The 43,164-nt window shown below is 44.5% G+C and carries 47 protein-coding genes and 1 other RNA gene; 17 read left to right on the top strand and 31 right to left on the bottom strand.

All coding sequences use genetic code 11. The features are described 5' to 3' along the window. Positions 1-77 precede the first annotated feature (77 nt). From AB4482_RS05960 to AB4482_RS05940, 5 genes are all read right to left on the bottom strand, one after another. The gene (locus AB4482_RS05960; protein WP_017062680.1) at positions 78-1,091 is read right to left on the bottom strand and encodes a manganese-dependent inorganic pyrophosphatase; all 1,014 of its coding nucleotides are present in this window, start codon (positions 1,089-1,091) and stop codon (positions 78-80) included. Between the two features lie 442 nt (positions 1,092-1,533). Further along, complete coding sequence (locus AB4482_RS05955; protein ID WP_017068116.1) at positions 1,534-1,959, bottom strand: septal ring lytic transglycosylase RlpA family protein; 426 nt, start codon at positions 1,957-1,959, stop codon at positions 1,534-1,536. 335 nt (positions 1,960-2,294) lie between these two features. Then, on the bottom strand, positions 2,295-2,786 hold the full coding sequence (locus AB4482_RS05950) for a VOC family protein (protein WP_372180674.1): 492 nt from the start codon (positions 2,784-2,786) through the stop codon (positions 2,295-2,297). 246 nt (positions 2,787-3,032) lie between these two features. Beyond that, entirely contained in the window at positions 3,033-4,409 is a 1,377-nt protein-coding gene (locus tag AB4482_RS05945; RefSeq protein WP_372180672.1) for a uracil-xanthine permease family protein, read from the bottom strand. 305 nt (positions 4,410-4,714) lie between these two features. After that, complete coding sequence (locus tag AB4482_RS05940) at positions 4,715-5,206, bottom strand: VOC family protein (RefSeq protein ID WP_017065261.1); 492 nt, start codon at positions 5,204-5,206, stop codon at positions 4,715-4,717. Positions 5,207-5,678: 472 nt separating this feature from the next. Here AB4482_RS05940 and ahpC point away from each other — a divergent pair, with 472 nt between their 5' ends. Together ahpC and ahpF are read left to right on the top strand one after the other, a co-directional pair. Then, positions 5,679-6,236 (top strand): alkyl hydroperoxide reductase subunit C, encoded by a 558-nt coding sequence (gene ahpC, locus AB4482_RS05935; protein ID WP_016798107.1) that lies wholly within the window; start codon positions 5,679-5,681, stop codon positions 6,234-6,236. A gap of 197 nt (positions 6,237-6,433) precedes the next feature. Beyond that, positions 6,434-8,026, top strand: a complete 1,593-nt coding sequence (ahpF, locus tag AB4482_RS05930) for an alkyl hydroperoxide reductase subunit F (RefSeq protein WP_372180670.1) — start codon at positions 6,434-6,436, stop codon at positions 8,024-8,026. Between the two features lie 136 nt (positions 8,027-8,162). On the opposite strand, the gene AB4482_RS05925 is transcribed toward ahpF, so the two are convergent. Next, positions 8,163-8,762 carry a LysE family translocator gene (locus AB4482_RS05925; RefSeq protein WP_372158960.1) on the bottom strand — a complete coding sequence of 200 codons (600 nt, stop codon included), beginning with the start codon at positions 8,760-8,762 and terminating at the stop codon, positions 8,163-8,165. Between the two features lie 122 nt (positions 8,763-8,884). Here AB4482_RS05925 and AB4482_RS05920 point away from each other — a divergent pair, with 122 nt between their 5' ends. Further along, positions 8,885-9,370: an Lrp/AsnC family transcriptional regulator gene (locus AB4482_RS05920; RefSeq protein ID WP_102320540.1), complete on the top strand. Its 486-nt coding sequence runs from the start codon at positions 8,885-8,887 to the stop codon at positions 9,368-9,370. A 112-nt stretch (positions 9,371-9,482) separates the two neighbouring features. On the opposite strand, the gene AB4482_RS05915 is transcribed toward AB4482_RS05920, so the two are convergent. Together AB4482_RS05915 and AB4482_RS05910 are read right to left on the bottom strand one after the other, a co-directional pair. Continuing rightward, entirely contained in the window at positions 9,483-10,985 is a 1,503-nt protein-coding gene (locus AB4482_RS05915) for an arylsulfatase (RefSeq protein ID WP_372180668.1), read from the bottom strand. A 9-nt stretch (positions 10,986-10,994) separates the two neighbouring features. Continuing rightward, positions 10,995-11,384, bottom strand: a complete 390-nt coding sequence (locus AB4482_RS05910) for a DUF4345 domain-containing protein (RefSeq protein WP_017071827.1) — start codon at positions 11,382-11,384, stop codon at positions 10,995-10,997. Between the two features lie 138 nt (positions 11,385-11,522). Between AB4482_RS05910 and AB4482_RS05905 the strand changes: the two genes are divergently transcribed. Continuing rightward, positions 11,523-12,293 carry a DUF481 domain-containing protein gene (locus AB4482_RS05905; protein ID WP_102320542.1) on the top strand — a complete coding sequence of 257 codons (771 nt, stop codon included), beginning with the start codon at positions 11,523-11,525 and terminating at the stop codon, positions 12,291-12,293. Positions 12,294-12,404: 111 nt separating this feature from the next. Here AB4482_RS05905 and AB4482_RS05900 read toward each other — a convergent pair whose 3' ends face one another. The 5 genes from AB4482_RS05900 to AB4482_RS05880 all read right to left on the bottom strand — a co-directional run bounded on the left by AB4482_RS05900 (position 12,405) and on the right by AB4482_RS05880 (position 16,511). Beyond that, entirely contained in the window at positions 12,405-12,824 is a 420-nt protein-coding gene (locus AB4482_RS05900) for a globin (RefSeq protein WP_017071826.1), read from the bottom strand. Between the two features lie 136 nt (positions 12,825-12,960). Beyond that, positions 12,961-13,341, bottom strand: coding sequence for a VOC family protein (locus AB4482_RS05895; protein ID WP_102393686.1), 381 nt, complete (start codon positions 13,339-13,341; stop codon positions 12,961-12,963). Positions 13,342-13,487: 146 nt separating this feature from the next. Beyond that, a complete protein-coding gene (soxR, locus tag AB4482_RS05890) occupies positions 13,488-13,937 on the bottom strand; it encodes a redox-sensitive transcriptional activator SoxR (protein WP_372180667.1) in 450 nt (149 codons plus the stop codon). A gap of 164 nt (positions 13,938-14,101) precedes the next feature. Beyond that, positions 14,102-14,623, bottom strand: a complete 522-nt coding sequence (locus AB4482_RS05885; protein ID WP_017062187.1) for an NADPH-dependent FMN reductase — start codon at positions 14,621-14,623, stop codon at positions 14,102-14,104. Between the two features lie 325 nt (positions 14,624-14,948). Then, positions 14,949-16,511 carry a glutamate synthase-related protein gene (locus tag AB4482_RS05880; RefSeq protein ID WP_372136616.1) on the bottom strand — a complete coding sequence of 521 codons (1,563 nt, stop codon included), beginning with the start codon at positions 16,509-16,511 and terminating at the stop codon, positions 14,949-14,951. Between the two features lie 435 nt (positions 16,512-16,946). On the opposite strand from AB4482_RS05880, the gene AB4482_RS05875 reads away from it, so the two are divergent. Both AB4482_RS05875 and AB4482_RS05870 read left to right on the top strand, forming a co-directional pair. Continuing rightward, positions 16,947-18,608, top strand: a complete 1,662-nt coding sequence (locus AB4482_RS05875; protein WP_372137622.1) for an aminoacylase — start codon at positions 16,947-16,949, stop codon at positions 18,606-18,608. A gap of 17 nt (positions 18,609-18,625) precedes the next feature. After that, complete coding sequence (locus AB4482_RS05870) at positions 18,626-19,012, top strand: hypothetical protein (RefSeq protein ID WP_017071821.1); 387 nt, start codon at positions 18,626-18,628, stop codon at positions 19,010-19,012. 59 nt (positions 19,013-19,071) lie between these two features. On the opposite strand, the gene AB4482_RS05865 is transcribed toward AB4482_RS05870, so the two are convergent. Beyond that, complete coding sequence (locus AB4482_RS05865; protein WP_017039121.1) at positions 19,072-19,980, bottom strand: LysR family transcriptional regulator; 909 nt, start codon at positions 19,978-19,980, stop codon at positions 19,072-19,074. A 583-nt stretch (positions 19,981-20,563) separates the two neighbouring features. On the opposite strand from AB4482_RS05865, the gene AB4482_RS05860 reads away from it, so the two are divergent. Both AB4482_RS05860 and AB4482_RS05855 read left to right on the top strand, forming a co-directional pair. Continuing rightward, positions 20,564-21,775 carry a carbohydrate porin gene (locus AB4482_RS05860; RefSeq protein WP_017039122.1) on the top strand — a complete coding sequence of 404 codons (1,212 nt, stop codon included), beginning with the start codon at positions 20,564-20,566 and terminating at the stop codon, positions 21,773-21,775. A gap of 286 nt (positions 21,776-22,061) precedes the next feature. Next, positions 22,062-22,220 (top strand): hypothetical protein, encoded by a 159-nt coding sequence (locus AB4482_RS05855; RefSeq protein ID WP_198926809.1) that lies wholly within the window; start codon positions 22,062-22,064, stop codon positions 22,218-22,220. Between the two features lie 216 nt (positions 22,221-22,436). Here AB4482_RS05855 and AB4482_RS05850 read toward each other — a convergent pair whose 3' ends face one another. Next, positions 22,437-22,994 carry a DUF1439 domain-containing protein gene (locus tag AB4482_RS05850; RefSeq protein ID WP_017065247.1) on the bottom strand — a complete coding sequence of 186 codons (558 nt, stop codon included), beginning with the start codon at positions 22,992-22,994 and terminating at the stop codon, positions 22,437-22,439. Positions 22,995-23,156: 162 nt separating this feature from the next. On the opposite strand from AB4482_RS05850, the gene AB4482_RS05845 reads away from it, so the two are divergent. The 4 genes from AB4482_RS05845 (at position 23,157) to AB4482_RS05830 (ending at position 26,365) form a co-directional block, all read left to right on the top strand. Continuing rightward, positions 23,157-23,543 carry a thiol-disulfide oxidoreductase DCC family protein gene (locus AB4482_RS05845; RefSeq protein WP_017062190.1) on the top strand — a complete coding sequence of 129 codons (387 nt, stop codon included), beginning with the start codon at positions 23,157-23,159 and terminating at the stop codon, positions 23,541-23,543. Between the two features lie 384 nt (positions 23,544-23,927). Then, a complete protein-coding gene (locus AB4482_RS05840) occupies positions 23,928-25,271 on the top strand; it encodes an AarF/ABC1/UbiB kinase family protein (protein WP_017070278.1) in 1,344 nt (447 codons plus the stop codon). 84 nt (positions 25,272-25,355) lie between these two features. Continuing rightward, entirely contained in the window at positions 25,356-25,901 is a 546-nt protein-coding gene (locus AB4482_RS05835) for a glutathione peroxidase (RefSeq protein ID WP_017062212.1), read from the top strand. Next, a complete protein-coding gene (locus AB4482_RS05830; protein ID WP_017062213.1) occupies positions 25,898-26,365 on the top strand; it encodes a DUF3429 domain-containing protein in 468 nt (155 codons plus the stop codon). The genes AB4482_RS05835 and AB4482_RS05830 overlap by 4 nt, the downstream gene beginning before the upstream one ends. 74 nt (positions 26,366-26,439) lie before the next feature. Here AB4482_RS05830 and AB4482_RS05825 read toward each other — a convergent pair whose 3' ends face one another. From AB4482_RS05825 to AB4482_RS05805, 5 genes are all read right to left on the bottom strand, one after another. After that, positions 26,440-26,874 carry an N-acetyltransferase gene (locus tag AB4482_RS05825; protein ID WP_017070475.1) on the bottom strand — a complete coding sequence of 145 codons (435 nt, stop codon included), beginning with the start codon at positions 26,872-26,874 and terminating at the stop codon, positions 26,440-26,442. Between the two features lie 151 nt (positions 26,875-27,025). Beyond that, the gene (locus AB4482_RS05820) at positions 27,026-27,640 is read right to left on the bottom strand and encodes a LysE family translocator (RefSeq protein ID WP_372180664.1); all 615 of its coding nucleotides are present in this window, start codon (positions 27,638-27,640) and stop codon (positions 27,026-27,028) included. Between the two features lie 130 nt (positions 27,641-27,770). Then, on the bottom strand, positions 27,771-28,088 hold the full coding sequence (locus tag AB4482_RS05815; protein ID WP_017070274.1) for a hypothetical protein: 318 nt from the start codon (positions 28,086-28,088) through the stop codon (positions 27,771-27,773). A 75-nt stretch (positions 28,089-28,163) separates the two neighbouring features. Then, positions 28,164-29,600, bottom strand: a complete 1,437-nt coding sequence (locus AB4482_RS05810; RefSeq protein ID WP_017067059.1) for a lipopolysaccharide biosynthesis protein — start codon at positions 29,598-29,600, stop codon at positions 28,164-28,166. Between the two features lie 16 nt (positions 29,601-29,616). After that, positions 29,617-30,543: a glycosyltransferase gene (locus tag AB4482_RS05805; RefSeq protein WP_017062218.1), complete on the bottom strand. Its 927-nt coding sequence runs from the start codon at positions 30,541-30,543 to the stop codon at positions 29,617-29,619. Positions 30,544-30,859: 316 nt separating this feature from the next. On the opposite strand from AB4482_RS05805, the gene AB4482_RS05800 reads away from it, so the two are divergent. Further along, positions 30,860-32,008 (top strand): glycosyltransferase family 4 protein, encoded by a 1,149-nt coding sequence (locus tag AB4482_RS05800; RefSeq protein WP_372128110.1) that lies wholly within the window; start codon positions 30,860-30,862, stop codon positions 32,006-32,008. Positions 32,009-32,201: 193 nt separating this feature from the next. Here the strand turns inward: AB4482_RS05800 and AB4482_RS05795 are convergent, their stop codons facing one another. The 4 genes from AB4482_RS05795 to AB4482_RS05780 all read right to left on the bottom strand — a co-directional run bounded on the left by AB4482_RS05795 (position 32,202) and on the right by AB4482_RS05780 (position 35,055). Continuing rightward, positions 32,202-32,975, bottom strand: a complete 774-nt coding sequence (locus AB4482_RS05795; RefSeq protein WP_372180662.1) for a viroplasmin family protein — start codon at positions 32,973-32,975, stop codon at positions 32,202-32,204. Positions 32,976-33,056: 81 nt separating this feature from the next. After that, positions 33,057-33,386, bottom strand: coding sequence for an AzlD domain-containing protein (locus AB4482_RS05790; protein ID WP_061018870.1), 330 nt, complete (start codon positions 33,384-33,386; stop codon positions 33,057-33,059). A gap of 2 nt (positions 33,387-33,388) precedes the next feature. Beyond that, on the bottom strand, positions 33,389-34,117 hold the full coding sequence (locus AB4482_RS05785) for an AzlC family ABC transporter permease (protein WP_372180660.1): 729 nt from the start codon (positions 34,115-34,117) through the stop codon (positions 33,389-33,391). Positions 34,118-34,221: 104 nt separating this feature from the next. Beyond that, entirely contained in the window at positions 34,222-35,055 is an 834-nt protein-coding gene (locus tag AB4482_RS05780) for an AraC family transcriptional regulator (RefSeq protein ID WP_050646374.1), read from the bottom strand. Positions 35,056-35,302: 247 nt separating this feature from the next. Between AB4482_RS05780 and AB4482_RS05775 the strand changes: the two genes are divergently transcribed. Then, on the top strand, positions 35,303-35,641 hold the full coding sequence (locus tag AB4482_RS05775) for a hypothetical protein (protein WP_372180658.1): 339 nt from the start codon (positions 35,303-35,305) through the stop codon (positions 35,639-35,641). A gap of 64 nt (positions 35,642-35,705) precedes the next feature. Here AB4482_RS05775 and AB4482_RS05770 read toward each other — a convergent pair whose 3' ends face one another. From AB4482_RS05770 to AB4482_RS05755, 4 genes are all read right to left on the bottom strand, one after another. Continuing rightward, positions 35,706-36,245 (bottom strand): lipocalin family protein, encoded by a 540-nt coding sequence (locus AB4482_RS05770; RefSeq protein WP_017062226.1) that lies wholly within the window; start codon positions 36,243-36,245, stop codon positions 35,706-35,708. A gap of 52 nt (positions 36,246-36,297) precedes the next feature. After that, a complete protein-coding gene (locus tag AB4482_RS05765; RefSeq protein WP_017062227.1) occupies positions 36,298-36,765 on the bottom strand; it encodes a MarR family winged helix-turn-helix transcriptional regulator in 468 nt (155 codons plus the stop codon). After that, on the bottom strand, positions 36,728-37,741 hold the full coding sequence (locus tag AB4482_RS05760) for a DUF2955 domain-containing protein (protein ID WP_017070267.1): 1,014 nt from the start codon (positions 37,739-37,741) through the stop codon (positions 36,728-36,730). Before AB4482_RS05760 ends, AB4482_RS05765 begins: the two co-directional genes overlap by 38 nt. A gap of 72 nt (positions 37,742-37,813) precedes the next feature. Beyond that, complete coding sequence (locus AB4482_RS05755; protein ID WP_372129674.1) at positions 37,814-38,863, bottom strand: HlyD family secretion protein; 1,050 nt, start codon at positions 38,861-38,863, stop codon at positions 37,814-37,816. Between the two features lie 286 nt (positions 38,864-39,149). Between AB4482_RS05755 and AB4482_RS05750 the strand changes: the two genes are divergently transcribed. Next, the gene (locus AB4482_RS05750; protein ID WP_017070266.1) at positions 39,150-39,911 is read left to right on the top strand and encodes a transporter substrate-binding domain-containing protein; all 762 of its coding nucleotides are present in this window, start codon (positions 39,150-39,152) and stop codon (positions 39,909-39,911) included. Between the two features lie 102 nt (positions 39,912-40,013). Here AB4482_RS05750 and ffs read toward each other — a convergent pair. Together ffs and AB4482_RS05740 are read right to left on the bottom strand one after the other, a co-directional pair. Then, an RNA gene (gene ffs, locus AB4482_RS05745) (signal recognition particle sRNA small type) lies at positions 40,014-40,110 on the bottom strand. 196 nt (positions 40,111-40,306) lie between these two features. After that, entirely contained in the window at positions 40,307-41,050 is a 744-nt protein-coding gene (locus tag AB4482_RS05740) for a hypothetical protein (protein WP_017064066.1), read from the bottom strand. A 214-nt stretch (positions 41,051-41,264) separates the two neighbouring features. Here AB4482_RS05740 and AB4482_RS05735 point away from each other — a divergent pair, with 214 nt between their 5' ends. After that, complete coding sequence (locus AB4482_RS05735; protein ID WP_048609271.1) at positions 41,265-41,567, top strand: MGMT family protein; 303 nt, start codon at positions 41,265-41,267, stop codon at positions 41,565-41,567. Positions 41,568-41,642: 75 nt separating this feature from the next. On the opposite strand, the gene AB4482_RS05730 is transcribed toward AB4482_RS05735, so the two are convergent. Continuing rightward, the gene (locus AB4482_RS05730; RefSeq protein ID WP_102319976.1) at positions 41,643-42,083 is read right to left on the bottom strand and encodes a YbaY family lipoprotein; all 441 of its coding nucleotides are present in this window, start codon (positions 42,081-42,083) and stop codon (positions 41,643-41,645) included. Positions 42,084-42,251: 168 nt separating this feature from the next. On the opposite strand from AB4482_RS05730, the gene tesB reads away from it, so the two are divergent. Further along, on the top strand, positions 42,252-43,112 hold the full coding sequence (tesB, locus tag AB4482_RS05725) for an acyl-CoA thioesterase II (RefSeq protein WP_026012255.1): 861 nt from the start codon (positions 42,252-42,254) through the stop codon (positions 43,110-43,112). Positions 43,113-43,164 lie beyond the last annotated feature (52 nt).

Raw genomic sequence — 43,164 nt, 5'->3', positions numbered from 1 at the left:
CGATGAACCTTAAAAAAGGGATTGGTATCTCTACCAATCCCTTCACTACTTATTTATAAAGTAACGGCTCTTACTCTCTACAAGCTCTCAATTGCCTTTTGAACTGCAGGGCCAATCTGGCGCTTACGCGAAGTGACACCTTCCAAAGTCAGCATGTCACTTGTTGGTTCAGCGTTGAAAGCCGATTTGATGACTTGATAGTCGCTTTCATCCACCCACAATAAGTTCGCTTCTTTGTTCTTGGTATCTGTGATTGAAAAGAACAGATGGTCTAGCCCGTTCTCTTTTTTGTAAGTCTTCATTGCTGCTAGAAGATCGTCTTTACGGTCAATCAGTTGTTGAGCCATTAGTGTTTCAGCAACACCGATACCCACCTGTTTGCCACCGTACTTAAAGTTTTTGTAATCCAGCGTCAGAATGGTTTCAGATGAAAGGTGGCTAAGATCTGACTTAGCAACCAACATCTGTTGACCGAAGTCTTCGATATCTGAAATGCCTGCAACCTTCGCCAGCTTCTCTGCGTATTCACGATCATGATCTGTTGTAGTTGTTGATTGGAATACCACTGTGTCAGAAAGAATCGCACCCAAGCCAACACAAGCGAGGTGTTTAGGTAATGTCACATCGAGCTTTTCAGCATTGTCAGCCAGTATAGTTGCAGCTGAACCCCAACCTCGGATATCCATCTCGACAATCTGCGGGGTGTTAATTGGAGAGCCACCAATCGCATGATGATCGACCACTGCCACAATGGATGCTTGATCAATAGTTGGTGCTAATTGAGTCACTTGGTTGAAGTCAACCAGCCCCACTCGGTATGAAGAGTAATCTGTCTCTACACGTGGAGATTCTGCATTACAGTAGTTCAAGATAAACGTCGATTCAGGATTAATCGGCTCAGGCACTGTCGCCGTACCACCATAAATATGAGCCGCGAGCATCGCAGACATTACCGTGTCGCTGTCTGGGCTTAGGTGCCCTGTCCATACGAGATCTTCACTGTTTTCATTGGCAGATTGTTGCAAGCTAAAAGCAAAACTTGCTGAACTGAAAGACATAATTACGGCTGCAACGACAGGGGTTAGCTTCACGGGTATTTCCTTATTTAAATGCGATATAGAAGCCCATAAGCTAAACACCAAAAATTTCAGAACCGTGTAACTAATATTTCAGTTTTACTTCAGTAAGTAACTAAATGTAATTGCCCTTAGGCTTTCACTGTTAATCACACCAAAGCTCAACTTGGATTAGGTTAGCTTTTCATTATTTCACAATGAATTTCAATGAACCCTAATGATAAGAAAGCTAAGACACTGATTTATTGACCACATAACATCATCAACCCACATACTGAAAATAAGATAATCTTATTAAAAATGGATTATCGAAAGGCACAAAAAAGGCTGCAAAAGCAGCCTTATCGAGTAAGCATAAATATGCTATTCAATCATCGAGATCGAGGTTTTTTTCCTCCCCTTCCCGTTGCTGGTAAGGGAGCGGAGATGTACACCAAGGGGAGGTTAGGAGGGGATTCTAGTGTTTGTATCGAAAGGTGTTGCTGTCATCAATAATCTCAATTTTGACTTTTACTACGCCTTTCTTAACGTCACCAATTTGAGAAAATGCTTTGTGGGAAAGGTCAATCACTCGGCCTTTTACGTAAGGGCCTCTATCGTTAATTTTGACATCGACTGACTTGTTATTGGCTGTATTGGTCACTCTCACGATAGTCCCAAATGGCAAGGTTTTGTGAGCGGCTGTATAGGCGTTTTTATTATACGTTTCACCACTTGCCGTCAGTTTTCCATGGAATTTATCGCCATACCAAGAAGCCACTCCCACAAGCGCATGTGAATTGGCATAGCCCTTTGTTTTTGAAGTATCGACGGCCGCATGTGACGAGCATCCGGCAAGCAAAGTAATAAGAAAAGCGGCAAAGATAAGGTTTAGTTTTTTCATGCTATTTCAGTAGATCTTCTTCATGTAATGTTTATCTATTTTCATTGTAGTGCGGTTCAGCAGTATTGAACTGAGTATTATGAGTTCTCAGCGAAGGCTATCACTAGTGTGATTCCGCAATGTTTTCATGAAGCACGCTCGCTTCAGTCATATTCATGAAAGGTTTTATCTTCAAAACGTCAACTTTAACAATGCCTTAAAGTTGTTGATTTATTAACCACCACCACATGATGGAGCACTTAAAAAGCACACAAACAAAAAAAGGATTGGTATCTCTACCAATCCTCTTTAGGGGGTGTTTCGGTTTATCTACCTTATGGAAGGTAGTAACGCGATTACTCGTAATCAGTCGCGTACGTGTCTTCGTATGTGTGCGAGTAGAACTCGAACAGGTTGCCAAACGGGTCTTCTAGGTAAACCATTTGTGCTTGTTTTAGTTCGTCTTCTGGGTGGTAGCGCATGATGTCCATACGAACCTTACCGCCAAACTCTTCAACACGCTTAATCGCTGAATGAAACTGCTCTTTTGGAAGCTGCAGACAGAAGTGGAAAATGCCCAGGCGAGAGAAATCAACGTTGTGACGCTCTTCACGGTCAACCATTTCGAACATCTCAACACCGATACCATCTGAAGTGACTAGGTGAGCAATGTTGAAACCTTTAAAGCCTTCACCAAATACTGCAATACACATGCGGCCGATTGCTGATTCGCGCTCTTCCATCACTTTAGTGTTGTTCATTACGATTCTTAGACCTAGCGCTTTTGTGTAAAACTCGACTGCTTTGTCCATGTCGCCAACCATGATGCCTACGTGATTCATTTTCATAACTTTCTCCAAATTCTCTTTAATTCTGTATTTTTCGAAGACTCGCTTCGGTGTTTCGTTTCGATGGAGAGAGTATATGGAGATACGACGATTAACTGAAATTATCATAATTTATATTAATGATAATTTTATGTTATTTACCAAGTTAAGTGAGATGCCAACACGTCACACAATAAGTTAAAGTTGAGAGCCACATATGTCATGTGGCTCTAGTTAAACATCCTTAGTTCAGCACGAAGAAGCCCGTTACGCTTTACTGGTCTGTACGACGTTCGAAATCTGCTTGGCTTTTGTTTCAGGCACCAAAGACATCAACCCGGTAGTCACAAGCGCGGCAATACCAGACATGGTTACAGGTGAGCCAAATATGCTTTGCACTAGCTTGGGCGCTTCTTTCAATAAATCCGGCACTAGCATCACCCCAAGCCCTAAGCCTAGTGAGATGGCAATCGTCATAATTCTGCGGCGATCCAGTTTTTCATTGGCGATGATTTTGATGCCCGCCGCAGCAACCGTACCGAACATCACTAATGTCGCCCCGCCCAATACTGGCTTTGGAATCGTCATTAAAACCGCACCTAAGATGGGAAATAACCCTAACAGAAAAAGAATCGCGGCAATGAAGTAGCCGATGTAGCGACTCGCGATCCCCGTAAAATGGATCACACCGTTGTTCTGGCTGAAAGTCGTGTTCGGAAAAGTATTGAATACCGCTGCGATGAGCGAGTTCACACCGTCACCTAGCACGCCAGCCTTGAGTCGATTGATGTATTTTGGCCCCTTAACTGGCTGCCCTGAGAACATACTGTTGGCGGTAAGGTCACCCGTGGTTTCAATAACGGTAATCAAGTAAATAAAAGCGATAGGCAGGAAGGCTTGCCAATCAAAAGCGAAGCCATATTTAAATGGGACAGGAATACTCAATAGCGGTTGAGAAGCAAAAGAAACCATAGACGCTTTACCCATCAAAATGGCCACGCCCCAGCCAACTACCAACCCAACTAAAATCGACGACAACCTAACCATATTATTGTTGCTCAGGTTAAGCGCGACTATGGTTCCGAGCACAATCGCACCCAGCATCAGATTGCTTCCAGAGCCAAAATCTTCGGCGCCAACACCACCAGCAATATCTGTGACGCCAACTTTAATCAAAGAGATACCAATCGTGGTGATAACGATTCCGGTCACAACGGGCGTGATCACCACTTTCAGCTTTTCGATAAAACGCGATAGGACAATTTCGACAAACGCACCGAAGAAGCAAACACCAAAAATGGTCGCCAGCATTTCATCCGGACCACCGCCATTCGCTTTAACAAGGAAGCCCGCACCTAATACAGATCCTAAGAACGCAAAGCTGGTTCCTTGGACACAGATCATCCCTGCGCCAACTGGCCCTATTTTTCTAGCTTGTATAAAAGTGCCAACCCCAGACACCATCAGTGCCATGCTGATCAAATAAGGGATGTGTTCACCCAACCCTAAAACACCGCCAATAATGAGCGTGGGTGTGATAATTCCAACAAAGCTGGCTAATACATGCTGCAGCGCCGCGTAACTGGCTGCTTTGACTGATGGTCGATCGTCTAATCCGTAGATCAATTCACTGTTCTGTTCCATGTGACTTCCTTTATGTATTTTTTATTGTATACAATTTACATAAAGACAATAGAGCAACATATATGCCAATGGTTTAACATCATACTTATCAATCAGTTAAGTTTCATCTCTAGCCAATGCTGCACTATAGAGCAACACAGTCGGCTTGTTTTAGTGCAACGAAGAACACACAAAGCACTCGTTTGCTCTAGTTTACTCGTTACCTCTAACCAAATACCGCAGACACAAAAAAAGGATTGGTATCTCTACCAATCCTCTTTAGGGGGTGTTTCGGTTTTCTACCTTATGACAGGTAGATAACACTATTACTCGTAGTCAGTCGCGTAAGTGTCTTCGTATGTGTGCGAGTAGAATTCGAACAGGTTGCCAAACGGGTCTTCTAGGTAAACCATTTGTGCTTGTTTTAGTTCGTCTTCTGGGTGGTAACGCATGATGTCCATACGGACCTTACCGCCAAACTCTTCAACACGTTTAATCGCTGAATGAAACTGCTCTTTTGGAAGCTGTAGACAGAAGTGGAAGATGCCTAGACGAGAGAAGTCAACTTCGTGACGCTCTTGGCGCTCTTTCATTTCGAACAGCTCAACACCGATACCATCAGATGTTACTAGGTGTGCAATGTTGAAGCCTTTAAAGCCTTCACCGAACACAGCGATACACATGCGGCCGATTGCTGATTCGCGCTCTTCCATCACTTTGGTGTTGTTCATTACGATTCTTAGACCTAGAGCTTTCGTGTAAAACTCGACTGCTTGGTCCATGTCACCCACCATGATGCCTACGTGATTCATTTTCATAACTTGCTCCAAATTCGTTTTAAATTCTGTGCTTTTCGAAGTCTAGCTTCGGTGTTTCGTTTCGATGGAGAGAGTATAGGTACATGCGTTAATTAACTGAAATTATCATAATTTATATTAATGATAATTTTTTGTTATTTACAGTTTGATATAACAACTCAACTCACGCAAAGAAACCATACCGAACCCTACCTACATAGACACATAGATACACACACCAATAGAGATAAGCCCAATGTAGAGAACAACCTAAAGAGCATAGCTACTTAAATTGGGAGTTGTTGATGTTTGATGGCTTTTGTTAATTGTTTTTGTTGATAGCTTTTACCGATAGCCTTTTCCTTTCGAAGATAGGATTCGCCTATTGAATCTATAGAAATGTCCGATTTCACTAATTTTCGGTGGCAATGCAATATATCTACATCGACGCGGGATAGCGTTAAACACTATAAATTAGAAAGAGAGTCAAATCATGATCAACACAGAAATCAAACCATTCAACGCAACAGCATTCAAAAACGGCGAATTCGTAGAAATCACTGAGCAAGACGTTAAAGGCAAGTGGGCTGTATTCTTCTTCTACCCAGCAGACTTCACGTTTGTATGTCCAACTGAGCTAGTTGACCTACAAGACAAATACGCAGAGCTTCAATCTCGCGGCGTAGAAGTTTACTCAGTATCAACTGACACTCACTTCTCTCACAAAGCATGGCACGATACTTCTGACAAAATCGGCACTATCGAATACTTCATGGTAGGCGACCAAACTGGCAACATCACAAATAACTTCAACGTTATGCGTGAAGGTCAAGGCCTTGCAGACCGTGCAACGTTCCTAATCGACCCTGAAGGCGTTATCCAAGCAATGGAAATCACAGCTGAAGGCATCGGCCGTGACGCAGAAGACCTACTACGCAAGGTTAAAGCAGCACAATACGTAGCCGCTAACCCAGGTGAAGTTTGCCCAGCTAAATGGAAAGAAGGCGAAGAGACTCTAGCTCCATCTCTAGACCTAGTAGGCAAGATTTAATCTAAGCCTAGCTAACAAGAATAGCTAAACGGTTCTACAGGCGCGCTTCGGCCCCCTCCTAAAGGGCAGTCGCGCGCCACCCTTTCAAAACATAAACACCACAATATTTGCCGACTTGCGCCCCCTTTTTATTTTCCTTTTTCAGCAAGAAGGTATTGGTCAATACCAAGACACAGAATTTAAGAGCAGGCACGATTATGTTAGATCAAGCAATGAAGCAGCAGCTAAAAGCATACCTAGAAAACCTAAAAACCAATGTTCAGTTAGTCCTTAGCCTGGATGGCAGCGACACCGCAAACAAACTTCAAGATCTGGCGAGTGATATCGCTTCTCTCACTGACAAAATTGAAGTGACTCGCGATGATAGCGCAAGCACTCGCAGCCCTATCATGCAGGTGGTGAACCAAGAGAAAGGTACAGCGATTGGCTTCGCAGGTTTACCGATGGGTCACGAGTTCACCTCACTGGTACTGGCACTGCTTCATAGTGGTGGTCACCCTATCAAGCTTGAAGCTGACGTAATCGAGCAAGTAAAAGAATTAGATCAAGAGCTTAATGTCGAGATTTTCATCTCGCTATCATGCCAAAACTGTCCAGAAGTAGTTCAAGCGTTCAACATGATGTCGGCGATTAATCCTCTGATTAAGACAACCATGATCGACGGCGCAGCATTTCAAGACGAAGTGAAGTCTCGCGACATCATGGCAGTACCGAGCGTATTCATTAACGGTGAGCTATTTGGTCAAGGCCGTATGTCACTGGCTGAAATATTGAACAAAGTCGATTCAGGCGCAGCAGAAAAGAAAGCGGCAAACCTAAACCAACAAGCACCGTTTGATGTATTGGTTGTAGGCGGCGGCCCTGCGGGTTCTTCAGCGGCAATTTATGCGGCACGTAAAGGCATTCGCACTGGTGTTGTTGCTGACCGATTCGGTGGTCAAGTGATGGATACCATGGCGATTGAAAACTTTATCTCTGTGAAAGCGACAACTGGCCCTAAGTTAGTGGCAAGCCTTGAAGAGCACGTAAAAGAGTACGGTGTTGAAGTAATGACTGAGCAGCGCGCTGCAAACATCATTGCGGCAGAAGACACAGAAGACGGTTACATCCATATTGAGTTAGAAAGCGGTGCAACACTGCGAGCTCGTACGGTGATCACCAGTACTGGTGCGCGCTGGCGTGAAATGAACGTTCCGGGTGAGCAAGAGTACCGCAATAAAGGTGTCGCTTACTGCCCACACTGTGACGGTCCTTTGTTCAAAGGTAAGAAAACAGCGGTTATTGGTGGCGGTAACTCAGGTATTGAAGCGGCTATCGACCTAGCAGGTATCGTGGAACACGTAACTGTGCTTGAGTTTGCGGACACACTGCGCGCTGACCAAGTACTTATCGACAAAGCGAACGCAACACCAAACATCGAAATCATCAAGATGGCACAAACAACGCAAGTGATTGGTGATGGCAACCGTGTAACCGGTCTGGAATACAAAGACCGCAACACCAATGAACTTAAACAGATTGAACTCGCAGGTATCTTTGTTCAAATCGGCCTGATGCCAAACAGCGAATGGTTGAAGGGTTCGAAAGTTGAGCTCTCACCACGCGGTGAAATTGAAATTAACGCTCATGGCGCAACATCAATGAAAGGTGTGTTCGCAGCGGGTGACGTAACAACCGTACCTTACAAACAGATCATCATTGCGATGGGTGAAGGTGCAAAAGCAAGCTTAGGTGCATTTGACCACCTAATTCGTAACTCAGCTCCAGTTAAAGAGGCAGAAACCGCTTAATCTTTACACTGAAAAGCTTAAAGCTTTTAACTCAAGTTCCTTAAATATTTGTTAACTTAATTCTTTACTGTTAACGACTTAGTCGACATTTAGACGCCACTCCTATGGATTTAGGAGTGTTTTTTTTCTTTGTGATTTACGCCGGTTGATAAAGCATAAAGGCAACCACCATCGCTAAGCTTCCGCCCAAGCAACGGTTCACAAACATCATCTGTTTTGGTGATTGCAGTAGCTTTTTAAGCATAGTGCCGCAATACGCCCACACCAACATGCACGGTACACCGGTAATCACCATACCCGCGGTAATGGTCACGACTTGAATCAAGTAATCTGCATTCGGAGTGATGAACTGCGAAAACACGGTTAATGACGCTATCCAACCTTTAGGATTTAACACCTGCACCAACACACCCGACACAAAGCCTGAACGATTGTCGGTGGTGCTTTCTTCGATTTGCATATTCGCAATCGACCACGCCATGAACAGCAAATAAGCCGCACCCGCGTATTTCAAAATGCTGTATAGCTCTGGGTAAAGGGTAAATAGGCTCACCAAACCGACACTAGAACCCGCCAGTACGATGATGATGCCAACAGCGTTCCCAGAGATAAAAGGTAAAGTCGCAGCAAATCCATAACGACTTGAAATCCCAAGTAATGCGATATTGCCTGCCCCAGGGGTAATTGCAATTGATGTTGAAAATAGCAAGAACGCCAGCATTAATTGAGAGCTCATTTCCTCTCACTCCTAATAAGTAAAGTATTTATAGAGAGAGAGTTTACAGATTCGACTAGGAATTAAATTGCTATATAGGCTAATATTAATCCAAATTTGAGCAAGACTTTTCTAAAATAGCCATGAAACAGAAAGAATCCACCAAAGAAGTGTTAGATGACACAGATATCGCCATCTTAGAGCATATCCAGCAAGACGGACGCATGAGCAACAGCAAGCTCGCAGAGAAGGTCAACCTCAGCGAAACCCCATGCTGGCGTCGTTGGAAACGCATGGAGGAAACTGGCTATATCGATGGTTACGCCGCTAAGCTGAATCGTAAGAAATTAGGCTTTCATGTGGCTGGTTTTACCCTTGTAACACTAGGCAATCATGAAGTTGAAAACACAGAACCGTTCGAAGAGTTTGTCGCGGTAACCGATTGGATTCCAATGTGTCACTGCATTGCAGGCGGCGCCGATTACATGGTGCAAGTGTTGGCGAAAGATTTAGAAGAGTACTTTGAGCGTATTAGCTCGATTCGAAGAGTGAAAGGCGTGAGTGCGATTCAGTCCAACATCTCAGTAAAAGAGTTGAAAAACAGCTATCAGCTTCCTCTTGAGGACTAGTTCACTTCTTCTGATAGCCTTTTTCTTTTAGCAAAACAAAAGCCCAACACCCTAGGTTTCTAAAACTTAGGGGCTGAGCTTTGTTTATTTAGGTTCTGGAAGTGAGTGTACGCTAATTCCCCACACCACCGGTATTGTCTGGCTGAGTTTCTGGCGTCTTAGGTGGCCACTCTTTGAAGGTCGCTAGGTGTTGCTGTACCGCCGCTTGAGCAGGGCCAAATGCCCACATCTTCTGCCCCATCCATTTCAAGTACATACCCGACTCTTCAGCTGCTCGCTCGTAAGGATCACGACGCAGGTTGAACAGCAATGGCGCGTTAAGTTCTTCTTTCGGGCCACTCCAACCGTGATTCTGAACCACGAAATGCGCCTTCCAATCTCCTACTCGAACCGCTTGTAGCTTATCTCGTTCGTAGTAGTAAATCTCTTTACGATTCGACTCACCTTTTTCCGTCAACATATCGACTTGGTTATAACCATCGAGGTGTGCTTTAAAGCCATCGTGACCTTTTAGCATTTTCTCTTTCAGATCGGCAGGGCCACCCGCAGCTGCAACAAGTGTCGGTAGCCAGTCCATACCATCAAAGATGCCGTTACCCACACTACCCGCTGGAATCTTACCTGGCCAACTAACGAGAGCTGGAGCACGAACGCCACCTTCCCACGTAGTGCCTTTCTCACCGTGGTATGGTGTCATACCACCATCAGGCCAAGTCATGATCTCTGGGCCGTTATCGGCAGTGAAAATGATGATGGTGTTGTCAGCAATACCGAGTTCTTCCATCTTCGCCATCATCTCACCGACGTGATCATCAAGATCTTTCATGACCACTTCTTGGAGTCCCCAACCGTTTTGACCGAGCATCGCTTCGTATTCAGGTGACAGGTGCGTCCAAACGTGACCGCGTGATGGACAGTACCAAGTGAAAAATGGCTTATCCGCTTCAACCGCCCTTTCGATGAAGTTGATCGCGTGCTTATTTACTTCATCATCTAGTGTGCGCATACGCTCGATAGTTAGCGCGCCATCGTCTTCAATGGTTTGTCCGCCTTTGCCATCGGATTTCGCGTAAATCACATTGCGAGGCGCAAAAGCATCCAACGAACCGTCTTTTGGCCAGTCTGGATCTTCGGTGTATTCCATCGCATTCAGGTGATACAACCAGCCCCAATACTCATCGAAGCCGTGCATTGTTGGTAAGAATTCATCACGGTCACCCAAGTGGTTTTTACCAAACTGACCAGTCACGTAACCCATGGTTTTGAGAATTTCTGGTAGTGTTGGCGTATCCGCATGCAGCCCAACAGGCCCACCCGGTAAGCCCACCGTGTGCATACCCGTTCGCACTGGTAACTGCCCCGTTAAGAATGCAGAGCGCCCGGCCGTACACGATGGCTGCGCATAATAATCTGTGAGTAGCATGCCCTTTTCAGCAATACTATCGATGTTTGGTGTTTCACTACTCATCACACCATTGTGATAAGCACTCAGGTTTGAGATCCCAATATCATCCGTGAAGATAACAAAAATATTCGGTTGCTCTTGTGCTGACCATGCCGATAGCGAAAAGCTACTCAACACACTCATCACAACAAGGTGGAAAATCCTTTTCATAGAATGTCCTTATACTGTTTCAGATTGCTCTTTATGAATCATTTTTAAACCAACTAAACCAAAGCCCAACTCCAATATTAGATAAACAAAAAGTAGCCAATGCGGCATGCCATCCACCACCAAACTGATGACTCGTCCGGCAGCTAAACCCAACATGAATACCACCAAACTATAGAGCGCTGGCAGTCGATACTTTTTGAACAGTGCGCCAAACACCCAAAACAACGCCAGAGCCAAATAAAGCCCCATCACTGCACGAAAGATATGAGTAACGTTGATGGGTGTGGCGTCGATACCAAATAGATAGTCAAGAGAGACTACGGGGGCATAACCATAAGACAGTGCAATAGGTGTTAAACCTAAAACTGCAACGAACAAGAAAATACTCTGTGGCTTCATACCCTAACTCTTTTAACTTGGCTCATTTCAAAAAACATAGTCTACAATCAGCAATATACAAGTTGCATATATGAAAATTGCCCCCCGCAAGGCACATTCATAAACTTGCTACTTCACACAAAAGATAAGGATATCGATATGGCTAAATGGCGTTACCTAATCGCATCAGTATTAATGGCTAGTTCAACCGTAAGTGCGCAAGAAGCAAGTACACCGATGGATACAAAAAAGTGGCAACATAGTTTCGAAATCTACGCGCTCGCACTCAATATTCGTGGAGACAGCACCATTGGTAATTTGTCAGCAGATGTTGATGTTGATCCTTCATTCATCATGGATCATCTTGATATGACCGCAATGGTGCGTTTAGAGGGTGACTATGACAATCAATGGGGCTATTACATTGACTACAGCTTCATGAAACTAAGCGGAAAAACAAACTCGGTATTAGGATCCAACGCAGAGTTATTAAGAGGCAACCTTGATATCCGACAAGGTGTTTTAGATGTGAAGGGTTTTAAGCGCTACCAATACGATTTTGGCACGATTGATTATCTGTTTGGGCTTCGTTGGTGGGATAACGACATTGATACCAAGCTTTACGGTTCAGGTGGTAGGTTAAGTGTCGACCGATCACTTGATGAAGATTGGGTTGACTACCAAGTAGGTGTGAGATGGATAACGCAGATCAATAAGGATTGGAAGTTTCACGCAACCATTGATGCAGGGCTTGGTAGTGACACCAACTTTACCTCATCTCTGTTAACTGGCGTGCGATACCAGATAAACAGTTGGTCTGACTTAAATGTTGCCTACAAATCGACCTGGGTTGATTACGAAAACAAGGGGACCTTTGAATACGATACCGCATCGCAAGGGTTCCTGATTGGTTGGGCTGCTCATTTCTAGTCAAACAATAAGAGGTAAGCCTGATATCGTTAGGCTTACCTGACAATGTCAATCTTTCAAGAGTTAATGCCGGTTTTAACTAACGAACAAGCAAAACTACCCATCAACGACCTAGTTATTCACAGTGTTTGGAACTACGCACTCTTTCTTCATGATAGTTAAGCCGGCCTCGAGAGTTTCTGTCCAAGCTTGTTCGACGCTTTCATCGTAGTGAGGGTCATATTTTTTAACTGTATTGAGTAACGAATTGAACCACTCGTTGAGCTCAATCTCGGAAATATCCAGCCCTAGGTCTTTATGCCTTTTACCCAATTTCTTTACTGAGTTACGCACGCTTGGTAGACCAGCAGAGTTATAGATAAGAATGATCGAGGCTTTAAGCATCTTGGTTTGTTGCTCTAACCCTATATTTTCAAAACGTTCTGAAAACCTTGGGTTATGCTCGCAAAAATCAGCCAAAAACGTTTCGAGAAATTCTTGGTCAATCCGGCAGCGCTCAAAACTTTCATAAAACAGTTCGTTCGGTTTCATCTAGCCAGTCCTTTGCAAAATTTTGAGTTATCGGGAAGCTAACAAGTCCAGAGCCGCAACTTAGCCAACTCCGAACCATCAATATGATCTAAGTATACGCCACTGTGGCATAAAATGAACGATGGCATAACGTAAACTACGGCATAAAGTGCGTTGCACAAATCTTGTTTCCATCAGGATCGCGCAAATAAGCCATGTACAAGCGACGCTCGTCAGAACCTCTCGCTCCGGGGCCATTTTCAATGCTGGTACCGCCATTTTCGACGCCAACTCGATGCCACTCATCTACAACTTCAGGAGAAGACGCAAGAAAACCCACCGTCATGCCGTTGCCGTGAGTCGCAGGCTGACCATCAATCGGCTTCGTTAAGCCCAACACACCTGTTTGACTAACGTAAACACAGCGCCCTTTAGAATCAACAGAGCCTTCGCTATAACCAAGCACTTTCATGATTGGGTCATAAAAAGCCTTCGCGCGTTCAATATCTTCGGTACCGAGAAAAACATGGCTGAACATAACTAACCTCTTCTTCTATTGAAAGAACAACCTAAACTAGACCTATAATTCGTGTTTGTCTAGGCACGCTATTCGGTCACAACTGTTGCTTAACCCATTGAGCAAACACCTGAAACTTAGTTCGTTGCTCCATGCCTTTCGGGAACTCAGTTAGTCTGTTCAACAATTCGTTGTGCGCCCTGCCCTTGGTCATGCAAGATATCATCAGGATTTAGCAAGTTGCACTTTTGCATACTCAAGCATCCGCAACCGATACAGCCGGTTAAGTTCTCTTTTAGCGATTTAATCTGCGCCATTTTGCTGTCGAGTTGACCCTGCCACTTCTTAGCAACCCGCTCCCAGTCTCGCTTAGTCGCGGTATGGTTCATCGGCAGTGTCGATAATTCTTCGGTGATCTCTTCCAGCGTGAAGCCTATCGACTGCGCGACTTGTATCAAAGCAATTCTTCTCAACATCGCCGACTGATAACGGCGCTGATTTCCGTTAGTACGAATTGAAGCAATCAACCCCTTGGTTTCGTAAAAACGTAACGCCGAAGGAGCCACGCCACTGCGCTCAGCCAACTGGCCTATGGTGAGGTATACGATGTTTCTCATTACGACACTATCCTTGAGATCATAAATATTTAAAGCTTACTTTAACTTTAGAGTAGCGACCTATTGTTACCTTAACCAATTAATGTCCTTAAACTTTGACAACGGGCGCAATGAAAAGCAATCGTGAACATGGCTGCTTTGTTTTATTGTGGTGTTCTCGCTCTCTAAATCTGACTCATGATCGATTTCAGGCTCTCGGCCATTTCGGCATTGATGATCTCACCCGTTTCTACATTAAAGTTGTCGTAGAAACTTGGCACCGACATCGACCCCTTCACATCTGCATCAAAGTAAGGTGCCGAATTTACCGCAGACGACAACACAGAGTTTGCGCCGCCTGGGCCTGGTGATGTGGAGAGCATCACAACAGGTTTGCCTTGGTACACTTTCATGTCGATTCGTGATGTCCAATCAAACACATTCTTAAAGGCTGCGGTGTATGAGCCGTTATACTCTGCAAAAGAAATGACCACAGCATCTGCTTCGCCAATCTTGCTAAAAAAGCGTTGAGCGTGTTGATGAACACCTGAATCTTGCTCTCTTTTCTCGCTGTAAATTGGCATCTCGAAATCATTAAGGTCGAGCACCTCGACTTGCGCGCCTTCGACTAAACCTGCGGTGTACGCTGCAAGTTGTTGATTAATTGATGTTGTACTGTTGGTCGCGCCAATCGCTAATACTTTCATTGTTGATCCTTGTTCATTTTTCTCACCTTTTTGCACTCATGACTTCAATTACGGAGCTCAAAATTCATAACTGAAGATTCGTAACGTCTGTTTGATAACATCAAAACCTGCACTAGGCGACAAGGTGATAGATTGTGTTTTTAGATTGGGGATGATGATAAAACCTCAAGTTAACTTGAGGTAAAGCGATATTTTCAAAATATAGGAAATAGTTTAAAAACACTTATAAAGCAGTTGATTATGAAAGGTTTAACATAGGTTGGCATTACACAGGAAAAAGTCAGCACACCCAAAATACATTGAGTGTGCTTTATCGAAGTATTATTTACTTAAAGTGATTTAATGGACAGACACCAGAGTAAGCGACACCGGATAGCTCGGCCATTTCGCGATTCCATGTTGCCAAATCATGAGGGTTAAATTGATTCAAATGATCATGCCCACATGCCCTCGCCATCACTTGCATTAATTCTGTCGAGGCTTCAAAGAAGTTCTTAAGCTGGTTCGATGCTTTCTCGACATTCAAACGCTGACGTAAATCGGCTTTTTGAGTTGCAATACCAGCAGGGCAATTATTGGTGTTACACATTCTCGCCGCCACACAACCTATCGACTGCATGGCACTGTTTGAGATAGCGACACCATCAGCACCAAGCGCCATCGCTTTTACGAAATCCATCGGCACGCGCAAGCCGCCCGTGATGATCAATGTGACTCTGTCACTGACCCCTTGTTTATCGAGATACGCTCTAGCGCGAGCGAGTGCTGGAATAGTGGGAACACTGATATGGTCACGGAACATTTCTGGCGCCGCCCCTGTACCGCCACCACGCCCATCTAAGATGATGTAATCGGCACTGGCATCAAGCGCGAACTGAATGTCTTCTTCGATGTGATTGGCACTTAACTTAAAGCCAATCGGGATACCGCCTGTCACCTCTCGAACACGGTCGGCGAACTTTTTAAAATCCTCGACCGTGTTAAGGTCGACAAAGGTGGGTGGAGAAATCGCTGCCGTGCCCGCTTCAATGCCACGCACCTCCGCGATCTTGCCTATGTTCTTCGCGCCCGGTAAGTGCCCGCCCGTTCCGGTTTTGGCACCCTGCCCGCCTTTAAAGTGGAAGGCTTGAACGTTTTTGAGCTTAGCTTCATCGTAACCAAACTGAGCACTGGCTAATTCATAAAAGTAGCGAGAGTTCGCCGCTTGCTCTTCGGGTAACATACCGCCCTCACCGGAGCAGATACCCGTCCCTGCGAGTTCGGCACCTTTCGCCAATGAGACTTTTGCTTCTTCAGATAGCGAGCCAAAACTCATATCAGACACAAACAAAGAGATGTCCAATTTGAGTGGCTTCTTCGCTTTGGGGCCAATAATCAGTTCAGTTCCAACGGGCACATTCTCCAGCAAAGGCTTGGTGGCCATTTGCGCGACCATCACTTGAATATCGTCCCAGTGAGGCAATAGATGTCTTGGAACGCCCATGGAGGTCATTGGCCCATGATGTCCAACCTTGGATAAACCATCACGCGCCAGTTGATGAATAAACTCGACGGTAGGTTCTTCTTTGGTTGCGCTCGCAGCTGGCGACAAATCTGGCGCAGCCGCTTGAATGTGAACCTCCGGGCCTTCTTGCCCAACTTGTTCCGCTGTGAACTGTTTATGAGTGCCATCGCAGAAAGGAAGGTTGTTGGAATACTTACAGCGACAAAGGTAGGCGTCTCCGCTCTCTTCGGCGACAAAGCTTTTCGGTTTGAACCCCGTACCAGCATGAGAACCGTCACAAAACGGTTGGCTTTTCGATTTCCCGCAGGTACAGAAGTAATACTCTTCTCCCTCTGTCAGCTCGATTTTGACGGGTTTGTTATCCGCGATTACTGGACTCTTCATAGTTCGTTCACCTTTTCTTTTTTATGATTTGATGACTGAAGCGATGACTTGCTCGCAAGAATAAAGTAAAGGTGAGATACGCGGCTAATTCAATAAACGGATGAAGTAAAGCGACTCCAGTCGAAAGCCTGAATCACCATCAAACCGATAGCCATCGTGCTGATATTCATATCTTGGTTTTATGCCTCAACAATATCTATTCTGTCTAAATAATGGAAAACCACTTTTAAAGACCAACACCAAGGCTCTCATCATTAACTCAAGTTTTAAGTTTGTAGGGTTAGATCAGACAAACTGAAATTTTGTTATATAAAAATTGAGCTAGAATTATCTCAGCTTCCAAAGGTAAGCCAGAAATACAAACGGCAGTACGACAATTAATTTCAGCTGAAATAGGTAAACACTTTAACCTTTCCAGCAACAAAGAGAGAAATCATGAAAAAATCATTCAAGAAAGGCCGCATAAGCGGACTTGTTAGTATCGCATTGTGCCTAGGTGCGTCAGGTGCTTTTGCCGCGGATTACGACCTAGTTATCGAGAATGGACGAGTGATGGACCCTGAAAGCATGCTGGATGCTGTATTAAACGTCGGGATCAAAGATGGTCAAATCATCAAAATCACGGCAGAAAAACTCGACGGTGATGAGACAATCGATGCAACAAATCAAGTGGTTGCCCCAGGTTTCATTGATACCCACTTTCACTCGCTAGATGGTTTATCTATCAAGCTTGCAGCCCTAGATGGTGTAACAACGGGTATGGATCTGGAAGTCGGTGCGATTCGCGTCGGTGAGTGGTATGAAGAAAAAGCGGGTAAATGGCCACTGAACTACGGTACTGGTGTCAGCCACGAAGGAGCTCGTCTTCAAATCCTAGATCCTGAAGTGAAAATTACAGGCCCACATGATGCAACTACGATTCTTGGCTCGCTTCGAACTGAAGCGGCTAAAGACGGTGTGAGTGGCTGGTCTGAGACCAAAGCTGATATCGAGCAGATGAACCAAATCCTTTCTGTTCTTGATCAAGGCTTTGCAGAAGGTGCATTGAACCTAGCTTCAACAACCGCTTATATGAAAGATGGTTTGACGGCATTTGAGATGTACGAGTCCATGAAAGTCGCAGCAAACTGGGACCGATTTGTATCATCACATACCCGTTTTCACGCTAACCCTTCAAATCCAGAAGCACAGCTGGGTTTTGACGAAATCTTTACCAATGCGATGCTTCTCGACTTACCATTTTTGATGCTCCACAACAACGACTTCGGTTGGTGGGAAGTAGAAGAAAAGCTAAAGCTTGCACGAGAGAAAGGCTTAGTGATGTGGTCTGAATACTATCCATATGATGCGGCATCCACTGCGATTGGTTCATCTTTCCTTGTACCGGAGTCTGTGGAAGGGATGTACAACGCGAAGTATGAAGAAATGATGTACGACCCAACACGCGATAAATTTCTGACCAAAGAAGAGTATCTGGTCATTGCCGCTGAAGAACCGGGTCACTTGGTGGTTCTGTTTAGCCCTGCACGTAAAGATTGGATGAAATACTGGCTACAAATTCCAAACATGACCGTTGCAGCAGATTCTATCTATTCAGGTTTAGGTACTGATTCTTGGGATGCCGATCCAACAGAATATCAAGGTCACCCTCGAACTGCGGGTACTCGAGGCAAAGTATTACGTATGGCACGTGAAGAAGGCGTACCATTGTTATTCACACTTGCTCAAACGTCTTACTGGGCAGCAAAGCATCTAGGTGATGCGGGTGTTGAATCAATGAAAGTTCGTGGTCGTATGCAAGAAGGCATGGTTGCGGATATCACCATTTTCGACCCAGAAAACGTAACCGATAATGCGACTTACAAAGCCAAAGAACAAGGCAATCCAACAACCGGTATTTCTTATGTCATCGTAAATGGTGAGCAAGTGGTTAAAGAAGCTGAGTTCCAAAAAGTATGGGCAGGCCAACCCATTCGTAACACACCATCGGATGAATCGCGATTTGAAGGATTGAGCAAAGAAAAGTTCTTGGAAAACCTAACAGTACCAACGATTTCTATCGATGACTCGGGTGCCTCTGGCAATCCGCAACTATAGAAAAAAGTGAGGTAATCATGATCAAAAAGGCTATATGTGCATTGCTACTCACGGGTTCGTTTTCAGGAACGACAAGTGCAACTAGCATCGATGATATGGGATTTGATGTGTCTAGTTTTAAACAAACAGGACAACAAATATCTGTCAAAGAACCGAAAGCGCCAACGTTAGTTCAGGAGAGTAAACTGGCCTCATATGTAAGCGAAGTCGGCGTAGATGTCGCCAATTTGTCTCAGGTGCAAGTTGATGATTTGATCGGAAGTTATGACCAATTGCCATCAGCGATCTTTTGTGATGAACATCAAGAGTTCGAGATTCAGATATCAAGGACGAATATCTGGCAAAGAACGAAACTGATGAAGTTACGACAAGCGATTGGAGACGATCTACCTAACGCGCACTAATATGCCCTCATAACAGCCAGTGATTTTTACTGGCTGTTTTTTCATCTAATAAACCCAAGTTAGAAGTATTCATCATAAACGTGTTGGATGTATTCATTAGCAGCAGTAACGATAGATTCCCTTATCCCTTCAATATGTAAAGAATGTGGGCTCCATAAAGAAATGGGAACCTCTAAACCTTTTTTAATCTCAGTAGGCTTGAGCTCAACTAAATTCTGCTGCACAAATTCAGAGTAAATAACAGAGCGAGGAAGTAACGCCCAACCTAAGTCTAGCCGAACCAATTGGATCACAAGCGCAAGTTGGTCAACAAGCTCATAGTTAGCAGAAAGGGTGACTTTATCTGCCATCCCTTCATCGATTAATGATTTCAAGATTAACTGCTTAGATATTTTTAACTTAGAGAACAGTTCGTTTGGTGGCGTTTTACTCAGTTCACTGCCTTTACTTGCGAATGGGAGCAGCGTAAGGGTTTCTAGGTAAACCGCGTGAAAGCTATTCATCGCCCTACTCTCATGAGTATTCAAAAAACCGAAGTGCAGTGTCCCATCTTCAATCCCCTGCTCAATCTCCTTTTTATTCATGACCAGCATATTGACTCGACAACCTGGAAAGTCTTTTTGTAATTGCATTCTGATATCAGCCAAAATGAGCTGTGGCATAAAGCTTAGATAACCGATATTGATGGTTTCTGGTTCGCCTTGGGAGATGTTGAGCGCTATTTTATCAAAGGCTTTTAGCTGCTCAACGGCTTGCTTGGCATAGCGGTAAAGTAATTTACCTTCTTGTGTTGCTTCAACACTGCGACCTTTGCGCTCAAAGAGTGCGACATCAAGAATATCCTCTAAATTGACAACAACTTGCCCGATGGTACTACGGTGTTTATCTAGCTTAGCGGCAGCCTTGCTAAAAGATTTTTGCTCGTAAACCGTCACAAAGGTGGAGAGTTGCTCGAGGCTGAAATTCATAGATGACTCCAATATTCAAATAATGCTTTATTACTTTCAAATCAATCACTTTGACGTGATGAGTATAGACAGAACATGCATAGGTTACGACTTCCACCTCAAAAAAAACCAACAAGGTTCAAATAGTTTGTCTGATCACGTCAGACAATAGCAATTCTGAGTTTCCATTAAACGTTTATATCATTCCGGCTTATCTAAACAACCTATGTGAAATACCGATACGAATACAAATAAGACTTTATCCAAAGCGGTGGATTTGGCATCAACAACCAAACCGCGATTGGTGGTACTGCTGCGGTATTCCTGAACGTTAAAAACTGGCGACGATGGCACTTTTTTCACCTTCAATCCGGAATACACATATATCGACGGCGATCTTGAAAGCAGCACCTTGAAAACAACACTCCGTCTAGCAACACCTTTATCACAAGATAAATCTCGCTGGGGAGAGCTTAGAGTTGAGAACACTTATGGCGAAGTAACAATCAAGTTCAGTCATCCAATCCTAAAGTAGATACATCATTATTTTTGCACTCAGCGTATTTGATTAACCAAGCTGAGTCGTAATTACTAAGAGGTTAAAATGAAACATCTTTTGAATATGTCAACGATTGCTCTGATATTGGCATCAGGGGCAACAACCGCTGAAGTAATGTCAGTAGAGTCCTCGACTTCGCGTTCACATTACGATTCATGGAATGAAACCAAGCAAAACCTTCAAAAAGAGCATGGCTTACAGTTGGGCATGGATTACAACATGCTGAGTATGGGAGCGATTGATCCTCTTGGGGATGCATCTGCTGCGGCAGGAGCATTAAGAGTCTTTGGTCAATGGGATCTTATAGAGACAGAAGATGGAGACAAAGGCGGAATTGTATTCAAGTTTGAACATCGACATAAATACACAGAAAACTCCCCGAAAGAATACGGTTTGGCCGATCTCGGTTACTTAGGTTTTGCTCACTCCTTATATGGTGATCAAGGCTTTAGAACCACTCATTTATTTTGGCGTCAATCTCTACTGCAAGAACAGATGGTAGTTTACGCCGGTTTCTTAGACATGACGGATTACACCGATTTTTATGCGTTAGCTAGCCCATGGAATGACTTCAACAGTGGTGTGTTTACTTCCGGAAGTGGAACGATTGGTGGATTGCCTGATGGTGCACTGGGTGTTATGGCCGGCGGTTTTTTCTCAGATAGCATTTATGGCTCGGCCAGTATTCTTGATGCTAAAGGCAACGCTTCTGACTTAGTTGAAGGAGCCAAAGAGCTCTTTGACACAGGGGCCACTTGGAAAAGCTTAGAACTCGGTTGGACACCAAGTAAAGATATGCTGTTCATCAGCAATGCTCATATCAGCCTATGGCAGCGTGACGCAGTTGGAAACGATGATGAAGGTTACGGTATCAACCTGTCTCTATCAGGTTTAGTGGCTGAACGTTGGTTGCCTTTCATTAGGGCTGGATGGGCTCAAGATGGCGGAGCCATGTATGACGCCTCAGTAAGCGCCGGCTTTGGTTACATTCCTGCACAGAGAAACCAAGACATGTTTGGACTGGCAGTTAACTGGGCAAGCCCAATGGAGAGCACAACGCAAGGGTTGGACTTAGACGACCAATATACAACTGAAGCGTATTACCGAGCTCAAATCACACCATGGCTGCAAATTTCTCCAAGTGTGCAAGTTCTGAATCACACCGCGGTTGATCTGACCAATGGCTTCGACAACATCAATTTAATCCAGAATAAAACCGATGTGGTATTTGCCCTAAAAGCAAAATTCGAGTTCTAAATTAAACACACGTACAAATGATATTAAGGAAAATATCGTTATTAACCTTGCAGGAGTGCTAAATAAATTTCGAGTAAAAAATGAAAGTAAAAATATTCTTGGCGATACTCTTAGGTATGGCTTGTAATACTGCGACTGCGGAAGCAGAAAAAACAAGTAACGATCAAGTACAACGAATTATTCTTGTTCGACATGCCGAAAAGCCAGATGACGGCCTTGGTAACCATTGCTCCAACTGCGATCCAATATGGCATGCCCATCAACACACAATATGGTTGGAATGACTTTGAAGTTATTCTTAGATAAATACCGTAATGCAGATCTTTTACTGGCGTGGGAACACATCAGCATTGAAGTGCTTGTTACTTTGATTAAGCATCGCTTTGATAACGTTTACCCAATCCCAGAATGGCCAAATTCTGATTACGACATGTTTTTAAGTTAATCATCGATTGGAGTAAACCGAGTGATCTGACAATCAATGTTCATAAACAAAAGTTTGGAGACATCTCGACTGAATGCCCTAGCACCAAATAAGTTGCTGGTTAATGGCTTTTATCGAACAACAATCAGAAGAGTGAATTAACCTCAGCCCGAGTACACAATAACAAGTTACTCCGTACTCAGGCAAAAACTAGTCAACCTTTAATACAACAAGCCTCTAATCAAACAATTCGATAACCAATTTATTGTCTTTAATCACTAGATTGGGTTCCGATGACTTAATCAACGACTCTTGAACCTTGTTGCTGTCGAGTTTGTAAACCGGAGACTGGGACAAAGCAAAACCTATCATCGATACAGCTGGTTTGAGTAGTGTCTCTATTTCAGGCGAAAGCTGTTTGCCTTTTTCTTCAAAGCGCTCTAGTCGCAGCGACTTTAGATACACCTCGCCACTCTCCTTGTCGTATTCGGGAATCGCGCTGAACTCTAAGTCTAAATCCAACCCCATATTAGGCATATTGAACACTTGAACTTTTGCATTGGTATTCGCCAACACGGACACGCGTTGTGCATCGGCTCGACCAATTTGCACTTCTAGATCATCCACAGCCACTTGTGCGTACATCACACTTTGTACACCAACCTCTTGTTCTAGCATCACTGAGTCTTCAAGGTACTTCGTCATTTCTTGCTCGGTAATACTGTAGCTAACACAACCACTGAGCATCAGGGCTGTCACAGCTATAATCAAACGGTTCATTAACTTTGTTGTCATTGGAGATAGGCTCTTATTTTTTAAATGCATGGAACGGATGTTACCTCGAGATGATACTGTAAATTGGTTGTCACAATAACAGTGTCGGATAACTGGGCAGAATGATCCACCTAAATGGTGATGTCGTATCAATGAGAATTGACGAAAATAGTAAGGAAAACAATGACTGCATTAACGATATTTTACGATGGAACCTGTCCACTTTGTGCAAAAGAGATGGCAGCACTGACTAAGTCTGATTCCAAAGATCAGATCCAGACCGTCGATATCTACAGTGAAGCGTTTTCAAACTACCCGCAAATAGATGCCGAGGCAGCCAATACAATCTTGCATGCACTGGACGAAAACGGAAAGCTGCTGCTCGGTTTAGACGTGACTTACCAAGCGTGGAAGCTAGTAGGAAAGGGTTGGCTGTATGCCCCGTTACGTTGGGCGATTTTTAAGCCAATGGCAGATTGGTGTTATCTACGGTTTGCCAAAAATAGATATAAGATTTCGTTTTGGCTAACCGGAAAATCACGTTGCAACGGTAACAGCTGCACAAAATAGTGTTGAGTTAAGACATGCCGCTGGCGACTTTGTAGTAAACGATGCCAAATAGGGCTGCGAACACCAATACCGTAACGGCCACTTTCAACCAAATAAATTTCATGCTTTGTCCTTTTAATTCTGTTTACTGTTCCACGCGACAAGTTAGCACAACAAAACATACGGTTGTGTAACGATTGATAGAACTTTGTAGTCATACCAATCACAGTAGGTAAGTGTCAAGAAATAGCGCAGGGAAAAAGCTTGAGAACAAGGCGGATTTTTTAGATAAGTAGTTATTCTACAATCAAAAAATCTAACGACTTTATCGAGATTTTTAACAAGCTAGGGTGAACAGTTATTTACTACGATTGGTATCAACCCTGATTCCCAGAGAGAACCTTTATGTCGGCAAAAGAGAGAAACCTTCCCACACATCGAATTTCTAGATTCAGTAAGTTCGCTTCGTTGGCGACAAGAGTCGCGGGTAACGTGCTAACGGAAGGCACCAAACAAATTGCACAAGGCAACAGGCCCAAAGCAAAAGACTTACTGTTAACGCCACAAAACATTGCTCGCCTGACCGATCAACTCGCACACCTGCGCGGTGCGGCTATGAAGTTAGGACAGATGCTATCAATGGATGCGGGTGATGTCTTAGAACCAGAGTTAGCCGACATTCTCTCTCGCCTGCGCTCCGATGCCGATCCACTGCCAACAAAACAGCTCAATCAAGTGTTAGAAAGCTCGCTCGGGAACCATTGGAAAACCGAATTCCTGTCCTTCAATTTTAAACCGATCGCCAGTGCATCTATCGGACAAGTTCACCAAGCCTATAGTGATGCTGGGGACAAACTCGCAGTCAAAGTCCAATACCCCGGCATTAGAAAAAGTATCGACAGTGATGTAGATAACGTGGGCACGCTGCTCAATATTGTTGGCTTGATACCAAAGTCGGTCGACTACAAAGGCTTGTTAGAAGAGGCAAAGAAACAGCTCCACGATGAAGCAGACTATGCTCGCGAAGCTGATTACGCAACTCGTTACCATGATGCATTGAAAGAATACTCTCACTTCGTCGTACCTAAGATTCATCCGCAAGTCTCTTCAGAATCGGTGCTCGCCATGGACTTCATCGAAGGCGTCTCGATAGAGCAAATCGAAAGTTACGACCAAAGCACACGTGACTTTGTAATGCACAGCTTACTGGAGCTTCTGTTCAGAGAGTTGTTCGATTTTAAGATGGTGCAAACCGATCCCAATTTCGCCAACTACCTTTATGTTGAAAACACCCGACAAATTGGCTTATTAGATTTCGGAGCAACCCGTGAGTACAGTGACCGCTTCAGCGAGGGTTATCGCTTGGCCTTTTCCTCTGTCATTAACAACGATGAGCAAGTGCTCAACCGAGCTTTAGAGCAAATAGGATTCTTTAGCGAGACAATTCTTCCCGAACAACGCCAAGCGATTCTAAATCTAGTGAAGATGGCCTGTGAGCCGATGTTAGTTGACGAAGAGTACGACTTCAAAGCCAGTGGATTGGCACAAAGGCTTCGTGAAGCAGGCACCATTTTGAGCATGGAACAAGAGTATTGGCATACGCCGCCCGCCGATGCGCTGTTCCTGCACCGAAAAATTGGTGGCATGTATCTATTAGCGGCTCGCCTTGGTGCAAAAGTGAATATCAGTCGCTTGGTCGCTCCATATCTTATCTCAGAGAGCAAAATCACAACTAAAAGCGCGAGTTAATGAGACAGTAAATAATACGCAAAGTGATCATTTCATCGTGCTCAAGAGTAATAACCATTACGCCAACTAAAATGAGCCAACCCTATGAAATGTTCACTACTTTGCTCAACCGCACTGATTACAAGCCTCACGAGTTCCATCGCCTTTGCAGCGAGCTGTCCCGAAATACTTAATGGCAAACAGCGCTTGTTAAACTCAACCGAAGAAATCGCCTTGTGCGATGAGTTTCAAGGCAAAACTCTATTGGTGGTAAATACAGCGAGCCAATGTGGCTTCACTCCGCAGTTTGAGCAACTCGAGCAACTTCATCAAACCTACAAAGACCAAGGCTTCACGGTTATCGGTTTCCCAAGTAATGATTTTCGCCAAGACAAGGGAAGCGAAGAGAAGACGGCAAAGGTTTGTTACCTAGACTATGGCGTGACCTTCCCAATGATGGCGCGAGCTTCACTGTCTGGTAGCAACGCCAACCCCGTGTTTACAGAGATACAACAGCAAGCGGGCGTAACGCCTAAATGGAACTTTTACAAATTCTTGATCAGTAAAGAAGGTAAAGTCGTCGCCACCTTCCCTAGCTCCACATCTCCAGTGAGTGCCACGCTCAAAAACGCGATTGAGCAGCAGTTATGAAGGCGGATTACATGGCAACAACTCAAACCCGTAACACCATGGCCAAACTGGGGTACATGGGGTTAATTCCGTTTTTATTCGGTCTTCTCCTTTCGCTCACCGACAGCCAATTTATGGGGATAAGCGGTGAAACGCTGTTCATCACCTACAGCGTGGCAATTTTGAGTTTTCTTTCAGGGATCTTGTGGGCAAATGGCATCGAAAACTTTGAAAGCCAATCAAGTAACAAAGCACTGCTAATAAGCAACGCGATTGTGCTCATCGCTTGGCTGGCAGTATTGCTTGGCGAACAAAAAGAGCTAGTGACAACTCTGATTCTCATCTTTGGTTATATTGCGGTTTGGCGAGCTGAAAGGACGATGAGAGAAGAGAACCAGAGCCAAGGTCCTGATGGCTACTTTGATATGAGGACTCGGCTGACCTCTAGTGTCGTGTTAATGCACGGTATCGTGATGCTAACCTAGAGCTACGAGATTGTCTTTGAAGTGTGAGCCTTTGATTTAGTTAAGCGCCTTTGTTAAAAACCGTTAGCAACAATCTAGATGATGAGCTTCATCACTAACCTCGGCTCATCATCACCAAAGTAGTTGTCTTCTTGCTTGATGGTAACGAACCCCATCGATGCATAAAGCGCACGAGCCGATGTGTTATTTGGGTCTACAGTGAGCAAAAGCCTAGCATCTCGAGGCAACTGCTCAACCACCTGTTGCATCAGTTTCCGGCCAACTCCCATGCCACGATAATTCTGGTCTACAGCCAATGATAGGACCCAAAACTCATTCTGCTGGTCTGTGGTTGTCGTTAAGGCATAGCCAGCAATCTTTGAGTCTTGCTTAGCAACCAATAAACCTTTTCCCCAGCAATCAAAGGCCTGACGAAAGAAAAACAGCGGATAGGCGTGAGCGCCAAACAAAGCATGTTCAAGCTGGTAGATATCAGCCAGTTCTTGTTTTTCCGCACAAACAACATTCATAGATAGACCTCATTTAAACCGAACCTCAAGTTTAAACATGCAAACTCAAAGGTGCTATTAACAATATATCAACAGCCTAAAGGCTTACGAACTACCTTAACGAAGATGCCACTTAACTAACGCCTGAGGAGTAGATTAGGTTACTTATGTTTTACTGTCGAATAACCAACAAATTTGCGCCAGATAACGCAAGAAAAACCGAGCACGCTTTGTTGAAACGTTTTGCCATTTGTGGCTTAGAGAACCAGTTTCTGAGGTATAAGCCAAATGCCGCGTAGATCGATATCGCGAGCATTTCTAACACTAGAAAGGTGCTACCTAAAACAAAGAATTGAGTATTTACGTTCGCTGAAACATCGACAAATTGAGGAAGGAATGCAGTGAAAATGAGTATCGCTTTTGGATTGCCAGCAGCGAGTGCAAATTCTTGTTTAAACAGACCAAACCAATTCTTATTTCGTTCGATATCCACGACCGGACTGGCGTGTGAGCGCCATAGGTTGAACGCGATCCACAACAGATACATCGCGCCAAATAGTTTGATCAGGAAAAACAGCGTTTCAGAAGTATAAAGCACAACCGCTAAGCCAGATGCAGCCAAAGCAATCATGCCAGAAAAAGCGAGGATTCTTCCTAGGCCTGCGACAAAGGCGGCCTGAAATCCGTAACAACGGGCGTTGTTCATTGATAACAAATTGATTGGGCCCGGAGTCATGTTGAGCGCAAAACAAGCGGGGATAAACAGCAGTAACTTCCAGATTTCCATTGGTGCTTCCTAATTGCCAAATGCCGTGATTATAAAATCCTTAAACAAGGTCTTATCGTTTATAACAGCATTTCATATCTTTTGTAACTGCATAAAAAATAAGCACCAAATCTATACAGTAAATTTTCAATCAGTTCTCAAAAAACTGTTCGTACTCGGGTGTCGCTAGATTTTCGGCGACACCAATCTCACCGACGAAATAGATAGCGCTCGCAATTGTATCTATCGTTGGGTTTGATTCTCGCTCTGGGAAGTCGCCAACAGCAGGAACAGATTTTGGCGCAGACACCGAACTACAAACAAGGCTATTACATACCCTGTTTTGATTTTCTAAGGAGATAGCTTCAGGAACGTCAAAGTGCTGAGTGAGTACGTCGTGGTTAGACAATTCAGACGAAGCGTACGATAAGGTTGAGAATAGAGCTGAGAGCACAATCCACTTGTTCATGTATCTTTCCATTGATGGCATTCATTGAATTTATAAATACTATCGAATCTCACACATTATGAACAGTGTTTTATTTTAATTTGCGTGAGACTGCTTACCCAGCATCAACTTGTCGAGCAGAGCTTGCGGGACAACGATCACTGAGTATTTAACAAAGGCCACCAGCGCGATTACACCAACAGCCGATCCAAGAATAAAGTCATGGACATCAACCAACACCAATCCCAGAAGTTGATCACTCGCTATCGCTACTAATGCGATGCTAACTGCGGTTACCCACTTGCTGTGTTCATAAGGTAATTGTTCCATCGCTTGGCTTACAACATACAGAAGCATGAGCCGCACAACATAAGTTGCACAAAGAACCGCGACAACACCCCACACGCCATAAATAGGCGTCACTGTGAAATAACCAATGGCCGCCAAGACCGCACATCCACCTTGAATCCACATTTGAGATTGACTCGAATCGCCACTGAAACAACCAAGGTTAAGATAATCACCTGCATTTTTGATAACGCTAATCGCAAGCAGCGCAACAACAATGGCCCCCGCGTAATGATAACTGCTCGGTAAAATGAGAGAAATAAATCCGGGTACCGTTAGAATCATCAACGAACCTAAAACAATGGCGAGGTTCACTCCGACTAACGCCCTATCGGCACACATCTTACTGCCACCCGGCTGTTGAAGCATCGCCACACGGTTTGGAAACCACCAAAGCGCGTAAGGCTGCAACAACAGACCAAGAATCAACGCGAACTTTCCGCTAACCGCATAAATCGCGAGTTCTTCGACACCGACGAAGCTTGCCATTACCCAGCGGTCGAGCCCCATGATCATATACATTGATGCACCGCCAACCAGAACGGGCAGTCCGAATTTTAAGATCTTCGCCGAGTATTTGAAGCAACCAAAAGATCCCATCTCTTGCCATTGATAACGCACTAAACAAACCATTAGCAACACACTGGATACCGCAGCTGAAATCAACACGCCATCTATACCGTATCCAGCCTCAAGCAAAACAAAAGTCATGATGGCTTGAACACCGGCTTTCAACACATTGAGCATGCAAAAACGTTTCGCCATCGCGTTCATACGCATCAGCGTTAGCGGGATAGAAATCGCCCCATCGAGCATGGTAGGAATAAGCAGAAGCAGTATCTGGTAAGGCTGGAATTCAACTGGCAACATTAAGATTAACAACGGCATACTGAGGGCAATCAAGGCGCCCCCAAGCACGCACACCAGCACGCTCAATGTGAAGCAGTTCGAGACGAGCTTTTGCTTTTCATCACCTTCGGCGACACCCACATAACGATACATGGCATCGACAATACCGAAGCTGAACAATATCGTCCCAATGTCTGCCAGCAAGACAATGGCTTCTAAGGAACCATACTCTGCCAACGTCATATTGTGCGTAATGTACGGGATCATCACCAATGAAATCCCTTTCATCATTAATATACCGATGGCGTAGTAAGCCGACTGCTTTAAAGAACCCATAGTCGTCACCTTTTCCTTACCAAGCTGGCTTTAGGAAACTTTTACAGTCTCCAATTAGGTGTCGCAATGTGCGTTTTTGAGGTGACATGACCAAAGAACGGAAACTGTAGGCAATAGCCTGTCTATTCTGTTGTAAACCTCGATAATAGTCAGCATAACCTTCCAGTATTCTCGCCTTTGCGATTTTGAAGCTAGAAGTGGGTAGATTCCATCGTTGACTGTCATTTTGGTAATGTTGAAGAATAGTCTCTATAGACTGCAAATTTCTCAATTTAAGACTTTCAGTTTGGGTAACAGAGCTCGCTCTCATCAAGTAGCCAACCTGCACCGAGTTCAACACACCGATCTGATGGTTTTCACTCATTCGAAGCCACAGTTCCCAATCTTCCCCATACTTGATGTCAGCATTGAAACTGTCTGTTTGAGAAAACACATCCGCTTTCACCATGACCGTTGATGTTCCAATCACGTTATTTTCTATGATGAACTCCAACGGGTTCTCGATATTGATGAACAGCTCATCTTGATCTTGAAACTGCGACCAGTAACTAAAGCAGTCGACTATTACTTGGTAATCTTCAGTAAGATGCTCGTAGTTAGTAAAGCTCATCGCGAGATCAGGGTAACGTTGATGAAATTCGAGTTGGCGCTCAATTTTTTCAGGAAACCAGAAATCGTCTGCGTCTAAAAAAGCGATGTATTCACCGGTCGCCTTTTCAATCCCTAGGTTTCTCGCTTGAGGCGCACCAACACCCAATGTGGACAACGTAATAATGCGTTCATCGTCTATAGAAGCAAGATACGTCGACGTTCCATCGTTACTGTTATCGTCAATGACAATCAGCTCAACATCTTGATGAGTCTGCTTTAGTACACTGCCAATCGCTTTCGGCAGGTAATCCAAACAATTGTAGGTAGGAATAACAACACTTACTTTAGCCATAATGACGCCCTCAGATTTATACGTTATATGGCTGACGTTGCATGTTCTATGCCGAGAGTGTCTTGCTATGAAATCACATCTAGATCAGCCACCTACGCGTCCATTCTCAAAATGACGACCAAACACAGATGTTCAAAAAAACTGCAACTCCAATTTGATTATCAATTTGAGAAAACGAGCTACCTCTTAAGGGGTAACCATCGAAAAGCAATCAGAAAGCCCTCCAAAGCTACGATTCGATCTTGGTTCGTATCTTGCTTTATTGGTTATTACCTTGGCTTGATAGCTTTAGTCATATGGATTTGAGGAGTAAGGAATGAAGAAAGTAGCATTTGTGGCGCCAACCTACCCAGTACTCAGTGAGACCTTCATTCAAACAGAAGTCGACTCTGTGAAAGCGTGTGGGCACGATGTTTGTGTAATGACGTTCAAAATTGAAAACAGCGAAAAACAGTTCGACTACGACATTGTCGAAATAGGTAAAAATGTTCGGATGGGTAAAGTCGCCAGCATTAACTGGATAGGGTTCATCAAGGCTGTCTCATTTATTTCTAAGCAAACCAGTATGCCCAAAAAGTCACTGTTCGCTTATGGTTTTAAATTAGCGCTACAACTTGCGGAAAGCGACGTCGAACACGTTCATGCGCATTTTTGTCAGCACACTACAGCACACGCCATCGTCGCGGCAAAACTGCTGAATATCACCTGCTCGTTCGTTGCTCATGGTCATGATGTTTATGAGTTCGCTTATGACATTGAACATAAAATTTCATCGAGTGATTTTGTGGTTGCAGTGTGTAAAGACATGCTTGCTGACTTCAACACCATGGCGAAAGGAAACATTAAACTCTTGCATTGCGGAGTTAATACCAAACAGTTCCAACTCAACCCAAAAATCGAAACGAAGCAACTTCGCTTTGTTTTCCTTGGCCGATTAGTGGAGCAAAAAGGTATCCACCATCTTATTGATGCATTGGCGCCGATTGCCGAACCTCTCGACATTCATCTCGATATCGTCGGTACTGGCGATTTAGAGCAACAGTTAAAATTGCAGGTCAAAGAAAATGGGCTCACTCGAAACGTGACCTTTCTTGGCGCTAAGCCTCATGAATGGGTGAAAGAGAAACTATCGAATTATGACAGCCTAATCGCGCCCTTCTGTTTTTCCGAAACCGGATGTGTGGATACAGGGCCTCTGGTTTTAAAAGAAGCGATGGCTGTGGGAACGCCAGTCATTACCACCAACATCATGGGATGCAAAGAGATCGTCTCACCAGAGACAGGTTTTGTGGTTAGCGAAAAAAACGTGGAAGAATTAAGAGAAGCGATTGAGCGTTTCGCGCAGCTAAGCAGCAACGATAAAGCATCGATGGGTTTAAAGGCACGTGAGAGAGTGAAAGACAGTTTTAATTCGATCAAACAAGCTCAGCAATTATCTCGTTGGATAGAGAACCCAGCTCAATAAGGATTAACTCAGGCAGTAAGCATCGCAAGGGCTGCTACGTCTCACAAGAACGACTAAGCACCATAAGAAAGCGGAGCACCACAAAACAAAAGAGCGCTACATCAATTTGAAATGTAACGCTCGTCAAACACTGCCCAATGATCGCGACTTATGCTTTCAGTAACTTTCATTAGCTTTTCATTAAGAAGCCTAACTAGCCTGCTCGCAGTGCCAAAATAGACTCAATATCTTCGATGTCACGATATTGAGCGAGTTGTTGCTCTTTCGATGAAATAGCCACAATCGACATTCTATCGGCCAGTTCGTTACCTTCAATACCAACGTGTCCGTTCACATGGTAGATGGTAATTTTTGAAGCCAGTTCTTGGTAGAGCGCATATGCAGGCTCAATAATATCGAGGTTTTTGATCTCGCCGCCCGACTTAGTCCAGCCCTTTTTCTCCCAACCCGTTGCCCACTTAGTAATACAATCAATTGAGTACTTAGAATCACAATAGATCGCAACAGAGAGGCCCGCGTTTAGCTTCTCTTTTGCGAGAATAAACGCTTGCTTAAGCCCATGTAATTCGGCGGTATTGTTGGTACCAACAGGTTGATACAAGCCATACCACAATTCTGTTAATTGGTTGTTTCGGTATACCGCTAAACCCGTCCCCGCTTCACCGGGGTTTGGCTCACAAGCACCATCGGTAAAGATCTTGATATCAAAAGGCATATCAGTGATTTGCTGCTCCGAAAGAGGCGGCACCTTAGCTTTCGTCGCCTTACCCGCAGAGTTTGGCTTTGTCGCTGTAGAACCTGACGCAGACGACGTTTTACCACCGAAAGCAGACTCAGCCTCGCCTAGTGTTGGGAACGATTTATATCTCGCACCAGCAAAGCCATCGACTTGAGACTTACACTCATTCCAAGTGGTAAAAATACCCGGTGTACGACCTTTCCAAACCACATAATATTTCTTAGCCAAACTAACTCCTTACCAAAACCTAAACACACAAACAGCGAATCAGTACATTAGATGCCACCAAGCTATACGTTGCAAGGTCAATCAGTTAAAAAGGTAATCAACCGCGACAAGGTTATAGAACAAAAACACCGCCATGCTAACGCCGATCGTTAGTAGCACATTGCCTGTTTTCCAAATCAATAAGCCAGTCACCACCGCGCCTATCAAGTATGGGTTTTCAAGGCTTGGCCAAAATGTTTGTTCAGGAGCAAATACAATTGGCCCCCAAATCGCAGTCAGCACCGCTGGGCTTGAATAGCGCAATAGGCGCCTTGCGGTTTGATTGAGTCGAAGCGGGATTGCAGGCTCAAGAAACAAATACCGGCTAAAGAAAACAATCGCAGTCATGAGTAATATCGTTAACCAAATCATCTCTATTTCCCCTCCACGATTGTCTTGTTACCGTTGTTTCGCTCTTGGAACGACTCGCTGAAAAAGCCCGCTAACATACCGGCGATCACTGCAATCATTAGCCCGCCCTCAATATTGTTAACCGACATGGCAACCGAAGTGACCAATGAAACCACAACACACACAACGACGGGTAGAGTTCGGATTAATGGGAACACCAAAGCGATAAAGGTTGCTGCGACCGCGAAGTCGAGCCCAATCTCATTAAGCGAAGGAATTTGGCTTCCCGCGACAATGCCGACAAAGCTCGCAATATTCCAAACAAGGTAAAAACCTCCACCTACACCCGCGGCATACCAACGATTAAACTCTTGCTGAGACTGCCCACTACAAATCGCAAACAGCTCGTCGGTGAGCCAAAATCCGAGTAATAGGCGCCAACGCGCAGGAAGATGACTGATTTTGTCTCGCATCGATACGCTATACAGAAAGTGCCTTGAGGTGATGAACAGTGTGGTCAACAACATGGTCCCTAAACCAATACCCGCTTTGAACATACCCGCTGCGACAAGTTGCGCTGAGCCAGCAAATAAAATAGCCGACATCGCTTGAGCTTGCAGTTGATTCAACCCAGCATCTATCGCATATGAACCGGCTAGAATTCCCCAAGGGATCACCGCAATGCTCAAGGGCATTCCCGCTAAAACGCCCTTCCATAACTGTGTTCGTCTATCCATTCTTTCACTATCCATATCATTCTTTTCTCTTTTCACATTAGCTATTCAATGTAAGAAGAGTGGAGTCGGTTCGATTGTACAAACTTGCTCGATTTCGCGAACGAATTAAGGTGTCCGATTTAGAGCATTTTGATGTATTGCCCCGGCGTGTAGCCATTGGCCTTTTTGAAGTGTCGATGAAAATGGCTTTGGTCGTGAAAGCCACACTCTTGCGCGGTATCTGAAATGGTATGTCCTTGTTTCAATAACTTACGCGAAAGCCTTAACCTAGATTGGATTTGATACGCATGTGGCGGAAGACCAAACTCTTTTTGAAAAGAACGCACTAAGTGAAACGGGCTCAATGCCGCTAACTTAGATAGTTCGTCTAGGGAAACATCGGCTTGTGGAAAATCATCTAAGAACTCTTTAACCAGAACGAGCTGACGCTGAGTTTTACCATCGAGTTGAGGGTTAAGCGGCGATTTTCCATGTCGGCTAATCAGCTTAACCAACATCCCATACATCAAGGTCTCTCTTAACAGGCGATTGTCGGATTCATCGATCGTGTTAAAGACCAGCCTCAATTGATTGGCGAGTTCAGGATCTTCAACAACCGCTCTTGGGAAGTAAGGCGCGCCGTAATTGGGTAGGTTTAGCTCTTGAGTGATCTTGGCAAGTTGCTCTGGGAGTGGATACATGGCTCGATACGCCCAACCGCCTTCAGTGGCAGAGTGACCGCTATGAACTTCGTCGGCATTGACCAGAATAATCGCATTTTGTGGCGCAATATGATGCCCGCCCGTTCGATAGAAACGCTGAGCGCCCTGCTCGATGACTCCCAGCGTGTAGCCCTCGTGGCTGTGGCGCGAGAAGTTTTGCTTTTCGTATTCAGCATTAAGAATTTCAAGGCCGCCGAGCTCTTCGGTTATCTTATATTCGGCCTTTTCTTTAGAGCGTTTCTTGTTCTCCATAACAATTCCCAAGCCTGTTGATTATCGAGCGACTTATCAGTCTACTCTATAGTCTCTTTCAGCTTTTGTACAAAATTGCGCATTTGGCGGTTAATACATTTTTTGACCTAGGAATTAAACGGCTCAATAACGTGCTCTAATTGCGAGCAAGATCGTGGTCTTTAAGCAGTTAGCGAAGAATTGACAAATCAACGACTTAATCATGCTCATAATCCCCGCCAATTATTAGTAACTGTTCAGAGATATGATGAAGAAAGCCTTAGCATTGATCTTTTTCTTGAGCCTTACGGGTTGCACGCATAATCAGTCCAAAGCACTAAGCATGAACTCATCGTCGGTTAATACATACCCACAATCGATGTCGAACCTTCAACTGTGCGACACCTTGTATTACGGAAGGCCGAGTAATCAGACACTGGCAGCAATTGGCAGTGAATTCAATCGAAGAGGGTTATCAAAAAGTTGGTGTGACACCGAAACTAATAAGCTTTATTTAACCAAGACAATCGATTGGGTTGCTGACCAAGTAGAAGGCAAAGAAGATTCAGAGGAAGAAGCGTCGGCAGTGGTGTTGCCAGCGAATTAGAACGGGTTAGCAATGTTGTTTGCTTATTAGCCGAGCTACCTAGTCAGGACTAGCCGAACTTACTTTATTGTTCAGGCACATCATTGATATGTTGTGACACACGAACTAGCTTACTGGTTTTAAAACCCATGCTCTGCGCCCGTTCAATCAGCGAGTCTAAGTCTTGTTTGGTGAACTCTGCAGTGCGATACAAGATCTGTAAGGTATTTTTGGTAGGACCCACCAACAAAGCCTGAGTGTAATCTTCATTCAAGAAAATTACCTTTCTCTGCTTCTCATAAGGGCTATTCGCTTCGACTGAAAACCACGCTTCGGTTTGAGAGCCCTTAAATGTTGCGGCTTGTTCTTTGGTCTTCCACTCATTCTTTTTCGCGTTGTAGCCTCGAGTTGTCAGCTTAAGATTACCGTCAGATTCAAATAAAAAGCTAAACGACAAAGAACCGAGCTTTGATTGCAATGGATGCGGGATAAAACAAGCGGAATACCATGTACCAGCGAAGCGTTCGGCATCAAAGTCAGAGGCGGGGATTTTAGACGTAGGTTTACTGCCACGAAACGTAAACAACAGCTTAATCATTAGCATCGCTAATATTTTGTATGTCATGTCACTTACTCTTTATTCGATTGTTATTAGACCCACACCTTCGATCGCATAATCAGTCGACGAATTGGTCTGTTTTTACAAGCTTAGCCAACAAGGTCTGTAACTGCTTGGATTCGTCTTCACTCAACGCACTCTGAAACTGCTCGCTGATACTATCGACCATAGGCTCACAATATTCGGCAAGCTTCTTGCCCTCTTCCGTTAAAGAAAGAAGTTTTACCTTTTTGTTCGTTTCACTCTTGCTGGCCTCAATAAGGTTCAGCTTAATCGCGTTATCAACCAAACGCTTGGTCACAGAGCGATTTCGAAGCAAGTAATTGGTTAACTCTTGCTGAGTGATTTTGCCATGCTTATCTAACACTCGAAGCGCACCAAACATCTCTAGAGAAATGCCCGAAGTGGTGCCCATCTCAGCGGTGACTTGAGCTCGAAACTGTTTGTAAGCAAAGCCCATTAAGAACATAGGATTGCTGTCGAGTGCATCAATTCCGGTGATGGATAATGCTGGTTGATTTTCCATATATAATTCCTTGGCAGACCACTAATAATACCAACACGATGGACATTAACTCTGCACGAAAGTAGGTATCTTGCAAACCAAGATCGGTTGCTGAAACATAGAGTTGCAATGGTAGCATAGTTCCTAACATCGCTTCAGTATGCATACCTCGCACGCCACCACGACTGCCGCTGATCCAAATTGCTATCATGGTCACCAAGCTTGTTAGTCCAATGATATACACCCAATTATAGGAGTGTTGCCCCGCTAACAAGGTTACGAAGACCAACGCCAATGCACAACCACCAACGTGGGCTTGTAAACAGTTTTTCACCACCATTTGATAGTTCATGCGTTCACTTTGCGCAGCCGCAATAATCACAGGCATCATACAGAACGTCGCGGCAATCAAATCGACCATCATCAAAAATGCTAAACCAACTCCAAGCATGACCACATATATCACTCGCTGCTGGTACGTCACAGGAACACTTTGCATTGGCAGCGGCGACATCGCTTTGGGCGGCTTTAAGAACAGCATCACAAATCTCACCACAACCATGGTCGTCACCATGCTCACTGCTATATCGCGAACCCAGTCCGTCATCGGCATTGGGCCATGTTGTGCAAACACAATCACCAAAAACCAATTGAGCAATGGGATGTAGATTTTCCCAAGTTTGGCAGGCGTGTCGGCCCACCTTCTTGCTAAATCAAATACCCATAAACTGATCCCCCAAACCACTGCCGGGTGTGAGGCAAATAACTGATCGACAAGCAGAGCCACACAAGCGACACCCAAGATAGGGAGAAACGCTTTGAGCATACCTCTCACTGAGTAGTCGTTAATCTTGGTCGCCGCCATTACCGGATAAAGAGCGAGGTACGCCGCAACACCTAGCTGTAGCCAAAGTTGAGCCAACATACCCAAAGACACGATAGCGCTGATCCAAGCTACTTCAGACCAGTTAATCGGGCCTCGAACTTCGTTATTCATAATCTGCCTCTTAGGTCGTAAATCGTTATTTCGTCAGTGGGTAGTCAGTTAGTCGATGATTGAAGAGCACAGTTAAACTAGGTAACGAATGCGAGCTAGCACTTCCATCCATGCACTTCCGATCACATCCCAAAACGTCGCTTCAGGCACCACCATCACGCTCACTTTAGAGCCTGAGAACAATGAGTGATCAAGTGACGGCAACGTTACTTGTGTACGCACTTTTTGTTGGTCTCGAATCCAGCGATCATCATTCACGACTTTCGCGAGGCCGCTGTTGTCGCTGCTCGCATCATAGATAGCCAGTTCACGACCTTGAATATTTCCCTCAAACACCTCACCAGGCATTGCATCAAACACCAAACGAACGGTTGTTCCCGCAGTCAGATTTGCACTGCCCTTTTCGTTGAAGTCTGCGTTAATCCAAGCATGCTGGCGATCAACCAAAAACAAAACGGGGCTGCCAGCGCCAACATAGGTTCCTGAGTTAAGGTTGAGATTGCTGATTACGCCATCAACAGGCGCGACGATTGTCGTTTTGCCCAAATCCAATTGCGCCAGTTCAACGCGAGTTCGAGCAACAGCCAAAGCACCGTTGTCGCTGCTTTTCTCAAGCTCAGCTTTTATCTGCTCAATATCGGCTTGCGCAGCTTCGACGGCTTGCTGTCTTACAATCGTGTCCGATCGGCTATCGTCTAGCGTTTCTTGGCTAACAAGTTTTCTCGAAATCAATTGCTGGTTACGCTTCAATTTTCTCTCGGCATTCAGAGCTTCGTGTTGGCGCTGACGTAACGTCGCTTCCGCGCCATGCAAGTGCTGCTTGCTTGCTTCATAGCTTTGCTCTGCTTCAACCAAAGCCGCTTCAGCCTGAGTTAACGCCAATTCAAAACGAGTTGGATCTAAGCGAACTAGCAGTTCCCCTTTTTTTACATCCTGACCATTCTTAACAGCCAACTCCACCACTGGCGCCGACACTTCTGCAGCAATACGGCTGGTTGGAATGTGCAATTGAGCTTGAGTTGTGAACGGCGCAAGGTTGTCACTTGCCACCAAGAAAAGAGCAAACAAGGCACTGGTGCCAAGTGTTAGATAGAGCATCCATTGATACGCTTTATTAGCCATAATGTTTCACCTGCAACAAAATAATACGCTCATTGTATTGATTTTTGTTTCAGATGCAACATAAATCAAAGGTGAGTATCTCAAAGATCTTGCGAGAAGTACAGCAAGCTACTATTTATGAAAGATATAAATAGAAATTTAGATAAGAAAAAGTCGTGTAGTTAGTTTGGGAAGCAAGAGTTCCAGAAGTTATCTAATGCCTTTGCTCACAATGATATGCATTAACATTGATATTCTTTAACATTTGATTAACCAACTTATCCATTAAAACTATAAGGAAATAAAAATGAAGTGGATATTTGTTGTATTCGTCAGTGTTTTCTCAGTATTTACTTACGCAAAAGATTGGAAGCAAATCCGATTTACGGTGGAAGGAGCATACCCACCATTCAGCTGGACAACGCAAGATGGTGAATTAGAGGGGTTTGAAGTCGATTTAGCCAACGCCTTGTGTGTCGAATTAGAAGTAAAATGTATCATCTCAAAAACTGACTGGGACGGGATTATCCCTTCGCTTTTAAGCCGTAAAAACGATGCAATTATAGCGGCTATGACAATTACCGAAGAACGTGAAAAGAAAGTTAACTTCACGATGCCTTACGCTAAAGTTCCCACTCGTTTTGTCATGGAAAAAGGGCGTGAAATCAATATGGATGACGGCAGCTTAAATGAACTAACAATTGGAGTTCAGCGCGCTACCATTGGTGACAAATACCTTTCCGAGATCTACCCAAATGTAGATATCAAGCGTTATGGATCATTCGACGAAGCCTTTACCGATTTACTCAACGGGCGCCTAGATAGCGTGTTTGGTGGTTCTATGGGACTCAATACGGGCTTTCTTGAAACGGAGCAAGGTAAGGACTACCACTTTACGGGTCCTAAATTTACAGAAGAAAAATGGTTCGGGCGTGGTATTGGTGTCGCGGTACGAAAACAAGATAATGAACTCAAAGATCTTATTGATGACGGTATCCAGCGCTTGATCGACAATGGTCAGCATCAAAAAATCGCAAGTAAGTATTTTTCATACAGCATTTACGAATAGTTTGGTATGCAGTGTGGACTAAACTAATTGCGAACTGTGTTCACTTTAGAAAGCATCAGATAGCAAAAAGCCGCTCATAAAGAGCGGCTTTTTAAAGGGGTGGGAACCCAGCCACATCCCGGCACACAAGTCACTCGCTGCGGCTGCTCCCTTCCAGGCCTGACCGAGTTCACGAGCTATTGTTGCGGGAGGACCAGGCCCCCATAGATTCGTTTTCTAAGAGGCTTGCCTCAAAGAGTGATTGGATTATTAAGCATCACAGCAACCATTGCAAGCCCTTCCACCCTATTTTTGAACAATTGCGGTCTAAGTGCTTATCCTTTATTCAAACCATTAGAAAATCGCAGGTAAATTCACCATTTACCTGCATTTGGAAGGTTTGGATTGCTGGAGTACTAGATATCGATGTCTTCGTTATCTTCTGTGCGAATGATGTAGTCTGTCATCCACGCGGTACCTAATAGACACAACCACACCACAAAGACTGGGCTCGGTACTTCGATGCTTGGAGTAATCACCAGAGCCGCAAAACCGACCGTTGGCAGTGTCCAACACAGTAGTTTATTCCAGCGGAAGGTTTTCAAGCGCGTCAGCGTTTCCATCGATGCCATGATGCCCGTTACACACAAGGCAACCAAAGCGGCATAAGGTAAATCGGCTATCCATAATGGAAGTATTAAGCCTAATGACCACCAGCTGTGTCGGCTGGCAGGCTTAAGATGATTTGCCGCCCACCAAATCACGATGATTGATAAGGTTTGAAGTGTGGTAACCCACGGGACACCTTCAAGCTTGCCTGCTGATTGTGTCACCATGATCCCGACCTGCAAAGTAGTCACAATCAAGCCGGAAATAATCACGACCGACAAACTACTGCGTCTTGAGAAGACCACCATCAATAACGGGAATAGTACCCACGCACTGACAGACAGCGTGATAGGCTGCAAAGGAAGGGTTAGACCATAAGTGGTCATGGAAACAAGCAAAGCTAATCCTGCTATGCCCCCCTGCGGTAAAATCCATAAAGCAGGAATTACCATTGCAAGCACCGGGATATCTCCCTCACTTAAACTGATTGCTCTCGCGCAAACAACCGCTAATAATGTGGTGATCAAGAACTGAAACGTTGTAAATACCATAGCCCTCTCCTTCTACCGATCCGTGGTACCATACCAATCGTAGTAATTAACTGGTCACCCTAGCTTGTTAAAAAACTCGATAACCTCGTTAGATTTTTTGATTGGAGAATGACTACTTATCAACAAAATCTGCCTTGCTCTCAAGCTTTTTCCCTGCGCTATTTTTGAACACTTACTTACTGTGATTGGTATTTATGAACTAGGAACATTTAGTATGGACCAATTTTTGAGCCAAATCTTTGCTGTGATTCACCAAATTCCATATGGAAAAGTAACAACTTATGGAGACATAGCACGTTTTTCAGGATTTCCGGGCTATGCGCGCCATGTTGGTAAAGCGCTGGGTAACCTGCCAGAAGGTAGCAAACTGCCTTGGTATCGAGTGATAAACAGCAAGGGTGAAATCTCTTTAAAGGGTGATTCGTTCGACCGACAAAAGCAGCATTTGGTTAAAGAAGGGATTGAGGTGAGTGATGCAGGAAAGATCAAACTCAGAATATACAAATGGCAGCCCTAGAGCTGCCACTAATCGCTGATTCAACTGGCTAAGTTAAGCCAATCAAGATGCCTTAACAGTGGCATCGACTTCTGATTAACGAACACCAACCAAACGTAGGTCTGCTTGCTGTGTATTTTCTACATCAGTAATTACTGACTTAATCGTGTCAGTAGTGAAACGCAGTTTGCCGTCAACATGAATCGATGCGCGCATGTTGTAACGGTGGTTAGCTTTAATTTTGTCGTTGTCGTAGCTCAGCTCGAATGCGAACGGTACTTGCTTACCGTCTGTGGTGAACTCTTGAGTTGCGATAACCGTCGATGGTGCATCAGCCAGTGAGATATCTTCTAGCGTAACGGTAACCACTGCATTCTCTGGCAATGCAATTCTTTCACGGTAGCTTACTGTTCCTGAAATCACTTGAGTGTTCTCTGCAACCACTTCCTGAGAAGCGCTCGTTTCTGATGTTGCTTGGCAACCAACAAGTAGGCCAAACGATACTAAAGACGTAATAAGAATTAGAGCCTTTTTCATATTCAATTTCTCTCAACATGTTTGCCGGACTCGGCAAATCTACTCACCAATTATAAGAGAGCTTTCATATTCTGTCTTGAAACCCTATGATTTATTGACAGATATCTGACTAAGCTAAATGATTAGCACCATAATCTGACACCCATTTTACGAAGAGGAATGCTGGCGATGAGTCAACCTTTACAAGAATTACTAAGTTTACTTCAGCTAGAAAAACTGGAAGAAGGTTTATTCCGTGGGCAAAGTGAGAACCTAGGCCTACCACAGGTATACGGCGGTCAGGTATTGGGACAAGCGCTTTCTGCTGCTCGTTATACCGTTCAAGACGACCGTAGTGTTCACTCGTTCCACAGTTATTTTCTGTTTCCCGGCGATCCTGAAAAGCCAATCATTTACGATGTTGAGAACCTACGAGATGGACGCAGCTTTAGCACACGCCGTGTAAAAGCGATTCAAAATGGCCGCCCTATTTTCTATCTCACTGCTTCTTATCATGGCGATGCGCCAGGGTTTGAGCACCAGATTTCAATGCCTGATATTCCGGGACCAGAGAACTTTGCCTCAGAAACTGAATTAGCGAGCCACATTGCGGAATTCTTACCAGAGAAACTGCGTAAAACCTTCTGTGGTGAAAAGCCAATTGAGATGCGCCCTGTGACGGTCGTGAATCCACTCAATCCTAAGAAGGCGGAAGCGAAGCAGTACCTTTGGGTAAGAGCAAATGGCGCAATGCCAGACAACCAATTGATTCACCAATACCTGCTGGCTTACGCGTCCGATTGGGGATTCTTGGTGACAGCACTTCACCCACATGAAGTGTCAATCATGACGCCCAACTTCCAAGTGGCGACGATTGACCACTCAATCTGGTTCCACCGCCCGTTCAAAATGGATGAGTGGCTGCTTTATGCGATTGAAAGCCCGACGGCGGCGAACACTCGTGGCCTAGTGCGCGGCGAAATTTTTAATCAGAAAGGTGAGCTCGTAGCGACAGCAGTACAAGAAGGTGTGATGCGCTTTACTAAATAACGCTCAAATAAATAGCGAATAAACGCTTTTTATAGGTTCATCGCGGCTTTCC

The organism is Vibrio sp. 10N.222.55.C7 (genome assembly GCF_041473335.1).
In the GTDB taxonomy this organism is placed as follows: Bacteria; Pseudomonadota; Gammaproteobacteria; order Enterobacterales; family Vibrionaceae; genus Vibrio; species Vibrio crassostreae_C.
This window is presented reverse-complemented; position numbering and strand designations above follow the sequence as displayed.

Bases quoted from the DNA above. Each gene is read 5' to 3' on its own strand.
- AB4482_RS05955 (WP_017068116.1), bottom strand. From the start codon at position 1,959: ATGAAAAAACTAAACCTTATCTTTGCCGCTTTTCTTATTACTTTGCTT.
- AB4482_RS05950 (WP_372180674.1), bottom strand. From the start codon at position 2,786: ATGAAAATGAATCACGTAGGCATCATGGTTGGCGACATGGACAAAGCA.
- AB4482_RS05945 (WP_372180672.1), bottom strand. From the start codon at position 4,409: ATGGAACAGAACAGTGAATTGATCTACGGATTAGACGATCGACCATCA.
- AB4482_RS05940 (WP_017065261.1), bottom strand. From the start codon at position 5,206: ATGAAAATGAATCACGTAGGCATCATGGTGGGTGACATGGACCAAGCA.
- ahpC (WP_016798107.1), top strand. From the start codon at position 5,679: ATGATCAACACAGAAATCAAACCATTCAACGCAACAGCATTCAAAAAC.
- ahpF (WP_372180670.1), top strand. From the start codon at position 6,434: ATGTTAGATCAAGCAATGAAGCAGCAGCTAAAAGCATACCTAGAAAAC.
- AB4482_RS05925 (WP_372158960.1), bottom strand. From the start codon at position 8,762: ATGAGCTCTCAATTAATGCTGGCGTTCTTGCTATTTTCAACATCAATT.
- AB4482_RS05920 (WP_102320540.1), top strand. From the start codon at position 8,885: ATGAAACAGAAAGAATCCACCAAAGAAGTGTTAGATGACACAGATATC.
- AB4482_RS05915 (WP_372180668.1), bottom strand. From the start codon at position 10,985: ATGAAAAGGATTTTCCACCTTGTTGTGATGAGTGTGTTGAGTAGCTTT.
- AB4482_RS05910 (WP_017071827.1), bottom strand. From the start codon at position 11,384: ATGAAGCCACAGAGTATTTTCTTGTTCGTTGCAGTTTTAGGTTTAACA.
- AB4482_RS05905 (WP_102320542.1), top strand. From the start codon at position 11,523: ATGGCTAAATGGCGTTACCTAATCGCATCAGTATTAATGGCTAGTTCA.
- AB4482_RS05900 (WP_017071826.1), bottom strand. From the start codon at position 12,824: ATGAAACCGAACGAACTGTTTTATGAAAGTTTTGAGCGCTGCCGGATT.
- AB4482_RS05895 (WP_102393686.1), bottom strand. From the start codon at position 13,341: ATGTTCAGCCATGTTTTTCTCGGTACCGAAGATATTGAACGCGCGAAG.
- soxR (WP_372180667.1), bottom strand. From the start codon at position 13,937: ATGAGAAACATCGTATACCTCACCATAGGCCAGTTGGCTGAGCGCAGT.
- AB4482_RS05885 (WP_017062187.1), bottom strand. From the start codon at position 14,623: ATGAAAGTATTAGCGATTGGCGCGACCAACAGTACAACATCAATTAAT.
- AB4482_RS05880 (WP_372136616.1), bottom strand. From the start codon at position 16,511: ATGAAGAGTCCAGTAATCGCGGATAACAAACCCGTCAAAATCGAGCTG.
- AB4482_RS05875 (WP_372137622.1), top strand. From the start codon at position 16,947: ATGAAAAAATCATTCAAGAAAGGCCGCATAAGCGGACTTGTTAGTATC.
- AB4482_RS05870 (WP_017071821.1), top strand. From the start codon at position 18,626: ATGATCAAAAAGGCTATATGTGCATTGCTACTCACGGGTTCGTTTTCA.
- AB4482_RS05865 (WP_017039121.1), bottom strand. From the start codon at position 19,980: ATGAATTTCAGCCTCGAGCAACTCTCCACCTTTGTGACGGTTTACGAG.
- AB4482_RS05860 (WP_017039122.1), top strand. From the start codon at position 20,564: ATGAAACATCTTTTGAATATGTCAACGATTGCTCTGATATTGGCATCA.
- AB4482_RS05850 (WP_017065247.1), bottom strand. From the start codon at position 22,994: ATGACAACAAAGTTAATGAACCGTTTGATTATAGCTGTGACAGCCCTG.
- AB4482_RS05845 (WP_017062190.1), top strand. From the start codon at position 23,157: ATGACTGCATTAACGATATTTTACGATGGAACCTGTCCACTTTGTGCA.
- AB4482_RS05840 (WP_017070278.1), top strand. From the start codon at position 23,928: ATGTCGGCAAAAGAGAGAAACCTTCCCACACATCGAATTTCTAGATTC.
- AB4482_RS05835 (WP_017062212.1), top strand. From the start codon at position 25,356: ATGAAATGTTCACTACTTTGCTCAACCGCACTGATTACAAGCCTCACG.
- AB4482_RS05830 (WP_017062213.1), top strand. From the start codon at position 25,898: ATGAAGGCGGATTACATGGCAACAACTCAAACCCGTAACACCATGGCC.
- AB4482_RS05825 (WP_017070475.1), bottom strand. From the start codon at position 26,874: ATGAATGTTGTTTGTGCGGAAAAACAAGAACTGGCTGATATCTACCAG.
- AB4482_RS05820 (WP_372180664.1), bottom strand. From the start codon at position 27,640: ATGGAAATCTGGAAGTTACTGCTGTTTATCCCCGCTTGTTTTGCGCTC.
- AB4482_RS05815 (WP_017070274.1), bottom strand. From the start codon at position 28,088: ATGAACAAGTGGATTGTGCTCTCAGCTCTATTCTCAACCTTATCGTAC.
- AB4482_RS05810 (WP_017067059.1), bottom strand. From the start codon at position 29,600: ATGGGTTCTTTAAAGCAGTCGGCTTACTACGCCATCGGTATATTAATG.
- AB4482_RS05805 (WP_017062218.1), bottom strand. From the start codon at position 30,543: ATGGCTAAAGTAAGTGTTGTTATTCCTACCTACAATTGTTTGGATTAC.
- AB4482_RS05800 (WP_372128110.1), top strand. From the start codon at position 30,860: ATGAAGAAAGTAGCATTTGTGGCGCCAACCTACCCAGTACTCAGTGAG.
- AB4482_RS05790 (WP_061018870.1), bottom strand. From the start codon at position 33,386: ATGATTTGGTTAACGATATTACTCATGACTGCGATTGTTTTCTTTAGC.
- AB4482_RS05785 (WP_372180660.1), bottom strand. From the start codon at position 34,117: ATGGATAGTGAAAGAATGGATAGACGAACACAGTTATGGAAGGGCGTT.
- AB4482_RS05780 (WP_050646374.1), bottom strand. From the start codon at position 35,055: ATGGAGAACAAGAAACGCTCTAAAGAAAAGGCCGAATATAAGATAACC.
- AB4482_RS05775 (WP_372180658.1), top strand. From the start codon at position 35,303: ATGAAGAAAGCCTTAGCATTGATCTTTTTCTTGAGCCTTACGGGTTGC.
- AB4482_RS05770 (WP_017062226.1), bottom strand. From the start codon at position 36,245: ATGACATACAAAATATTAGCGATGCTAATGATTAAGCTGTTGTTTACG.
- AB4482_RS05765 (WP_017062227.1), bottom strand. From the start codon at position 36,765: ATGGAAAATCAACCAGCATTATCCATCACCGGAATTGATGCACTCGAC.
- AB4482_RS05760 (WP_017070267.1), bottom strand. From the start codon at position 37,741: ATGAATAACGAAGTTCGAGGCCCGATTAACTGGTCTGAAGTAGCTTGG.
- AB4482_RS05755 (WP_372129674.1), bottom strand. From the start codon at position 38,863: ATGGCTAATAAAGCGTATCAATGGATGCTCTATCTAACACTTGGCACC.
- AB4482_RS05750 (WP_017070266.1), top strand. From the start codon at position 39,150: ATGAAGTGGATATTTGTTGTATTCGTCAGTGTTTTCTCAGTATTTACT.
- AB4482_RS05740 (WP_017064066.1), bottom strand. From the start codon at position 41,050: ATGGTATTTACAACGTTTCAGTTCTTGATCACCACATTATTAGCGGTT.
- AB4482_RS05735 (WP_048609271.1), top strand. From the start codon at position 41,265: ATGGACCAATTTTTGAGCCAAATCTTTGCTGTGATTCACCAAATTCCA.
- AB4482_RS05730 (WP_102319976.1), bottom strand. From the start codon at position 42,083: ATGAAAAAGGCTCTAATTCTTATTACGTCTTTAGTATCGTTTGGCCTA.
- tesB (WP_026012255.1), top strand. From the start codon at position 42,252: ATGAGTCAACCTTTACAAGAATTACTAAGTTTACTTCAGCTAGAAAAA.